Origin of the sequence: Bacillus sp. LBA3-1-1.1, from assembly GCF_040676495.1 — a bacterium.
Lineage (GTDB): Bacteria > Bacillota > Bacilli > Bacillales > Bacillaceae_G > Bacillus_A > Bacillus_A nitratireducens.
Genome location: NZ_JBEGIB010000007.1, coordinates 1 through 56,576, shown reverse-complemented (window position 1 = coordinate 56,576; position 56,576 = coordinate 1). Strand labels below are relative to the sequence as shown.

The following is a 56,576-nucleotide window of genomic DNA, read 5'->3' as shown; positions in this document are numbered from 1 at the left end:
CTTCTTTCGGAATATCTTTTAAACCAACAATCTCTCCAGCAAATGAGTTTGTATAGAAGAAACTTCCGAGTTTTGGAATTGTAAGTAGTTCAAAGTTCTTTTCATTTTTCACATCAGGAATTTGAATGATTGAGAAACCTTGTCCTTTTCCAGTTTCCCAAACTGCTTCCATCGCAGCTCCTTTTGCTGGTTGATACTTAGCTGCTGATACACCGGATTGATGTCCCATAAAAGGCGTAACAGTTGCGGCGAATAAGCCTAACATTAAACCAAACTTAAATGATTTTTTGAAGAATTCCACTTCATTTTTACGTAGTAAATGATATGCACTAATTGCCATAACGAAGAAAGCACCGACAATATAACAACCAATTACAGTATGGAAGAACATATTCCATGCATATGGATTTGTAACAAGAGCCCAGAAGTCATTTAATTCAGCACGGCCGTTACGTACTACGTATCCAACAGGATTTTGCATAAATCCGTTTGCTGTAATAATCCAAAGGGCAGATATATTTGTTCCAAGTGCAACCATCCACATACAGAAAGCACGGAACTTTGGTGAGATTTTGTCTTTACCGAATAACCATATTCCCATGAAAGTAGATTCTAAGAAGAAGGCAACGAGTGCTTCGATTGCGAGAGGTGATCCGAAAATATCCCCCATATATTTGGAGTACTCAGACCAGTTTGTTCCAAATTGGAATTCCATCGTAATCCCGGTTATAATCCCCATTACGAAGTTAATTGTAAATAGTTTTCCCCAGAAATTTGCCATTTTGCGGTATGTTGGATTCAATGTGCGGGCGTATTGAGTTTCCATACATGCTACTAAAATAACAAGTCCGATTGTCAAAGGTACAAATAAAAAGTGATAAAAAATAGTAATTGCAAATTGAAAACGACTCAGTAACAGAACGTCGGACATAATAAATATTCACTCCTTTTTACATTATCTACAGTTAGTTTATAGTGAGAATAGGGGGAAAGTATGTGTGACTTGTTACAAAGCTGTGTGTATATTTTGAAAGAATTATGGCGGTTATCTGAAAATATATTGCTTTTACAATAAAGCAATATCCTTTTTGAGTTTTTCATATTTTGGTACACTATATATGTAGTGTAAATGAGAGAAAAGAGGGTTTTTAACTATGAAGTCATTAGAAGAGATTTTACAATACAATGAAAAGTTCGTTGAAGAGAAAAAATACGAAGAGTATGAAACAGGAAAATTTCCAAATAAAAAAATGGTAATTATCTCTTGTATGGATACACGTCTTGTTGAACTATTACCGAAAGCAATGAATATGCGTAACGGTGATGTGAAAATTATTAAAGTAGCAGGCGCTGTTATTTCACATCCATTCGGAAGTATTATGCGTAGTATTTTAGTTGCTGTATACGAACTTGGTGCCGATGAAGTTTGTGTAGTTGGTCACCATGATTGTGGTATGGCAAAAATTCAAGCAAGCAGTACAATTGAAAAAATGAAAGAGCGCGGCGTAACAGAAGAGAAATTAGATACACTTCGTTATTCTGGAATCGATTTAGAAAGATTCCTACAAGGGTTCTCTAGTGTAGAAGAAAGTGTAGAACATAGTGTGTCAATACTTCGCAACCATCCATTACTTCCGGGAGAAGTACCTGTTCACGGTCTTGTTATAGATCCTGACACAGGAAAATTAGATTTAGTTGTGAATGGTTACGACAATTAAGAATTTACTTTGTCATCCTTTTTATCTGGGACAGGATCAAATCCTCCTGGATGGAAAGGGTGGCATTTTAATATACGCTTACATGTAAGCCAAAATCCTTTGAGTGCACCATGTTTTTGAAACGCTTCTAATCCATAATGAGAACAAGTTGGATGAAAGCGGCATGTTGGTGGTGTCATTGGAGAAATGAACTTTTGATAAAAGCGTATAATACCGATAAAAATCTGTTTCATAATGGTCTCCTTTTCAGCATAGTCTTAAAGTATTATAGCACGACCGTACATAATTCTTTACTAATATTGATTTCCGTTATATCATATTGGATATAACGGAATTAAATTAAAAGCGGGAGAGATGTTATATGCCATCAGTAGAAAGCTTTGAATTAGATCATACAATTGTAAAAGCGCCTTATGTAAGACATTGCGGAGTCCATAATGTAGGTAGTGACGGTATTGTAAATAAATTTGATATTCGTTTTTGCCAACCGAATAAACAAGCAATGAAACCAGATGTTATTCATACGTTAGAGCATTTATTAGCATTTAATTTACGTAAATATATTGATCGTTATCCGCATTTTGATATTATCGATATTTCACCGATGGGCTGCCAAACAGGGTATTATCTTGTAGTAAGTGGGACACCGACAGTTCGTGAAATCATTGATTTATTAGAACTAACATTAAAAGATGCGGTTCAAATTACAGAAATTCCAGCTGCAAATGAAACACAGTGTGGCCAAGCGAAGCTTCACGATTTAGAAGGAGCACAACGCTTAATGAACTTCTGGTTGAGCCAAGATAAAGATGAACTTGAGAAAGTGTTTGGATAAAATGATACTTTAATCAGTGGGTGAGAGTCTTATTGCCTACAAATAGAGGGATAAAAAGGAAAACTGCCTGTGAAAGGGCGGTTTTTTTATTTTGTTAAGAGAAAACTTGCTCTTCTTTTTATGAAAGTATATTAGACACCCCGACATATAAAATAAAGGCAGAACCGAGAAAATAAACAAATGCTTTTGTTTTTTGCTGTTGTTTTACTTCATCAATTCCAAAAAGGATAAACATAATACTTAAAAGGATAAATACCAATGGTAAAAGCATAGAGAAGTTTGCAAAGAGGTTAAGTAGAGCGAGAATGAGGGCAATCGTTGCTAGTATAATTCGAATGTTTTTTAACATATAATCCTCCTTTAGAAGAACAGCATAAATGGACTAACAAAAACAATCGTAAAAAGACTTAAACCGATGCTAATAGCTCCAATTTACTTTTGCTGTTTTGAATGGTCTCAATTCCTACTAAAATGCTATATAAGCTAAAGAGAAACAAAATGATAGGTGAAAAGATTTGAAGGTTCATTGTAAATAAGCTGTATAAACATAGAATTAAAGTAATAAAAACGGTGATTAGTTGTAAGTGTCTTATGTGTATTTTAGCCCTCCTTAGTAGAAAGAGATAGTTACCGAGAGAAAATAATTATAGCGACGATTAAGGTGAATACGCCAGAAAAGAAGGAGAGTGTACTATTTACTTTCTTTTGTTTCTGTTTTTCTTCTGCGCTCATGATGAAAGCCATAATAGATAAGGCGATGAGCATATAAGGCATTGTAATAAGCGCGTTTGTAAACATTCCGGATAGAGCGAGAGCGATGACGATAAGAGCGGATATAATGCGAAAGGTTTTTAGCATACTATTCTCCACCTTTTTCGTTTTTTTTATTGTCCTCAAATGTATTACCTGTTCGAAAAAGCAAAATTGGTGAAAATAATCGTCAATAGGTGATTAAAAGTACATGTCACCTTTAGCGAAAGTAGGTCGATATTAAAACGAAGAACATAAGACTAGAAACGAAAAAATACGGGATACTCATTGATTTCCGTCCGGATTTCAGTTCATTAATTCCCATAAGAATAAAGAAACAACTGAAAGTAAATTGTATGTATGGGAGAATTGTGAAATTATCGGTAATAAGAGCATAAGTGCACAGGGCGAGTGTGAGAAGCATGAGAATTGCTAAAGAAATCCGTAATCCAGTTAGCATTGTATACCTCCTTTTAAATAGAATATTTACCGAAATATTTCTGAAAAGCCAAGCAGTAAAGCACCAGCTCCAGCCATGAAAGCAAGTATGCTGCTAGATTGTCTATGTTTTTTTATTTCTTCTGCACCTATAGTGAAAGCCATAGCCCCTAAGAAAATGAACATGTAAGGCATAATGTCTCTGTTACCACTAATAAAACTATAGATTGCGATAGATAAAGCGATAAGTGAAAAAGTAATTCGAACTCCTTTTAACATAAAGGCCCCTCCTTCTATTTGATATAGGTAATGATGAGGACAATCCAAGAGAAAGTTCCAGCAGCAATACAAATAAATCCGGTTCCTGAATCCTTTTTCTTTATTTGTTCAATTGCGATGCGAAGCATACTATGAGTCCTCCTTATTATTTTTCGAGTAAGGGTTATCTTCTGGTTTATCAACGGAATGTTTATATGCGTATCCTTTATTAATCGTCATGACGGAGAGCACTAATACAATCAGTACGATTATAATGCCGATAATTAATATTTTGAGCATGAAATCCCTCCTTTTCTTTATTTTACATAATTTTGTAATTGATGAAAACAATAGAAATTAAATGGATGAAAGAAGGGTGTTACATGGAGAATAAAAAAACATATTATATATCAGTTGGAAATGGTCAAATTTCACAAGTGAAGACGGCGGACACGTATAATTTTGAAATTTATGCAAATGACGAGGAAATTACAAAGTTAAGAGAGTATTTTGATCAAGCATATGAAGAAGATCTAGGTTCGTTTGTACGCTCCCACGTTCCATTCGTTGAGTATCATCATGATTCAAATAATGATCGATATGATGAACAACTACAAGAAGCATATAAAATGATTTATGATTTAGGAAATCATGAAACGAAAGAATTAGTCGCGCAAATGGGAATAATCAATGGATTATAATTGGATAATATTATGCAGAAAAGCGAGAATATGCTACAATTTGTGGTAGGGAAAGCTTGTAACCATCAATAGGGGAGTAATGGCATGTACAAATTTAAAGATTATTACCACAACACTGTACAATTATCGTTTGAACGTTACCCATTTTCTCCTGAGCCAAAGCATGTTTGGGTTGTATGCCGGTACGGGGATCAATGGTTATTAACGCATCATTTACGCCGCGGTCTTGAATTTCCAGGTGGTAAAGTAGAACTCGGGGAAACACCGGAAGAAGCGGCAGTTCGAGAAGTTCATGAGGAAACCGGCGGCATAGTTTCTGATTTAACTTACTTAGGACAATATAAAGTATCCGGAAAAGACAAAATAATCATTAAAAACATTTATTTTGCAACAATTAGTGCGGTAGAAGCACATACGCATTACGAAGAAACGAAAGGGTCTGTTTTATTAACAGAAATTCCTGATAACATTAAAACGGATAGAAAATTTAGCTTTATTATGCGCGATGATGTATTAGCGCGTACGATGAAACATATAGAAGAAATCGGCTGTTTTACGAAGTAAAATGGCCGATTTCTTTTTTGTGTTTAAGAATAAATGTAAATATATCTTTACATGTTTTTGGGTATATTATACAATTTTGTAAAGATATCTTTACTTTTTAGGGGGGAGAAGATGGTTAATAAAAAAGAAACTACAGTTTCTATTTCGATGTTTAAATTGAATGTGTATGGAGTTATTTTTACAATTTTATTAATGGGGATAGTAGTTTTTTTACATATAACCTTTTTGGAAAAGGGAGAAGTCGGAATTGCATTATCAGGTATGCTTCTTCTTATTTTCGCTATGGTTGCTCTCATATGTATTCATGAAGCTTTACATTTAATCGGTTTTCGCTACATCGGAGGAGTTCCATGGAGTGAACTAAAATGGGGCGTCAATTGGAAGTTAGGTGTTGCATACGCCCATTCCCAAAAAGCAATTACAGTAAAGCAAATGAAGAAAGTGTTAATGTTGCCGTTTTTACCGACAGGAATTTTACCAATTGCAATTGGAGTAGCAATGAATTTTCCTGAGCTTTCATTTCTAGGGATTCTACTAACAGCAGGTTGCATTGGTGACCTTGTCCTTTATCAAAAGGTCTCAAAATTTCCAGACGATGCACTAGTTATGGATCATCCGAGCAAACCGCAGTTTACAGTATATGAATAGTAAAGGGAGAGGAGGCGTTTTTGAACAAAATCCTCCTCTTATGATTGTCAGCTTTTATCGGTAAGTCGATATCTCTTGTCGAATCGCTCATATAATTTCAGTTACTATTGTCTTGTTTTTATCCCCACCTCTAAAAACGAAAGAACCTCTAACAAATCATCTACCACACATGAATGTTCAAAGTCACCCCAAAATGAATCTCTCTTCCAAACGCCAAGAATCCCTACTTGTTCAGAACCAAGCACATCGTTTTCTGGATGATCTCCAACGTAAAGACATTCTTCTGCTTTAACATTTAGTTTTTGCAAAGCACGTTCGAAAATTTCTCGGTGTGGTTTCTTAATTCCTTCCGCTTCTGAAACAAGAATTATGTTTGTATACGTATGTATGTTTAGTGCTCGAAGGTTGTTCATTTGGAAATCAGTAAAGCCGTTTGTAATAATACCGATTTTTATATTGTGCTGCGTTAGTCGTTGAAGTAATTCATGCATGTTTGGGAAAGGAATGCAGTGATGTTGAAAGTTTGTAATGTAGTCATACAGCAGTTGCTCTGGTGTTAAAGTAGTGATGTTGTATTCGCAAAGGAGAGTAGCATATACTTTATCTTTCCACGTATATCCATTAGTATCGAGTTCAAGAAAACGAGAGCAATACTCGGCTTGTTCAATGTTCGTAAAGTGAAGGGAAAAGCGATTATATTGGTCATGAATAAATCGCCCTAAAGACTGATGACGATCTAATAGTGTCCCATCCAAATCGAATAGCACCGCACGAATCATATGCAACCTCCTCAAAGTTTTTATAAATAATTATCGCATATTCGTTGGAAAATGATTATCATATTTTTGTAGACTGTAATGACGGAGGGGCAAATGAAAGAACTGTATGGAAAATTAGTTTGTTTTATCATTTCAATTGGTTTAGTGGCTGGATGTGATATGGCGGAGCAAACTTCGAAAAGAGAGAAAAAAGATGTATGCGAAACGACAGAAGAATGCACACAAATAGGCGATAATAAGCTTCAGAAAGTATATAAAAAGATAGATGGACTTTCAGAACTTGAAGTACTAGAGGATTATGATTTAGAAGGAAGTTCAAGTAATGATATGAAAGAAGCGGAAATGAAAAAAGAGGATGATGAAAATTATTTCTTTTTAGCTTCTTATTATATTGATGGTGATGAAATTGTAGACCCTTATTTCGATAAACTAGATCGCAAACGATTGAATAAGGCTTTCGCTGAAGATAAAGAAGCGAAAGAAGAGGTGCTGATACAACGTCAAGATAGAGGGTATCATCAGTCGTTATGGGATATGTACAGTACTCTTATTCCAGCTAAGTATCGTACTGAAATAAAAGAGTTTGATATGGTAACAGATGGCTACGATGGAATTGTGGCTCATGTTATGCCAAGTATGGAGTATCCGAAAGAGTGGGTTCTTAGTTTAGATGCGCTTGATTCTGCAGTAAATATTGATCAAGTGATGAAAACATTAATTCATGAGACGGCTCACGTATTGACACTGGGACATAAACAAATACCAGTAAATGAAAAGTACTTAAAGGCTTTTGAAGAAGATAAAGATATTTCATCATACCAAAATAAATGTAAATCGCTTTTCTTACAAGAAGGATGTGCGAAGGAGAGCTCTTATATAAATCAATTCCATAATTTGTTCTGGAAACCAATTGAGCAGGAGTGGACAGAAAAGAAAGTGGAAGAAAGCGAAGAAGCTCAAATTGAATTCTTTAAGGAAAAGCATGATGAGTTTGTTTCACTGTATGGAACGACAAATGTAGCAGAGGATATTGCGGATACATTTACAGCGTTTATATTACAAGATTCAAAAAAGGTGAAAGAAGGATCAGAATTAAAATATAAAAAAATTGCTTTCTTCTATCAATTTCCTGAGCTTGTAAAAATGAGAGCGGAAGTGTTAGCAGGATTATATGATGTTTCGAAAACGATAGAACAACAAAGTGGACACTAAGGCGATTGATGTGTTCGATATATGTTAGCCAAGGGAAAACGTGAAGAATTTTACTTCTTTGCGTTTCTTTATGTTTATAAGATTGAAAATTCTGTCTTTTTTAAAAAAGAAGAAGGAACTGAAGCTTTAAAATAGAATTAGTATAAAAATGTCACAAATTAGACACAATTATAATGCGCATATTATAGGGGCTATAAGTTTACTCTCGAGGAGGTAATGAAGCGTATGAAAACGATTCTTGCGGTTGCTGGTCTCATTTGGGTAATGTCTCACGGTTTTCCGATTTTTGAAGGAGAGCAAATTCGTAGTGCATTAAATAAAGAGTTTAATGATTATCATATTATTGATCGAAAAGATAATGTCGTTACAGTGCGTGTGAAAGATTGTTTCCATACAGTTACGGTTGCGAATGGAAACGTTACAAATGAATCAAAAATGTGCGATAAAAGATAAAAGAAAGAAGCTGACTCTGGCGTATCGCTCTAAGTCAGCTTTTTTTTCGTTTTCCGATAAGGAGTTTTTCAAACGCCTCGACAAATACATACATAAGAGTTGCGAGGACGCAAGTGAGCAATACACTGAGCAAGACGAGTGTGAAATTAAAGACTTGGAATCCATAGCTAATTAAATAGCCAAGTCCTTGTTTAGAAACGAGGAGTTCCCCAAAAATAACACCGACCCATGATAAGCCAACATTCACTTTTAACGTTGAAATAATTGCAGGGAAAGATGAAGGGAGAATAACGTGCGTATAGCATTGCCATTTATTTGCGCCAAATGTGTCCATGACCTTTATATAGTTGGAATCGACTTCTTGGAATGCGCTGTAAATAACGAGAATGGTAATGATGATGGAGATGATTACTCCCATTGCGATAGAAGATGAAATGTTTGGACCAAAAATAACAATGATAATTGGACCGAGTGCAACTTTTGGCATTGCATTTAGGACAACGAGATAAGGATCAAGTACGCGGGCTAAAAGTGGCATCCACCAAAGGAAAGTAGCGATAATAGCTCCGAGTACAGTTCCGAGAATAAAACCTACTCCAGTTTCCAGTAATGTCGTCCATATGTGAATCCAAAGTGAACCGTCAATCCATTTCGCTAAGAAGAGATCCCAAATGCTCGAAGGAGAGCTAAAGAGTAAAGGATCAATCCACTCTTTTTTACTAGCTATTTCCCATAGTGCAAAAAAGAGGATGAGCAGTAAAAGCTGTAAAGAACGTGCTAACCATGCGCGCCTGCGTTCTTTTTTCCGAAACTGTTCATGTAGTTGTTTTATATTATCCAAGTCGTTCCAACTCCTTCCATATTTCTTGGAAGAGGGATGGGAAGTCATGGTGGTGGCGTGCTTCTAACGGTGATAAGGAACGAATACTTTCTGGGACGATGAACGTTTTTGCAATTTTTCCAGGGTTCGCCTGCAGTAAATAAATACGATCACTCATCGCGATTGCTTCTTCAATATCGTGTGTCACGAGTAGAGATGTTTTTTTATAGTTACGTAATAATGTGAAGACGAGATCTTCTAGTTTTAACTTTGTTTGATAATCGAGTGCGGAAAATGGTTCATCCAGCAATAAAATTTTTGGATCGGTCGCTAACGTTCGAACGAGTGCTGCACGTTGGCGCATACCGCCGGATAGTTCGCGAGGATATTGCTGTTCTATATCATGCAAACCGACTTGTTGCAAAAGCTTTAATGTATGTTCTTTCGTATATTCGTCATAAATCTTCCGAATATGAAGTCCGAGCATAATGTTTTCTTCAATTGTTTTCCATGGAAACAAGTAATCTTGCTGGAGCATATAGCCCATAGATGGGGTCTTAGTTGTAATCGGTTCACCATCTAAAAATACGATACCTTCAATTGGATCAAGTAGCCCTGCGATGATGGAGAGGAGTGTTGTTTTTCCGCAACCACTCGGACCAAGAATAGAAATAAACTCGCCTTCTTCTACTTGTAAACTCATATCTTCAAGAATAAGTTTGGCATTTTCTTTTGCAAAAAAGCAGTGAGAAACGTTACGTATTTGTAAAAAGCTCATACACTTCGCCTCTATTTCTTAATAACGCTTTCGGCAATTTTTGTATTGACGAGCGTTTCATGTGGAACTTCTTTTTGTAATTCGCCAGCTTCTTTCATAATCGTTTGGAGCTGTTTCCATTCAGAAGCATCTAATAATGGATTTGTCGCATAAGAATGTTGTTTTTTGTAGCGCTCAATTACTTTCACTGAAATGTCTTTTGAAGTGTCTTTAAATAGTGGTGAAACAGCATTGGCAATCTCTTCTGGACTATGAGTATCAACCCATTGCTGTGCTTTATATAGTGCGCGCGTGAATTTTTCAGCAGAAGCTTTATCTTTCTTTAAGAAACTTTCTTTTGCCATAAACGTTGTATACGGAACATTGCCAGATTCAGCTCCAAAAGACGCGACGATATAACCTTTTCCTTCTTTTTCCAGTATACTTGCAGTCGGTTCAAAGAGCTGTACAAATTCTCCTGTACCAGATGCAAAGGCATTTGCAATATTAGCAAACTCGATATTTTGAATTAAGTTCGTATCTTTGCGAGGGTCAATGCCATTTTTCTTTAAAACATATTCCCCAACCATTTGCGGCATGCCGCCTTTACGCTGTCCTAAAAACGTAACGCCTTTTACGTCGTTCCAATTAAAAGAGTCTAATTTTTTACGGGAAACTAAAAATGTGCCATCTGTTTGTGTAAGCTGCGCAAAATTAATGACAGGATCTTTTGCTCCTTGTTGATGAACATAAATAGACGTTTCTGAACCAACAAGTGCAATATCGATTCCGCCAGATAAAAGGGTGGTCATCGTTTTATCTCCGCCAGCTGTTGTTTGTAAGTCAATATTTAAACCTTCCTCTTTAAAAAATCCTTTTTCAATTCCAACATATAATGGTGCGTAGAAAAGAGAGTGGGTAACTTCGCCAACACGAATTTTTTGATCTTGTTCTTTCGTACTTTCCTTTGTGCTACTACAAGCAGCGAATGTGAAAACAGCTAGTAATATGATGCAAAAAACGGTAATTAATTTTTTCACTATATGACACCTCCTAGAAGTCAATCTACAAGCATGATATGTAGGTAAGTGCCCATATGTGAGTATAGATAGCAGGAATTTTTTGGATAGTAAAGAAGTACAAATATAAGGGGTGATAAAATGGATTACGAATACGATGATAGCGTACATTTACATCTTGATTATTTCGGAACTGAATGTGATATGGAATCGATTGCTTATAAGAGGAAGCATGAAGACGTGTGGGATGTGTATTTTAATTTTGGAGTATACGGTATTCAAAAAGATGATGTAGGGGCAGGAATGTTTATGGACGAATATGCCGGTTATTACGTTTTTTCTGTACATGCTCGTGATTTGAGCTGGGAAATTGGAAGTGCTCAGTTTGAGGAATGGGTTTTGAAGAACCATATAGTAGAAAGAACGCTTCAAAAATAGGGAGGAATTTCGTGATTTGATTTCTCATATTATTGTTTATTTGCCTAAATGGAATTTACATCATGCAAGTGCTCACTTACCGATTTGCAAAGAAAAATATTCATAAATACAAAAGATTGAAATTGGTTCATATGTGGTTAGATATGACTATGAAAAAGGGTCCGAGATTAGATTTTTTTGATTTTATCTTTATAGTAATCGTAAGTATCATATGGAAAATATGGATGCTTCCTCTTATATAGTAAACATGCTAATCATTTCATCATTTTCCTGTTCATAATAAATAACGAAAAGAACCTGTCACATGACAGGTTCTTTTCTATAATAATAGTTTTCCAAAACTCGTGCCGACAAGTAAAACCGCGCTTGCAAAAATTATAGTAAAGATTATTTGTTTCTTTTTATAATTTAAAATGGTAATTGTTAAAAAAGAAAAGAGGATAAGAGTATGAGAAAGCAATCCAAGTGCTAACGGTTTGTGAGAAATAATGCGAATGAAGAATGGAATAAATAGTATGAAATAAGTAATGAGGAACAGTTTTTTTGGAAATGAGAGTATATGTGTATTCATATCGACACCTCCTTTTTCAAATTGTAGCATGTAGCGTTCCATGAAAATTCCAATGTATACGACAAATTACGACAAGGGAGTTCATACATATTTGCTATTCTATTAAAGGTCATTATTTGTAATGTATATATAGGAGGATTTTTTAATGTTAAAGAAATTATTATTATTTTTACTTACAGGCTTATGCGTAGTTGCTTTAACAGCTTGTAAAGATGAAGAGGACAAGCTGAAAGCGGCGGAAGAACAGAAAATAGATGAGAAGAAAATTGAAGAAGATAAGAAGGGAGAAGAGCAGCAAAAAGCAGAGGAAGAAAAACGTAAACAAGAAGAGCAGCAAAAAGCGGAAGAAGAAAAGCGTAAGCAAGAAGAACAACAAAGAGTAGAAGAAGAAAAACGTAAGCAAGAAGAGCAACAAAGAGTAGAAGAAGAAAAGCGTAAGCAAGAAGAGCAACAAAGAGCAGAGGAAGAAAAACGTAAGCAAGAAGAACAAAGACGTGTACAAGAGCAACAAAAACAACAGTCTGCACAACAAGAGAGAACAAAAAAACAAGAAAAAACAAGACAAGCAACAGGTGGGAAACCGACAAGATCGCAAATTTCGGTCGGTTCACATGTGGTTATCCAATTAGATACAGATTATAGTAAAACAGTGAGTGGTGTTGTGAAAGATATTTTAACAAATAGTGAAACACATACGCATGGAATTAAAGTTCGATTACAAGATGGACAAATTGGCCGTGTGCAAAGTGTTGGATAAATAAAAAAGAGGTCGTCCATTTTTGGACGACCTCTTTTTTATTATGCTTGGTTAGTGCGGAAAAATGGAAGCTTCTGCACAGTGTAAACTAACCCATATGCAAGAATTAAGCACATAAGAGGGTTAATGAAAAATCCGTAGCGATTAATTGCTAAGAATAAGTTTGAGAAGATGATGTAAATAACAGAACTTGCTACTAGCATCATAACGCGTTTATGTTTAAATGAATTTAGCATGCAGCAGAAACTGCTCAAGAATGTACCTATGATGAAGACTTTATGACACATTTGCATAAATTTATGAATATGGTATTGGTCTACAGCAGGAGCTGTTTTGAATAATTCAATTGTTTTACCAACAGTGAACCACGAGAACCAATATGTGAAGTCCGTTTTAAATCCATTTTTGATTAAATCTTTTGCGTATGCATTTTTATCCTCTAAGCCCTGGGCTTTCATTTGATTAACTACATTTTCATAGCCAATTTTGTTAAATGGATCTGCACCGGCAATTAATGGGTCCGCACCTTGGGTTGAGAATAAGATAAATTGATTGAACGCTAAATAGTTACGAACAACCCAGGCACCGATAATAAAGAGCGGGCCAATGAGCCATAATAATCCAATTCGAATTGAGTCTTTAAATCCATATGTGAACAAGACGACAAGAACAGGAATGAGCATCATTGGAGCTGGATTTGGACGGAACATAAGTAAAATGGAAACGACAATTCCGAACCATATATGGAATTTCACTTTATTATATTTCCATGCGAGAACAAATACATATACACTTAACGTTAATAAGAATATTGAAGGAACTTCGGTTAATAACGTACGGAAGTATGTATAGTTACTTGGATAAATAGCATATAAAATACTTGCGACAATTCCATAAATATTCTTTTCAAATAATTCTTTTCCAATTAAGAATACTAATAAAACTGTGCCGAGGTTCAGTATCATATTAATGACAGTTGCCACGTAATAGTAAGGAAGTGATGTAACATCAGAAATAATCATAGCGCCAGCTAATAATAGTGGCTGACCTGGTGTGATGTATGCATTTTTTCCAGGAACTTCACTAGGCTCCAAATAAACATATCCAAAGACACCGTGTTTTAATAGCTGTTCAGCTGTTAATGAATAGTTGAACGCATCATATGCACCATATGTTACTTTGACTACCTCTCCATTTAATCCTGGCTGTTTTACTAGACAAAAAACATGCAACAGGAAAGAAAGCGCCAAAATTACATATACCGCTTTAGGCAAATTTTTAAACTTATTTAACAAAAATGAGCAGCTCCTTTTTTATTAATTCTTTCTTATTTTCATGGTAAAACCCCAATAGTATTAAGGTTTTCCAAAACATAGTTATTATATCATAAAGTGGAGCGTAGTAATTTGATTTTTCAATACTTCATAGTCTAAATTCCAAAATTTAACTGATAGTTAAGGGATAATTAAGAAAATATATTTATAGTAAAAGCAAGTTGGAAGACGAAATACACGTTATATGTTATTTTTATAGAAAGTATTTTTGCGGTGCGGGGTGAAATTAATAAACAGAAAAGAGGGAATGAATTGAGGGGTAATTTTTCATTTCATCAGCAAAGAAGAAGTATATTAATTTCAGCGATGTTAAGTGGTCTAGTAACCCTATATGTAGTACCCACAATTTTCTTGATTTTAAAATATTTTAGTTTAGATACGATGAAAGATATGTTAAATCAAAAAATTGTTTTAAGTATAATGACAATTTTGATGTGGATTGTACTATTGTATGTTGCGTATTTGAATAAAGATATAGTTAATAAATTTAAACCGATTATTAGGATTTATATTAGAATGTTTTTAGTAGCCCATGCGGTTACTTTGCTTTTTATTTTTACGCAAAATAATATGGATTTCGTAAATACACTGAATTGGATTTACAATTATAACGCACAGTTTATATTTAGTTTAATTGTAATTTATGCGATATATGTTTTTGTGTATAACGTGCTTGGGAAAGTTTTTTTGAGTACTATCTTGACAAGCATTTTGCTAATCATTTTGGCTATTGTAAATCACTTTAAAATTGTTTTTAGGGGAGACCCACTATATCCTTCTGATTTTACACAGATTGGACATATGCAATCTGTTATACCAATGGTGATGGATTATTTTAGTTGGGGTTATATTCTTCTCGTTATTGTAAGTGTTGTTGCCTGTATTTTAGCGGGTATGTATATAAGGAAATATATTCAAAATGTAAAAGTTCATGTAGGCGTACGAGTTCTATTTATAATAGGATCCGTTTTTGTTTTATATGCGTATGGTAATTTTACGAATACGTTTATGAATAAATGGTTTCAAAAGTCGGGCATAGAGTTCGTTTTGTGGAATCAAAATGAAAATTATGCTTCGAATGGTTTTGTTCTAGGCTTTATAAGTAATTTAGATACGACAGTCATTGAAAAGCCGAAAGATTATTCAAAAGAAAATATGATTCAAATAGCAAACGATATAAAGAAAAAATATAGTAGCAATATAGGGGCGCAGAAGCAAAAAGAGAAACCAAATATTATTTTTGTAATGAGCGAGTCGTTTTGGGATCCAACGAAATTAACGAATCTTTCCTTTAGTGAAGATCCTTTACCGAATTTGCATCATTATATAGAAAATTTTCCTGGTGGACAGACTATTTCTCCTACATTTGGAGGAAATACTGCGAACGTTGAATTTGAGGCGTTAACGAGTTATTCAATGAGTTTGTTAAAACCAGGCTCTATACCGTATCAGCAAGTTGTTACAAATAAGAAAGAAATTCCATCTATTACTCGAGAGTTAAAAAAAGAAGGGTATTACACAAGTGCAATTCATTCATTTGGTCGCTCATTCTTTAAACGGGATGATGTATATAGAGTGCTAGGCTTTGACAAGTTTAATGCGCAAGGTACGATGGAGAATGTAGAAGTTGATGGAGATTATATTAGCGATTTATCTATGAGTAAAGAGATAATAGCTGAATTAGAGAAGCAAAAACAACCTACTTTTATTCATGCGGTTACGATGCAAAATCATTTTCCATTTACAGAAGGAAGATTTGGCGAAAATCAAATAGAAATTAGTGGTTTAGACAATGAAGAATCGAAGGCTGAATTAGAGACTTATACAGAAGGTTTAAGACGTTCAGATGAAGCTCTTCAATATTTAATAGAGCAACTAGATAATTTAGATAGATCTACACTATTAGTATTTTTTGGTGATCATCTCCCATCACTAGGAACAAATAAATCTCTTTATAAAGAGACTGGTTATATAACGAATGAAAAAACGCCAAGTGAACGATTAGCGATGACACAAACGCCGTTATTAATGTATGCAAATTTTGATATACCAAATGACAATTTAGGCTTAGTAAGTCCAATTTATTTTTCAAATCTTGTCTTTGATTATGCTGGATTAAATAAGGTACCGTTCTATCAATTTTTATCGAAGTTATATGAAGAAATTCCTGTACTTCGTGACGAATTGAGGATAGGAAAAGACGGAGAAGCAATAAAAAGTTTAACAGAAAAACAAAAAGAAATGTTAAAGCAATATGAGCTTATTCAATATGACTTACTCGTCGGAAAGCAATATAGTAAGGATATAGTATTTAACGGGATAACCAGACAAGCTAGGGGTAGGGAGTATTACTTGTACATTTAGTATAAATTAAAATAGAATCGGTTTAATAATTGATTTGTGAGAAGTGTGTGAATTTTTCATTTAGTATATAATTGGATAATTTGTTTAATGCGTAAAAACACTCTTTAAGGTTTCTAAGAGTTTTTTTATTTAGATATATATTAAAATTTCAGAAAAATCAGTTATAATAAAGTTGTGTGGTAATTTTAAAAAAAGAGGTGGGATATTGAAGAGTTTTTGGGGCGAGAAAATAACAGAATTTATCATTAGTATCGCAGTTATTCTTACTGTGAGCTACGTACCATTCTATTTGTTTCTAGGAAATAAGCTCGATTTTATTACATATTTACAGAGGTTAGCTTCTCCAAAGGAGATTGCACATATTGATACGAACACTATGCAGTCAATTCCCTTTTTTGAACGAATTATTGAACCGTATACGTATTCTATGACTATTCTTTTAATCGCTACTTGTTTAACAATTATTCTTTCAATTGGTCTTTCATTCGTATACTTATTAGTTTCTTCTAAAATTAAGAAGTGGATTGAGAGTTGTTTAATTTTAATAGAATCAGTTCCAGATTTGTTATTAATTTTTAGTTTGCAATTATTTGTTGTATGGATTTATAAACAGACAGGATATCGCTTCGTTACTATTTATGCGTTTAATGATGAACGTGCATATGTCTTACCTATTCTTTGTATGACGATTGTTCCAACTCTTCATTTTTTCCGTGTTATCGTTTTATTTTTAATGGAAGAAAAGAATAAGCCTTATGTGGAATTTGCTCGTGCAAAAGGATTTAGTAATAAATATATACTGTATGTTCACTTATTACGTAATATTATGTACCATCTATTAAATCACTTACAGCCGCTGTTTTTATTCATGATTTCAAGCCTTTTAATGGTAGAAGGAGCTTTTAATATTACGGGATATATGTCTTTCTTAATAAGGGCAGGCTCTTTAAATCCTTTAACGATGGCATGGTGGATTCTTTTATTATTTGTACCATTCTATATTCTATTTGCTATTATACATTACCGAGTGAATCGTATTACAGGAGGGGCTTCTCATGATATATAGAAACTTTCGCTCCAAACGTTTTGTGTGTGGTGTTCTTTTCTTTATAGGGATTGTTGTAATTAGTTATCTTATTACATGGTTTGGTAAGGATTTATATATGAGTAAGACAATCTGGCTAAAAGATGCGAATGGGGATGTTGTTGCTGCAGCTCCGTTTAGTCCGCTTACAATACCACCACTCGGTACAGATCGTAACGGTTTTAATTTGTTTTTTCAATTACTAGTAGGTGCAAAGTTTACAATTTTATTTGTATTGGGCGTATGTAGCGTACAAGTGTTTTTCGGTACTGTATTAGGTGTAGCGTTAGCGCATGCACCATCTATAGTACAAAATTTATTTCAAAAAGTATGTAAAGTGTATTTCTTTATTCCGACAGTGCTATGGGCGATTTTGTGGATGTTTCCAATCATGTTGCACAGTCAATTAACTGGATTTAATATGGATATTATTATAAAGCAGTTTACTGTTCTTTGTTTTGCGCTGTTGCCAGCTGTTATTCTTTATGTGAATCAAGAAATCAATTTATTTATGAAAAATGAATTTGTTACAACTTCGAAAATATTAGGAGCTTCAAAGTTTCGGATTATTAGAAAGCATATATGGTTGTATCTAAAAGAAATTCTTGTCGTTCTTTTTTTACAGCAGTTTGTTCAATTATTTACGTTATTAATTCATTTGTCGTTCTTTGGGATTTTAATTGGAGGACGAGGTGTAGATTATGATACGGGGAAACCATACTCACTTACGAATGAATGGGCGGGTTTAATCGGTCTATACAAAAATGAATTTTTAGCAGCACCATGGATTGTCATTGCGCCACTACTATTCTTTACTGTTTCTATATTCGTTTTACATATGATGATCAAAGGGATAAAGAAAGAGCAGGGTAGTAGTCTATATTCTGTGTATAAAAAGACTAAGAATGTACCATATGAACAAAGAAAGGAAAAGAAGGAAATCGACAAATCATTGTTCATCCCGGTATCTTCTAACTCGATAGAAAAAGGTAGTTAAGAGAAAAGAATTTGCCGTAAAGGCAAATTCTTTTTTTATTGTAAAGTAACTATGAATTTAAAAATTTTATCAGTTCTTTATTTAACTCATCCGCTTGATCGATAGGAGAGCCGTGCCCGCTATTTGTAAGAGGGTATATTTCAGAGTTTTTAATTCGCTCTTTTGTTAGCTCAGCGCTTTTATAAGGAATGAGTTGATCGTGAACACCGTGGAATATTTTTGTTGGGACGTTAATTTTACTTAAGTCTTTCGTTACGTCTTCGTTTGCAGCAGCTTGCAAAATTTTGATGAGAGCATAGGAAGCGGACTGCATACCGAGATAAGAAAACCATTCTAACGTAGCGGCTCCTAAGTTTCTATTAAAAAATGATAAAGATACATCATTTAGAAATTTAGGCAAATTTACATACATTTGATTAATAAGGGTATTTGCTTGTTCTTTCGGTACGCCGTAAGGGGATTGTTGATTTTTTACGAAAGAGGGGGAGACGGCATCGATTAATGCAAGTTTAGAAATATGACGACCGTTATATCGTGACATGTATCGAATAGAAAGAGCACCGCCGACTGAGAAACCAACTAACGTAGCATTTTCTATTTGAAGTGCTTCTAATACAATTGCGATATCGTCAGCTAAACGATCATATGTGTAACCGGTCCATGGTTTATCAGATTGCCCGTTTCCGCGAATGTCCATGGCGACGCAGCGAAACCCGTGCTGTGGTAAAACATTGAATTGATATTGAAACATTTGGTGATTCAAAGGCCATCCGTGTACGAAGAAAACAGTTTTACTGTCAGGACCTGGATTCATATCTTGTACAAAAATATGTACATCTTTTTCCACTGTAACGAACATGACATATCCTCCTAATGCGTTTTAATAAGCTCTTTCCCAAAAGCGCTGTTTTGTCATCGCATGAATAAATTCATTCGCAAGTAGAGTAGGGTTTTGTTCTGTTATAACGCCAGGTTTTTCTTCGATATTTAAAGATTGAATAATAGTAGTTCCATTTTGAAAAGCGCCAATGGGCTTAAAGTGATTATATGATTCTACGACAAATGAACTTGCTTTGTTAAGAAAATGATCATCAAGATTTCCACCAATAAGAAATAGCCCGTCATAAAGAAGCGGTGATCCTGTTAAGAAAGTATCATTCACTTCCCACTGTACATTTTGTGTTCCTTGCACTATACCTAATCGTTCAGAAATAATTACTGGCTGAAGACCGATTTGTTTGAATTGCTGTAGCATAGATTGTGCGTTTTGCCCGTCATACCCGTTTGCAACAATGACACCTACTCGTAATGTACTGGGACTAAATGTTGTATTCGCCATACTGAGTGCTGGAGATAATTTTGTGAAATTTGATTCTTGAACATTCGGTACTGTTGCCCCGACCGCTTCTGCGACTAAAGTAGCCAATTCTGTACTAATATGACCAATCATACTTACGACTTGTTGGCGAACGGATTTACTTTTTACTTTTCCTAATTCAAAGGAGAAGGCTTGCATAATATGGATTTTTTCGACGGGACTCATACTATTCCAAAATAAGCGGGCTTGTGAGAAGTGGTCTTTAAAACTTGCAGCTGTTTCTCTCGTTTTATGTCCAGATACAGTAGAAGGGTATGTAACAAATCCACCCTTTGTTCCGGGGACAGTGTAAGGAGAATTATTAGCTAAGGAGTTATTATGGTAAGCGACTTTCCCTTTATCAATTATATATTTAGAAGCACCATCTCTTTGGTTGTTATGAAACGGGCATACCGGACGATTAATCGGTAATTCTTGATAGTTTGTACCGACGCGCGCCAATTGTGTATCTGTATAAGAAAAGAGCCTACCTTGTAAGAGAGGATCATTTGTAAAATCAATACCACGGACAATGCTTCCAGGATGCAGTGTGACTTGTTCTGTTTCAGCAAATACGTTATCAACGTTCCGATTTAATGTCATTTTTCCGATGATTTTAACAGGGAAGTCTTCTTCCGGCCAAATTTTTGTTGCATCTAATATATCGAAATCGTATTTAAATTCATCCTCCTCTTCTAAAATTTGAATGCCAAGTTCATACTCAGGGTAGTTTCCAGCATTAATATTTTCCCATAAATCCCGGCGATGATAATCTGGATCAGCACCGCCTAATTTTTGAGCTTCATCCCAAATTAACGAGTGAACGCCAAGCTTAGGCTTCCAGTGGAATTTTACGAATCGGGACTTTCCGTGCGTATTAACTAAGCGAAATGTATGAACGCCGAATCCTTGCATCATTCGAAAACTTCTCGGAATTGAGCGATCCGACATAATCCACATCATCATCGCAGCTGATTCTTGATTATTGGCGATAAAGTCCCAAAAAGTATCATGTGCTGTTTGCCCCTGAGGAATCTCATTATGTGGCTCGGGTTTAAGAGCATGAATAAGATCCGGAAATTTAATACCATCTTGAATGAAGAAAATTGGAATGTTGTTTCCTACTAAATCGAAATTTCCTTCTTCTGTATAAAACTTAACAGTGAACCCTCGTACATCTCGGTTCGTTTCATTTGCACCTTTTGATCCAGCAACTTCGGAAAAACGAATAAAAATAGGTGTCTTTTTAGATGGGTCTTGTAAAAAATGAGCCATTGTTAAGTCTTCTAAAGATTCATACAGCTCAAAAACGCCATGTGCTCCGTAACCACGGGCATGAACGACTCTTTCAGGAATTCGTTCACGGTCAAAATGAGCGAGTTTTTCTCGCATAAGGAAATCTTCTAAAAGTGTAGGACCACGATCGCCGGCGGTTAAAGAGTTTTCATCATTTGAAATTTTGACACCCGTATTCGTTGTCATCTCTTTTCCTTCATTGTTTTTCGTAAAGGATTGTAACTGTTCTATCTTCTTATTTTCCCGACTATCCATATAAAGCACCTCCCATACTATACGTATTATTGTTCATGGTTTTTATGCTTACATATGGTCTGGAGAAGTATATTATCTATGGATTGATTTTCCTCATTTGTTCAATTTATCTTTGTTTGTCTATGAAAATCATTTATTATAATAAATGGTATTCTTTTGAAGGGGTGTTGAAGTGGAAGAGAGTTTTCTATCAGCTAAAGAAGAAAAAACAAACGCTAAGATTTTCTTATGGGTAATACATATTATTTTAATTGTATATGAGGTTACATACACGATTATAATAGAAGATACAATGCCTTTAGGAAATTGGCATAAAGTGATATGGAAGCTTGCATATATTATGGTTATATTAGGTATTAGTGTTTACTTATTTGAGAGAGGAAAAGCGTATTTAGTTAAATATGCATATTTATTTGCATACATGATCGCAGAGATTTTTAATATTGGATGGTATGTTTTTCATAATACAATAGCATTTGATGAAGGGAATGTAATTGAATTTATTTTCATTTTCTTCGTACCGATATTTTTGAGTAAAAGATATTTATTTATCTTAGCGCCATTTCTTATAGGGAAATATATGATATACCTATTTGTATTTGGAGAACTTAACTTGTTTATGTCTCTTGTTATCAATATGTTGTTGCTTTTCGTGTCATTTATTATTTTAAATCGATTTTTACAATATCTTTCAGCAGTAAAGGGACGTATTGCAGAAGCAAGTCAGTCACAAAAATTGGCGGTTATCGGAAAAATGGCAGCGACAGTTGGACATGAAATTAAAAATCCACTTGCTTCATTAAAAGGGTTTACGCAATTACAAAAAGAGAAACACGAAAAAGATGCAACATATGGACAAATGATTCTTGAAATAGAAAATATGAATAACATGATTAGTGAATTAATGGAGATTGCTACATGTAAACCTTCTGTTTATGAAAAACATATTGTAAGTGATGTTTTAGTACAAGCAGTAGAAAATATGCGCGGAAAAATGGACGAGTTAAATATAAATTGCACCTTTAATGAAGAGAAAAATAGAAGTGAAATTGAATGTGATAAACGCAAATTAAAAGGAGTATTTTTGTATGTTATTAAAAATGCTTTAGAGGCAATGGAACATGGTGGAACATTAAAAATACAAGTTGAAACTAAAAAAAGAGATTACGTAATAGTAAGTATAGTAGATAGTGGCTTTGGGATAAAAAAGGATAATTTAGGAAGAGTTAAGAATGCTTTTTATACAACAAAGCAAGATAGAATTGGATTAGGCCTTACGGTAGCAGAGCGAATTATTACAGAGCATCTTGGAGAATTACATATTTCTAGTGAAGTAAAAAAGGGAACGAGAGTAGAAATACTGCTCCCGAAAAAGCGTAAGCGCAATGTGACACAAGATTAAGAGGGCTTGTTAAAGGAGTTATCATATGGAAAAAGGCAATATATTTGAAAAAGAAGAGATAAAGGCGTTAAAAATATTTTTAAGCTTATTCTTCTTTATATTTTTTGCGTATGATTTTTCTGAAAAGGCTATTGTTCTTTTATCAGATGAAAATCAAAAACTAGCAGATGTTTTTGGAGAAGGATTAGGTCTATGGCTATATAGTTTGATGATTGGATTATTCCTTGTCGGACTTTATATTATAAAATGGGAAAATCCGTATATTGTGAAGTATATTATTTTAATTGGCTATAATATATTGGATTTTATTAATAACTTCATTATTTATTACGGAAGTGATGCGGAATTTGATGGCGGGAATATAGTAGAAGGATTCTTTATTTTATTTGCACCGATATTTGTGAATAAGAGGTACTTTTGGCTAGTTGCCGGAACTATTGTTGGAAAATATGTACTTATGGGATTCGTTGTTCAATCCTTTATCGTTCTTATCCCAATGGCATTATACAGCGCGTTTGTTATTGTATGTTGGATTATATTCTTAAGATTCCAATCTTACGTTCGTACACTTGAAATGATGGACAAAGAAATACAAAAGGTAGAAAAATTAGCGATGGTTGGAAAAATGGCAACAGTAATTGGCGATAAGATTAGAAGACCATTAGAAAAATTGAAAAAACTTGTGAAGAAGCAAGCAAAAAAACATCCAGAAGATAAGATTTATAGTGAAATTATGAGACAGGAAATAGAGCGAATTCATACAATAGCTACAGAACTCAGTGGGTTTGAGAAGTCTAAATCGGTAGAGTCAGAAACTCATAATATTAAAGAAATTATCTCTTATGTTATCAGGGTTATGGAAAAGCCAGCTTTAGAACAAGGGATAAAAATGCATGTTATTTATAGTAAAGATATCCCTTCAATTACATGCGATGAAAAACGATTGAAACAAGTATTTTTTAATTTAATAAAAAATGCGATTGAAGCGATGTCAGTTGGCGGAACTATCACTGTGAAAGTTATAGTGAAAGATGTAATCATTGTGCAAATTATAGATGAGGGATGCGGCATTCCAAAAGATAAAATTCCGAAGCTAAATGAAGCTTTCTACACAACGAAAGAAACTGGAACAGGCTTAGGGTTAGTAGTTACGGAAAATATTATTAAAGATCACCACGGTAAATTGAACTTTGAAAGTGAAGTTGGAGTTGGAACGACTGTTGAGATTATGTTGCCGATTTAACGGTGGGATATTTTAAAAAGGGGAAATCACTTTCTTTAGAGTGATTTCCCTTTTCAGTGTGGATGGAAGTACGGAATTTTAATAAACGGGATGTTTACAACATTAACATGGTGTATAAATTTAGGGATCCAAAATATGGTTATTTTTAAAGCGAGAGTGTAGAATAAATTTGTCTGTTATTTGTTTTAATTTAGTTGTAATCTTTTTGGCCTCAGCAGCGAGGTCCTTTTTTGTAAATGAATGATTTGTAAGTGGGGACTATATATCAGTGATTAGAAAAATAGAGTATACAGCACTTGCCGTAATCCCGGGGGGAATATAAAGAGATATCGCATCCCCCCTCGAGACCGGGTTTCCAGTTGTAATACTAGTCCAAGTTACAGTGGCGGGTCCAGGTGCTGGAGTAGGGTTATACACTTGAGGTTGTCTAGAGCCAATATCCGTGGGTTTAATTGAAAATGTCATAGTCCCCGTAATTTTATCTGTAGTAGTTAAAGTAATAGTAGATAGGATGTAATTAGAGGTAGGAGCAGAGAGGTTTGTTGGGACATTTTTGCAAATATCAATCGTATAAACAGCAGCGGGTAAGTTATTAATATTTATAGATGCAGCAAAACCAACTATATTTCCAGCTCCAGCAGTTACATACGGAATAACGTTAGAATCAATTCCTGGAGAACCTGCTATACGTTGAAACCCAGCATTCGTTCCTTGAAAAATCATACTTTTCGCTGATGACCTACCAGCAGTTCCGGTAGGTCCGGTTGTGCCGGTAGAACCAGTGACTCCAGTAGGTCCAGTTGTGCCGGTAGAACCAGTGGCACCAGTAGGTCCGGTTGTGCCGGTAGAACTAGTGGCACCAGTAGGTCCAGTTGTGCCGATAGAACTAGTGGCACCAGTAGGTCCGGTTGTGCCGGTAGAACTAGTGACTCCAGTAGGTCCAGTTGTGCCGGTAGAACTAGTGGCACCAGTAGGTCCAGTGATGCCGATAGAACCAGTAGGACCAGCCTCTACTAATACGATATAATCCGGAGATACATTCGGAAAAACTTGAGGTGCATCTTTTTTTACAACATAGCCACTACTCGTGTAAGTCACAACTTGTCCCGTTTTATAGTTAGGAGCGGCTGCTAGACTAAAAGCGGTAGTGCTTTGTAAACCGGCCCCAGCAGAACCAGTAGGTCCAGTGCTTCCGATAGAACCACTGTTACGTCTACCTTCACAACTAAAACAATTACGTTGATACATGTACTTTCTCCTTTCTATATTTTTGAAAATCTATTATAAAAGTAGAACCACTATATATATATATTGTAGATTCTATATTTTTGTGTGGCCGATTGTATTGTGTATATAGATTTCAAAAATAGGGGGGCTTATAACCACCATTTTTCCTGTGGAAGCAAAGTAACATCCGCATCAAAATTCTCTTTAAACCAATCATACATCAATGTCTCTTTCACTAAATATTCAGAGGCAGAGTGTGACACACCGATGAGTGACATGTTTGTTTCTTTTACGTAATCCATAATGAGCGAGTATTTATGCCTGCCGTAATCATTGTCGATATGGCAATGGATTTCTCCTGTAATATATGCTTCAGCTCCTTTTTCTTCTGCTTCTTTCATTAAAGAAACGACATCGCCGCAGCCAGCGATAATTGCAATTTTCTTGATGGAATCATGTTGTTTACCTTCGAAGTCTGTATAAGGAATGTTAAAGAGTTTTTTTAGATGTTTTTGGAGTTTTTCTGTTGTTGTTTCATCTATTTCACAAATGAGACCGACCGGTTCGGTTTCTGGACCACCGTAAGCAAACCCGTCAATTACATTGGCTTGTAGTGCTTTTGCAATTGAAATGCTAGTTCCATATGTTTGATGAAAATCCATTGGAACGTGACATGTATATATAGAAAGTTGTTTTTCTTTAATTGCCTGCAAATATTTTGATGAAATTGGAGTAAATCCTCGCCCTGACTTTCCGAGTGGATCACCGCACTCCATCACAATTGGATGGTGCATGAAGAGTAAATCACCTGGTATGGATTGTGAAATGAATTTTTCGAGAACATCATCAGTTGGGAACACAGCTAAAAAGATTGTGTTTACATTTTCAGCACCTCTTATCATAAGACCGTTAAATAGCTCAACAAAAGTTGCTTCGAAAAATTGTTGCCATGGAAACTGGATTTGATCATATGTAGCTGGAAGGAAACGACTAAAGGCACTGTCTTTTCCGTATTTTTCAATTTGGAATAAATGATTAAGTGATTGTTCTATTTCTTTTAAAGCTGGCATGTTGTGTTATCCTCCTTAAAATAATCTTTACCCTGTTAGTTGTTTTTGTTTTTCGTGGCAAAATAAGAAGCGGATAGGAAGCAAATAAAGTTTCACTTTATCACATATATTGTATAGTAGTCTTAATTTTCTGTATATAAGATTTAAGAAAAATGGTGGTACAATATATAAATGATACGAGAAGAGAGGATGTAGGTTCACATATGTACGTTACTGTAACAGAGGCAGCATATAAAAAGATTATGGATACGATTCCAAGTGAAACAAAATATATAAAGTTATTTTATGATAATGAAGGTTGCGGTTGTGTCATGAGTGGGATTATTGATTTAGTAGCCGTTTCAGAGAAAGATGAGCGCGATGTAGATATCGAATCAAGCGTACTAGACTTTATTGCAGACCGCACAAAGCTTGTATTTATGGATGATAAGTTAACAGTTGATTGGCATGAAGTTGGAGGGACTTTTCAGCTGAAGAGCCCAAGCCAGTTTTATAATCCAAATATGAAGTTACACGTTCGATTGTAAAAAAGAGCGATTCCGAAATGTTTTCGGAATCGTTCTTTTTTTGTTGATAAGTCGATATTCATTGTCGAATCGCCGATATAAATTCATTTACCAAAATACGGTTCTTCATACAACAAAATATTTTTTCACATAATGAAATGTACATATAATTGAATTTTCTGTATAATTCTCTTTGCGGAGGGGGTTGCGCATGAAAAAATGGGGAATTGAGTTATTAATTTTAAGTGTCGTTATTATTTGGGGGATTAATTTTACGATTGCGAAATATGGACTTTTAGAATTTACAGCAATTGAGTTTACTGCACTTCGGATGATATCGGCGGCACCGCTTATGTTACTCCTTACATTTTTTATTGAAAAGTCGGTTTATATGGAGCGAAAGGATATACCTAGATTAATCATCGTTAGCGTTGTAGGTATTGTACTGTATCAAACATTATTTATGGAAACTGTCAAATATACATCCGCTACAAATGCCTCTTTACTCATTTCTATTTCACCTATTTTTACAACTGTATTTGCGATTTTTTTGAAACAAGAAAAGTTTTCTTCTCGAAAGTTAATCGGTTCAATGATTGCCTTTTTTGGTGTAGCGTTAGTTTTAGTAGCAGGGCATTCGCTTGCTAGTTCTTTTTATGGAAATGGAATTGGGCTAATTACATCGATATGCTGGGGGCTTTATCCTGTTTTAGCAGGGCCATTAATTAAAAAATATTCAGCGCTACGTGTTACTGCATGGTCGGCATTAGTTGGAGCGATTCCACTCTTATTGTTAAGTGGTCCACATGTATTTGTAATGCCATTTCACATTACAAACGGGATGACATGGTTTGCCTTGCTGTATTCTATTTTCTTTGTAACAGTATTTGGTTTAGTGATGTGGTATGTTGGTGTTCAAAAAATTGGGGCGTCACATACGATGGTATATATGTATATAACGCCACTTGTAGCTGTTTTATTTGCAGCTATATGGGCAAATGAATATGTATCGTTTCAACAAATTATCGGTGGAATTATCATTTTCTTCGGTCTATGGTTTGTGAAATCAGAGAAAGTAAAGGTGCATGCTACCGTACAAGAACCTATATCAAAATAGGAAAACAGATCACCTATGATCTGCTTTCCTATTTTTTTATTTTTGGTAAGAAGACGAGAAATAAGATCGCAGTAATAAGTGGGATTAAGTTTAAAAATGGGATACGGAAGAGTGTAATAAGAATAATACCTGGAAGAAGAACACCGAGGACAGCATAGAAAATACTATGTTTTTTCGTGTACCAATATAAGGAAAGTCCAATAAGTGCAGGGACAATGAGGTGAATGAGAGCCATTAAAAAATAAATCATTAGACGCCCCCTTTATTTATGTGCTTATTACATCATATCCGTATGTTCATAGATTGATATCATTTTTTTCATAATTGGACGGAAAATGTTTTGAAAAACGTCACATTTGCGAGGGATTCTATATTAATAATCTTGTATAATATTATTTCCTAAAAACATTTTAACAACATAAACATACTGTTTATGTTTTTTAATTTGAGTGAAATGGATTTTAAGTAGTATGGACTCGAAAGAAATGAGTTATACAGCTTTTGTTGGATAGATAAAAACTACTGAAGAGGAGTACAGCATGATTAGTATGTCATTAAGATCGTTTAAAATTCAATCGTATTATCTACTAGGTATTCTGTTATTAGGCTGGATGTTAACACCGTTTTCAGCACATTTTCTAGGAGCTGGAATTGGACTTATTGTAAGTATGTACTGTGTTTGGCTTTTAGGGAGACGGATTGAAAAGCTTGGAGATAGTCTTGTAAAGAAGACGAAAGCGCCGACGCTTGGTATGTTTAATCGCTTTGCAGCTGCCATTTTAGGTGCTATTATTATGTACGAAATTGAGCACCATATGGTTATGTGGGCATTTGCAGTAGGGATTATGGGTGGCTATTTCTTAATCGTTATTAATTTAGGTTACTATAGTATGAAGGATGAAGAAGAATTAACGAAGAGCTAAAAAAGATACAAAGCCACAAAGCTACAAAGCTTTTTTAGATGGAATAGAGGATCCGGCGATGGGTAGAAGCGGTCAGGGTCTTTTTTGCTCCCATACGATGTGAAACCAGAGCGATGTAGTAAGATGTAGTAAGATGTAGTAAGTGGAAAAAAAGTTTATGTGTTTGAAGCCGTGATTTGTACGTGGATAAATTAAATAATATATAGAAAGAAGCTTACGTTTTTCACGTAAGCTTCTTTTTTATGTAAGTGTGTGTAACCGTTAAGCCGCATTGGGTTTTGTCGGTGAGTACGCGAAACTTTACGGTTACACGACACTTATTCATATGAGTAAAGGGTTATTCCAACAGAAAGTTTATACTTAAGCGATTGGGCCGCCTAAGTTAATAATATCTTCAGAAACGCTATCAAACTTTTTGAAGTTTGATTTGAATTCGTTTGCAAGCTCAATTGCTTTCACTTTGTAAGCATCTTTATCAGCCCAAGTTTGTTCAGGCATCAATACTTCGTCAGGTACACCTGGTACGTGAAGTGGAACTTCAAGACCGAAGATGTCGTGTTTCGCAGTTTCAGCTTTTGCAAGTTCGCCGCTTAATGCTGCTTGAATCATTGCGCGAGTATAACCTAAGTTCATACGTTTACCAACGCCGTATTCGCCACCAGTCCAGCCAGTGTTTACTAAGAATACTTTCGCATCATGTTTCTCGATTTTTTCACCAAGCATTTCAGCATAGCGAGACGCATCAAGTGGTAAGAACGGTGAACCGAAGCAAGTTGAGAATGTAGCTTGCGGAGATGTAACGCCGCGCTCTGTTCCTGCTAGTTTACTAGTGTAACCGCTTAAGAAATGGTACATAGCTTGCTCTTTTGATAACTTACTGATTGGAGGCAATACGCCAGATGCATCAGCAGTTAAGAAAATAATTGTATTTGGATGTCCTGCAACACTTGGTAGTACGATATTGTCAATCGCATGCATAGGGTATGCAGCACGTGTATTTTCTGTTAAAGTAGTATCGTTATAGTCAGCGATGCGTGTTTGACCATCAATGACAACGTTTTCTAAAACTGAACCGAATTTGATTGCATCGAAGATTTGTGGTTCTTTCTCATGAGAAAGGTTTACACATTTCGCGTAGCAACCGCCTTCAATATTGAATACGCCGTTATCAGACCAACCGTGCTCATCATCACCGATTAATTTACGGTTTGGATCAGCGGATAATGTTGTTTTACCTGTTCCAGATAAACCGAAGAATAGTGCTACGTCGCCTTCTTCACCTACGTTTGCAGAGCAATGCATAGAAAGAATGTCTTGTTCAGGTAGTAAGAAGTTCATAATAGAGAAGATTGATTTTTTCATTTCTCCAGCATATTCTGTACCACCGATTAGTACGATACGTTGCTCAAATGAAACCATAATGAACGCTTCAGAATTTGTACCGTCAACTGCTGGATCTGCTTTAAAGTTTGGTGCAGAAACAATTGTGAACTCTGATTCATGAGTTGCTAATTCTTCTTCAGTTGGACGAATAAATAATTGATGTACGAACAAATTATGCCATGCGTATTCGTTAACAACTTGAATTGGTAGGCGATAGTTGCGGTCAGCGCCAGCAAATCCTTTGAAGACGAATAACTCTTCTTTTTCTTTTAAGTATTCTAAAACTTTTGTATATAATTTATTAAAATGTTCTTCAGAAATCGGTTGGTTCACAGCTCCCCAAGCAATTTTGTCAGCAACCGATGCTTCCTTCACAATAAATTTATCTTTAGGAGAACGTCCTGTGTATTTTCCTGTTGAAGCAGAAACGGCACCAGTAGAAGTTAATTTCCCTTCATTTCGCATTAATACTTTTTCCACTAATTGCGGAACACTTAGTTGAATCTGTGCATTGCTTCCGTTCAATAATTCATGTAAACCAATTTGGACATTCACAGTACTCATATTTATATACCATCCTTTTCATTTAATGAAATATTTCTCGTAATCCCCATCAATAGTATAACACAATTATATAAATAATGTATACTATTTATTTATTTTTGTTTGTGTGAATGTATTAGTTCCTTATTAATATTTCATTCTATACGTATTGAGAAAAACTTTCAGGAAAATGTGAATATTAATTGACAAATGAATATCATTTCTTTAGTATAGGTTGGGACGGATACTCTCTTATCCCGAGCTGGCGGAGGGACAGGCCCGATGAAGCCCAGCAACCTCACTTGTAGTGGTAAATACAGGTGAATAGGTGCTAAAACCTGTGCGAGGCTAATGGTCTCGAACGATAAGAGCAAAGGGCAAAAAGCAGTATGCAAGTAGCAAATTAAACCTTTCCTCTATGTAAAGTAGGAAAGGTTTTTCTGTATGCTTGTGTGGGAGAATAAATGTATGTCGCAGTTTGTGGCAAATTAAGGATGAGTTCCGTACAATATATACAATTACTGTAGGGAGGTTTACCACATGACAAAAAAACGTCATCTGTTCACATCTGAGTCTGTAACTGAAGGACATCCAGATAAAATTTGTGACCAAATTTCTGATTCAATTTTAGATGCGATCTTATCAAAAGACGCAAATGCACGTGTAGCTTGTGAAACAACTGTAACAACTGGTTTAGTATTGGTAGCGGGGGAAATTACGACTTCTACTTACGTAGATATTCCGAAGATCGTTCGTGAAACAATTCAAGGCATTGGTTACACACGCGCAAAATACGGATTCGATGCAGAAACTTGTGCAGTTTTAACATCTATCGATGAGCAATCTGCTGACATCGCTATGGGTGTTGACCAAGCGCTAGAAGCACGCGAAGGTCAAATGACTGACGCTGAGATTGAGGCAATTGGTGCAGGAGACCAAGGTTTAATGTTTGGTTTTGCATGTAATGAAACACAAGAATTAATGCCACTTCCAATCTCGCTTGCTCACAAATTAGCTCGTCGTTTAACTGAAGTGCGTAAAGATGACACATTATCATACTTACGTCCGGATGGAAAAACGCAAGTTACAGTTGAGTATGATGAAAATGGTAAACCTGTACGTGTAGATACAATTGTAATTTCTACACAGCATCATCCAGATGTTACATGGGAAGAAATCGATCGCGATTTAAAAGAGCATGTAATTAAAGCTGTAGTTCCAGCAGAATTAATGGATGGAGAAACGAAATTCTTCATTAACCCAACTGGCCGCTTCGTAATTGGTGGACCACAAGGTGATGCTGGTTTAACAGGACGTAAAATCATCGTTGATACTTACGGTGGATACGCTCGCCACGGTGGCGGTGCATTCTCTGGTAAAGATGCAACGAAAGTTGACCGTTCAGCAGCATATGCAGCTCGTTATGTTGCGAAAAACATCGTAGCAGCTGGTCTTGCTGACAAAGCAGAAGTACAACTTGCATACGCAATCGGCGTAGCGCAACCAGTATCAATTTCAGTTGATACATTTGGCACTGGTAAAGTATCTGAAGACGTACTAGTAGAACTAGTTCGTAACAACTTCGATCTTCGCCCAGCTGGTATTATTAAAATGCTAGACTTACGTCGCCCAATTTACAAACAAACAGCAGCTTACGGCCACTTCGGACGTACTGATGTAGATCTTACATGGGAACGTACAGACAAAGCTGTAGCTTTAAAAGAGCAAGCTGGTCTATAATATATGAAAAAAAGCTTTGCGCTGTGTGCGCAAAGCTTTTTTTATTTGGTTTTATTTGCTATTTGGATGCATGAACTGCGATAAACTTCGCCGTCTAGCTCAATATATTTTCTCATATTTGTCATACCACTTGCCGGAAATGGCATATGAATCCATGCTTTTTCATACGTTTGTATTTCCTTTTCACATGATTTGCAAAGGATTAATTTCTTACGGAACATAGACGGTCACCCTTTCAGTTGACGCGCTTTTCCTGCGCAAAAAGCACTGCTCAGTAAAAATAGCGTTGCGAATATAATACTCACTAATGTAGCGTATGGAATCGCGCCTTTTAAGGAAAAGCCGACAGTGATGGAAGCAACAAATAAGAGAATGAATGTTGTTGTTAATTTTTTATAAAGTTCCATAGTAATTTAAGCTCCTTATTAAGAAATATTTTGTCTAGATTACATAGCATTATCTATCTGGTATATATGTGGAAACTATCCCGGTGGAATGAGTAGTACCACCAGCACGTACGTAAGTGTGGCTTAATTGTAAACCTTAATTTCCAGAAGTATTTGAAGTTCTAATTTTTGTATTCATTTGAGCTGTCTTTGGTACAGGGTTAAATAGATTTTTATCCAGCGTCCAACTCCCATATTTTTCACTTAATGATGAGTTACTGTGTATGCTGAATCCAGTTAAATTTCGAAAAATGAATATTGGAAGCATAGTGGAATCTGGTTCATAATTTATTAAATGTTGAGATGAATAAGGTACAGATAATTGTGTATTCCAGCTTATAAAAGGTGGGTTTATAACTGTATTTTTAATAGTATGAGATGCTGTTATATCCCAGACAGATCCTGTTTTTCCGTTAATAGTTACATTGGAATTGTCCTTGTTAAAGGTAATATTTGTTGTTAATTTAGCCCCGGTATAAAAAAGTAATTATAATTTCTATTTGCAGTAACGGATTTAGTAGTATAAGAAGATGAATGTAATATTTGTTCTAAGCGGCGTACCGTTTCTTTTTGAATCGTTTTTATATTTTCTGTTTTAGCTTCCGAGAAGTAATAGTCTCTATAGCTTATATTGTTTATGTAATAATTAGAGACGGCGAATAAATATAAATTTGTTTTTGGAGAAGATTCTAAGATGTTTGTTTTAATTGGATTACCGTTATTATGATAGAGCTGGATTTCAGCAGAATTTGTTTTAAGTGTGGGATTTGATTTTGGTTCAGACGTGTTTTTATCTTCATTCCAATGCGTTATTTGTCCTTGTATAACGTGGATATTTTTTTCTTCAGCATAAACGTTAGAAGAAAAAAACATTCCTAATAATAAAGAAAGAAAAAATAATAATTTTGTACTAATTTCATTTTTCCTCATTTTTATCACCCTTATTTATAGTGTATTTTAAATTTGCGTTTCCATATAAAATCTACAAAATAGGCAAGTGAAAATGGGATGAATGTACTGGTTAAGTAGTAGCGAATACCACCATCTGGCATGAGTACGTATAATTTTTAAAAATTAATATCAAATCTGTAAGCGATGAATTGAAAAAGAGATAATATAATTAGGAATGGTATAATAGGTACATATCTTTTTACGTTATAAAATACAGTTTGAAACATAAGGATCTCTTTTTTATGGGTAAATATACTTATAGTGTATCATGATAAATTCGTTAATTCATACATAATTTTACAAAAAATATATACGATAAAAAGAAAGGAAAGATGAAGAATGAGTGTAATGGAACATAAGAAACAAGCACCGAAAGAAGTACGTTGTAAGATTGTAACGATCTCAGATACGCGTACGGAAGAGACGGATAAGAGCGGACAACTATTACATGAATTGTTAAAAGAAGCAGGTCATACAGTGACCTCTTATGAAATTGTGAAAGATGATAAAGAAAGTATTCAGCAGGCTGTGTTAGCTGGTTATCATAGGGAAGATGTTGATGTCGTACTAACCAATGGCGGAACTGGTATTACGAAACGTGATGTAACGATTGAGGCAGTGTCAGTGTTATTAGATAAAGAAATTGTTGGATTTGGTGAGTTGTTCCGTATGATAAGTTACTTAGAAGATATCGGAAGTAGTGCGATGTTAAGTAGGGCAATCGGCGGTACAATCGGGCGTAAAGTTGTCTTTTCGATGCCAGGATCTAGCGGGGCGGTTCGTCTTGCGATGAACAAGTTAATTTTACCGGAATTAGGTCATATTACATTTGAGCTGCATCGCCAATGAGTAAGCACACTGGAATTGTATTGGCAGGAGGTATGTCGAGCCGATTCGGAGAACCGAAAGCATTAGCTATTTGGAAGGGAACTACTTTTGTAGAGCATATTGTGAAAGTAATGGAAAGTATTTTGCAAGATGTTGTTGTTATTAGTCATACTGATATAAAAGAGCGAGTAGAACGATTAGTACAAGTTCCTGTTATAGAAGATATGTCGCACTATAAAGGAAATGGGCCGCTTGCCGGCATTATATCAGGAATGGAATACATAGATTCAGATTGGTATATTATCATGCCTTGCGATGCACCGAACGTTTCAAACGAATGGATTACAATTTTATTAGAGCAAACGAGCGATGAGTATGATGCGATTGTGCCTATAATTGAAGGAAGAAAACAACCGTTACTTGCAGCATATCATAGACGTGTAAAAGGTAAAATTGATAAACTGCTTCAGGAAGAAAAAAGGAGTATGGGGCAGCTTTTAATACAATGTAATGTAAAATATGTTGCTGGAGAAGAAGTACAAGCGAATACAGCATGGTTTATGAATGTGAATACGAAAGACGAATATGTGCAGGCTCAAAAAGACCTTTCAAATGAATGAAAGGTTTTTTTGATATACAGAAATTGGGGAACAATTGCTGTATATAGGTATGTGAGTAAGTAGATTTTAAGGGGAATCTCTTAAAATCTTTATACAGTAAAAATACTGTATAACCATATATTAATTTTTATGGGTTTTTATTACAAGTCTGTTTAGTTATGTTTATTTTTGCTATAATAAATATAGAAATAAAGTGATATTTAATCTTATGTATCATTTATTAAACTAAAATTTGTGTTCGTGTAATAAACTCCCTTCATTTTTTTGAAGGGAGTTTTTGTGTTTAAGCGAGTAATTCTGATGCGGTGTGCTGAAGGACTTCTTCATATTGATTAAGTAAGCCATGAAAGATCTCATCCCAGCTTTTTGATTTCGCATAAGACGAAGCTGCTATTCCCATCTGTATAAGTTTTTCTTCATTTTGTAATAAAGAATAAATGGATGATAGAAATGTATCCGCATCTTTTGGCGGACAAAGAACTCCCGTTTTTCCATCTGTAATAATATTTTTAACGCCGCCACTATTTGCACCAATGACAGGGGTACCACATGCAAGTGATTCAAGTACGACATTTCCAAACGTTTCAGTAGCTGATGGAAATACCATTATGTTAGAACAAGCATATGCTTCAGCTAAATCTTCACCTTGTAAATAGCCAGTAAAAGTGACATTTGTTTTCGGAACAGCTTCACACAAGTTTGCTGCTAGAGGACCATCTCCAGCGATGAGCCAATGAATATCGTTTCGAGTATGCGTTGATTTAACGATAAGGTCTTGCAACGTATCAATATCTTTCTCAGGAGCAATCCGTCCAACGTAGGAAAGAACATACTTCGCTGTAATATTATATTTTTTTCGGAATAGGTCTTTATTGTAAGTGGGATGAAAGAGAGTGCAATCTACACCACGTCCCCAAATATAGAGCTGTTGAAATCCTTTCTTCTTTAATTGATGTAATGTTTCAGAGGAAGGAACAAAATTCTTTTGCATATGACTATGAAACCATTTTAAATAGTTCCAGAGCATATTGGAGAGGAATTCGATTTTGTAATAGCGTAGATAGGCATCGAAATCAGTATGATAAGAACCGACAATTGGAATGTTTAACTTTTTTGCATAATACAATCCACAAAGTCCCATGTTGAAAGGTGTGGCAATGTGAATCATATCAGGTTTAAAGGTAAGAAGTTCCCGTTTAATGCGCGGAGTAGGAAAAGAAAAACGGCATTCTGGATATAATATTGTTAACGGGATACTTCTCATTTTGTTCACATTTGCTACGAAATTATCTTCAGCGGTATGCTGAGGGGCGAAAACAGAATAGGCGATATTTTCTTTTTGAAAGTAACGTGTTAATCGTTCTAATGTTTTCGCAACCCCATTGACTTGTGGTGTAAAAGTATCGGTAAATATGGCGACTCTCATCATATCGCTCCTTTACGTGAAGAGTGGGATGCATTGATAAAAAGAGATGATGCCAGAGCAAGTGCCGAGGCACATGCCTACAAATACATCTGACGGATAATGAAGCCCTAAATAAATACGGGAAATACCGACGCATAGCGCTAGCGGTAATAGAAAAGCAAGCAAGTTTGGATTATAGCAAATAAATGGAATGAGGACAGAGAAAACAGCCGTTGTATGTCCGGATGGAAAAGAATGATCTTTTAATGGATGAACTGGATATTTCGCATCCTGAATTGTCAAATAAGGACGTTTTCGTGGATACCATCTTTTTAATATTTGCACTGGAATATGGCTAATTGTTAAAGAAATAGCAGTTGCAATTGCAGCTTGATGCAAATTCCCTGTTGCGAAAATTAAAAAGAAAAGTGTGAGTGCAATGGAGAATGTAGCACCACCGATATGGGTAATATTGCTGAAAAAGATGTTTAATGTTTTTTGATCAAAGTAGCGATTAATTCCTTTGAAAATGTAACATTCTATTTTATATAGTCCACTGACCTTCATGAGATTTTTCCTCCCTCATTTACATATATATGGAGTTATTAACTTCTATTTTAATAAGATTTTATTGAGGGGATAATAAGGTTTTGTAAAGAAAAAGTTAGATTTTTTCATAAAAAAAGCTGCCAATCTTATGGCAGCAGTAAAATTATTTTTGTAATGATTTATAGTACTGACCTTTTTCAACATATTGTGTGCGAATTCGTTCCATGTCTTTACGGTCTTCCTCTGTTAATTCACGAACGACTTTCGCTGGACGGCCGAAAGCTAACGTATTCGGTGGAATTTTCTTTCCTTGTGAAACGAGGCTTCCAGCACCGATAAAGGCTCCTTCACCAATTTCAGCACCATCTAATATAATAGAACCCATTCCAATTAAAGCATCTTTTTTAATATGACAGCTATGTAAAATAACTTGATGCCCAATTGTAACATTGTCTTCTAAAATAAGAGGGTACTGAGGGCTTTGGTGAAGTGTACATTGGTCTTGTACATTTACCCGGTCTCCAATTATTGTTGGTGATACATCGCCGCGTATGACTGTATTAAACCAAATACTTGATTCTTTGCCAATGGAAACATCGCCTGTAATGGTAACATAATCAGCGATAAAAGCACTACTCGCAATTTTCGGATTTTTTTCTTTGTAAGGATATATCATGTAAAGCCTTCCTTTCCTAGAGACTAGTTTTAGTGTATCAAATTATGAGAAAGAGTGAAATGGAGGAGGTCCGTATGTGGAATTATGAAGCAGAGGAAGCGAAAGCTGTAGTCGTTATCGTGCACGGCGCAATGGAATATCACGGACGTTACGAAGCTATAGCGGAAATGTGGAATCATATCGGCTACCACGTCGTGATGGGAGACCTTCCATCACATGGAACGACTTCGAGAAATAGAGGACATATTGATTCATTTGATGAATACATAGAGGAAGTTAAATTATGGGTGAAAGAGGCAAGGAAGTATCGATTACCTATTTTTATATTTGGTCATAGTATGGGTGGTCTTATTGTCATTCGTATGATGCAAGAAACGAAGAGAGAAGATGTAGATGGTATTATTTTAAGTTCACCATGTTTAGGTGTATTAACTGGACCTTCTGCTCCGCTTCGAGCTGCCTCAAAAATATTAAATGTTGTTGCTCCAAAATTGCAATTTGCAACGAATCTTACAGTGGAAATGTCAACTCGTAATCATGAAGTGAGAGATGCGATGGAGAATGATTCATTGTTCTTGCGCAAAGTATCAGTACGTTGGTATAGTGAATTGATTAAGTCTATCGAAATTGCTCATGAGAAAATAGATGATTTTCCAGATGTTCCACTCTTGCTAATGCAGGCGTGTGAGGATAAACTTGTAGATAAAATACGTGTCCGCAAGTGGTTTGATAATGTTAAAATGAGTGATAAGGCTTTTAAAGAATGGCCGAATTGTTATCATGAGTTATTAAATGAGTATGAGCGTGATGAAATTTTGAATTATATTCAGTCATTTACTGAAATGCGTGTCAATAATATAGTAAAAACAAACAAATAAATCATTATTTGTACATTTAATAGAGGAGATGAAGGAAGAAGTGAACGTACCGAGTAATCCCATAACGCTCATGGCGAAAGTATACCGTGATGTGTTTCCGGTTGTACACCATGAGCTAGCGATGTGGAAAGAGCGTGCCTACCATATTCCGAATGATGAGCTTCATAGTCAGGCAATCGCAAGTATTGAGAATAAAACGTTTCATTGCGAGGGCGGTGGTATTTTAGCACTGTTAGCAAATGAGCACCGAGAGGAATGTATTCGTTTTATTGTAGCGTATCAAACGATTAGCGATTACTTAGATAATTTATGTGACCGTAGTACATCACTTGATCCAAAAGACTTTGCGGCTCTTCATGAGTCGATGATAATGGCATTAAGCCCTGAGGTTGAAGGGGGCGGTAATTATTATCGTTACCGTGATGATCAAGATGATGGTGGTTATTTAGATGAACTTGTTGAAACATGCCAAGATGTTTTAAAGAAAACGAAGCACTATGATAAAATTGCTCCTGTTCTTCATGAACTTGCTTGTTATTATTGTGATTTGCAAATTCATAAACATGTGAAGTTAGAAGAAAGAGAACCACGCTTACAAACATGGTTTGAAGCACATAAAGAAAACTTACCTGAGATGAGTTGGTTTGAATTTTCAGCATGTGCTGGTTCTACGCTTGGAATCTTTTGTCTTGTAGCATATGCATTCCATGATGAATTACATGATGAAGATATTGCGAAAATTAGCCAAGGATATTTCCCTTACGTACAAGGACTTCACATTTTACTTGATTATTTCATCGATCAAGAAGAAGACCGTATAGGCGGAGATTTGAATTTCTGTAGTTATTATGAAAACGAGCAAGCTATATTAGATCGGATGAAACACTTTGTAGAAGAAGCAGAGAAGAGCATTGGTGATTTGCCTCATGCGAAGTTTCATCGTCTCATAAGCCGAGGGTTACTTGGTATTTACTTATCAGACCAAAAAGTATCAGCACAAAAGAATATGCAAAAGATGGCACGGCGCATTGTAAAATACGGAGGGCTTACTTCACGATTCTTCTATTGGAACGGGAAGATGTACCGAAAGAAAATGGCGCAGTGATGAAGGGACTGTCTCAAAAAGTTATTTTGGGATGGTCTTTTCTTATTAAGGGGTTGCACCTATTATCGTGTTTTGTAGTTAAGTCGATATAATAAGAGTTATGTTCGATATAATTCAATTAGCGTCGATATAATGAGAGCTGTGTTCGATATAAATTCATGTACTGTTGTAATATTGCTCTATAATGAAAAAGGGACTGTCCAAAATTGGATTTTTGGACGGTCCCTTTTTTATTATGATCGTATTTTTGAAAATAAGTATATGAGAAGTTCAATTGCGAAAATAACTAAAACAGATAGTCCGAATAAAGGCATGACAGCGCCAAGTATAACCATCATGATAAAGAAAACGAATGTGTTTTTCTTATCTCTTTGCTTAGGAGCTGCTGCTAATTTTCCTTTCGGTTTTCTTGCTAACCACATTTTTACTCCGTAATAAATGAGAAGCAATAAAGATAATGTCGTTAGTAAGCACAATATTTTATTTGGCCATCCGAATAAATGTCCTTCGTGAAGCGGGATACCATAAGTGAACCATTGTGCAAATAAGCCATAATCACGATAGTCCGTTTTTGAAATTAGTTCTCCGCTATATTGATCAAAATAAGCTGTTATTTCTTCATTTGGTGCAACATGCATGCCCGTAATGCCAGAACCGCTCGATTTCGAAACAGTGAATACACCTTTCGGATCAGTCGGTAGTGAGATAACGTATGGCTTCTTTATTTCAATTCCTTTTTGTAATTCATCAACTGAAATTGCTTTTGGCTCATTTGAATTAGATTCAGGAGGAGCTTCTTTTCTTGTTGCCCACGGTAATTCTTTTACCTTCGATTCAGGCGGTGCCATATACAACTTTGGATATCCGAGCGATTCATTCGACGATGCAATTTTATAAATTTGGTTACCCATAAATCCTGACCATGGCAATCCAGATGCGACTAACAAAACGAGAGGAATTGTAAATATAATACCGATAATAGAATGACGTCGTTTTGCCTTTTCTCGCTTATTGGATGCTGGTGTGTTTTTGAATTGGCGTATACTCATATACAACCCAGTCACAATTAAAAAGATTGTCCAGCACGCTGCAAGTTCTACAATATAGTTGACGACAGTACCACCAATTAAAAGAGAACTATGTAATTCCCGCATTATATTGGCAAACGTTTCACTTGCTTTTTGATCGCCGACAATTTGATTATTGCTATCTAAATACACATATTTTTGCATTCCTGTATATTCATTTGCGATTGTAAGCCTAGTATTATAATCCCCATTAAACTCACTAATTTTCGCCACACTATAATGTGGATATTTTTTCTCTGTTAATGAAATAGAATCAGACATCGAAATAGATTCTGTTTGGGCGCTCTTCCCGAAATATAAATCTTTATAGATGAAATCTTCAACTTCTTCCCGAAATAAATACCCAATTCCGCTCAGTGACAAAGTAATAAGAAGCGGCGTAATAAAAAGCCCAGCATAAAAATGCCAACGCCAAAAAATGTAATGAAGCGAACGATTTTGTTTCATACGACAGTTCCCCTAACCTTCCCTATATGAATAAACTACTTATTTAATATAGCGAGATTAAGTGTGATTACTTTGAAAGAATTGTGAAAAAAGTTAAAAGTTTTGGGGGATCTTTATCAAACAAAAAACACATTTCAAAAGGGATGTTTTCTCTGTTTATGAAGATCTCTTTGTATTTGATAGATACATCCTAACAACCGCCTCAGCAAGACATTGAGAAGAATCAACAAAATCCTCACTCACCACCACATTCAAATCGGTACATGCGATAATAGCAGTATCTACTTCGTCTTTTAACTGTAAAACGAGCGCACTCCATAATTTGCGAGCTGCTTCAATTTCTCCGCCTTTAATACAAGTAATAATTTGATTAATCATTTCTTGCCATTGTTCATGATGAATGTACTCTATATTACGTTTTATAATCCCATCTTGGTAAATACCTGCTTGAACAGTCGCTCCTGTTGCGAGAAGAGCGACTCTTTTTGTATTTTCAGGAATTGCTTTTAACGTCTCATCGACTATATTCAAAATCGGAATAGTAATAGAACGCTGTAATTCCTCGAAATAAAGATGCGCTGTATTACATGGCATTGCGATGAAATCTACATCAGTACTTTCAAGTTTTTGTGCCCCTTCAATAATGGCTTTTTTCATCGCCGCATGATCAATAGGGCGATCCATATAAAACGGTGTTGGGCACGAATAAATCATCATATGAGGAAAGTCCATATCATGCTTTGCTCCATATATTGTTTGGCACCCTGCTACAACTGTATCGACGAATGGCCCAGTTGATTTTGGTCCCATTCCTGCTAGTATTCCAATCATTGTTTAGTCCCCTTTAATATTGTATACATCCATTATATAGGAGAATAAGAAAAAGACGTGCAGTGAGCGCACGTCTTTTTTGTTATGTTGTGTCGAATCGTCGATATATCTGAAAAATCGTGGATATAATTATCCAGCTATTTGCCGGACAGTAAACCCCACTGATTAAAGTTTCACTTTATCGCTTCTCAATCGCCACAATAAATGGCGGGTTATTTTGCTGGTTAATGAAGCCGTATCGCAAAACGTGAGCTTGTTTTTGATCTAGTTCTTCTGCAAATTTGAGAACAGCGTCGCGTTCTACTTGTCCTTCTGGATGTCCGTGATAAATAACAAGGACGATGATACCTTCAGGTGCCATTATTTCTAGTAGTTGTTCGATCGCCGAGATTGTTGAGTTCGGTTTTGTGACGATATGCTTGTCACCGCCAGGAAGGTAACCTAAGTTGAAGATTGCGCCTGTTACTTTTCCTGTTGCATCTTCTGGTAGTACGGATAAGAGTGTGTCATGACTATCATGAACTAAAACAGTACGTTCGAAAAGTTCTTTTTCTTTCAGGCGGATAGTAGAGCTTTCGATTGCTTCTTTTTGAATATCAAATCCAAATACTTTTCCGTTATCCCCAACGATTTCAGCTAGGAAGCAAGTGTCATGTCCATTGCCAAGCGTTGCATCTACTGCGTAATCGCCTTCTTTAACAGCCGTTTGCAGTAGTGTGCGTGCAAACGGTAATACACGTTCTAATTTCATTTTTGTTTCTCCTCATTTGCATATTTTCCTTGCCAGCTTCCGCGGCGTACAAATTCTGCATCGATGGAATTTAATACTTCCCATTTATTTAAGCTCCACATTGGACCGATCATTAAATCAGGTGGACCGTCACCTGTGATGCGGTGCACAATTACGTCTTCTGGAATAATTTCAAGTTGGTCGACAACAAGACTTACGTAATCTTCAAGAGATAGGAATTCTAATTGTCCTTTTTCATATTGCTTCACCATTGGCGTTCCTTTTAACAAATGAAGTAAATGAATTTTAATTCCTTGTACGTCAAGTTTTACAACTTCACGAGTTGTTTCCATCATCATGTCGTAATCTTCAAGTGGAAGACCGTTAATAATATGAGAGCAAACTCTAATGCCATGCTTACGTAATTTATTCACACCTTCCACATAAGATGGATAATCGTGAGCGCGATTAATAAGATTTGCAGTACGTTCATGAACAGTTTGTAGTCCGAGTTCAACCCAAAGGTATGTGCGTTTATTTAAGTCCGCTAAATATTCAACAACATCGTCTGGTAAACAATCCGGACGAGTGGCAATAGAAAGACCGACAACGTCTTTTTCTGCTAGAAGCGGTTCGAATTTTTCTTTTAATACTTCAAGTGGCGCATGTGTATTTGTGTATGCCTGGAAATAAGCGATACATTTTCCATCTTTCCACTTTGAGCGCATTTTTTCTTTCATTTCATGATATTGCGTTATAACATCATCGCGGCGATCGCCAGCGAAGTCACCAGATCCAGCAGCACTGCAAAACGTGCAGCCACCGTAAGCAACTGTACCGTCACGGTTCGGGCAATCAAAGCCAGCATCTAATGAAACTTTAAAGATTTTTTCACCAAATTCATTTCGTAAGTGATAATTCCATGTATGATAACGTTTATTGTCGTTTGTATATGGAAAAGGGTTTTGAACCTTCATTACTTTCCCTCCTAAGACGAGTCAAAATGAAACAAAATCCATTATAACATACTCATAAGGTTGAGATGGAAGGGACACACTAAAGGGGAATTGAAGCAAGGAGGGACAATTATGGCAGAGCGTCAATCACTTGAATCGTATATTACACAAGCGGAACAAGCGGTGGAATATGCGAAAGAACAATTAGACCAAGGCATGAGACAAGAGCATTACAATACGATGGAGTATTCGGATGCTCAGTTGCAATTAGAGCAAGCATATAACGATTTACAAACGATGCAACAACATGCGAATGATGAGCAACGCGAACAGTTAAATAGAGCACGTATGGCAATTCGCCAACTGCAACATCAGATGATTATTACACCGCACTAATAAGGAGTGAATGTAATGGCGAAACGTTCAGATCAAAATAATCCAGAGCAAAAAACGCAAAATGGACATAACGCTGAGTTTTCAAATGAACTTGATCCAGTTGTGCAAGTGAAACAGCGTAATAGTAAAAAGGGACAACCTCAAAGATCAAAGCAATCAGAGTAAACCAGGTCGCAATATGACCTGGTTTTATTTTGCATCGGAAACGGCTGAGAAATGCGGGATGAACAACTCACATACCGATTAAAGTTTCATTTTACTATATGACAATAATGTGAGATTTATGTAAGGTTTGTCGATAGTTGTAAGCTTACTTTTCCAGTAGAGTAAGGGAGGATTTAATTTTGGACAAGGAGTTGCATTATGGGGAACAATATTACGAACAAACGAATTGATGAGTTAGATTACATTCGTGGCTTCGCATTACTGGGGATTATTTTAGTAAATATTCTTGCACTACTGAATATTAAAGTTCCAGATCCTAATACAGTGGATGCAAGTTATCAAAGGTTTCTATACTTATTTGTAGAAGGTCGTTTCTTCTCAATCTTTTCATTCTTATTTGGAGTAGGATTCTATATCTTCATTACAAGAGCAATTGCGAAAGGGAAGAATGGATATGTTCTATTTCTACGCCGCTTAGTTGCACTATTTATTTTTGGTTTGATTCATCAAATGTTTCAGCCTGGAGAAGCACTAGCGTTATACGCAATTTGTGGATTAGTCACTTTACCATTTTATAAAGTGAAGAAGCAAATAAATTTAGTAATCGGTCTTATTCTTACGATAGCTTTTAGTATTATGGCAGCTAAGGAATTATTACCATTAGGTTTAATTTTATTAGGTCTTGCTGCAGGACAGTACAAAGTATTTGAAAATCTTTCAGCGAAAATAAAACAAGTCGCTATTTTTACAGGCGTTATGTTTGTTTTAAGTGTGGTAGCTTTATGGTATCAATATGGGCATGTTCCTGCTGAACCATTTGTAAATATGATAATTATGAATGAGGATGGAACAATGGATGCTGCAGGTCAATTCTTAAAAATTGGTGTTACAGTTGGATCAATTATTTCAGCTTTCTATGTCGGAGCATTAATTTTATTACTTCAGTTAAAACCGATTCAAACATTGTTAGCACCACTGAAATACTATGGTCGCATGGCTTTAACAAATTATATTGGACAAACTGCAATGATTTTAATTGCAGGCAGTGTATTTAACTTTGCAGGAAACTTAACGTACATGCAGACGTTATATGTATGTATCGCAATTTATGCAATTCAAATTGTGTTTAGTGTAATTTGGATGAAAGTCTTTAAAATGGGTCCACTAGAATGGATTTGGCGTGTTATTACGTACTGGACGGTAACACCTTTAAAGAAATAAAGAGAGAAGTAGGCTGTTCCTTTTGTGGAACAGCCTATTTTTATTGTTATCTTTTTCGGTAAGTCGATATTCCTTTTCTAATCGCCGATAAAATTGGAAGTATCTCCTATGAAAATTCATTTACAACGAACCTTACACTTGCACCTTTTTTATATTACAAAAGTGTAAGGTAAATGTAATGTTAACAAATAGCAGTTCTCCTCCAAAAGGCGCAAAATAGGTAGTGGAAAAACAAGCGTAGGAGGATATATATGACGAAACCAGTTGTAGACGTGAAAAACGTTCAAAAAGTGTACGGTAAAAAAGGTGAGAACCAATCACACGCGTTAAAAGGTGTTTCATTCTCAATTCAAGAGGGTGAGTTTGTCGGAATTATGGGACCATCAGGTTCTGGTAAAACGACATTATTAAATGTAATTTCAACGCTTGATAAAGCAACGGGCGGCGTTGTTGAAATTGCGGGTACGGATATTACGAAAATGAAGCAAGGTGAGCTTTCTGATTTCCGTTCACAAAAGTTAGGATTCATCTTCCAAGACTTTAACTTATTAGAGAACTTATCTATTTATGAAAACATCGCACTTCCACTTTCCCTACAAGGTGTTTCATTACGTAATATTGGACCGAAAGTAGAGAAAGTAGCGGATATGCTAGGGATTACAGAAATTCTTCAAAAGTACCCGTCTGAAGTATCTGGTGGACAAAAGCAGCGTTCAGCAGCAGCGCGTGCATTAGTGCATGAGCCGGCAATTATTTTAGGGGACGAGCCAACAGGAGCTCTTGATTCTAAAAATGCAGCGAGTTTACTTGATGCGATGACAAACTTAAATGAAGAACAAGGCGTATCTATTATGATGGTTACTCATGATCCGTACAGTGCAAGTTACTGTCAGCGTATTTTATTCATTCAAGATGGTGAGTTATATAAAGAAATTCATCGCGGTGGTACGCGTGAAGAGTTTTATAAAGAAATTTTAGATGTGCTTGCGGACTTAGGCACACAAAAAGCGTAAGAAGGGAGGTCTAGGGCATGTTATTTAAACTTTCCATGTCAGGGCTAAAAAGTAAGCTGAAAGATTATATCGTCTTACTTGTTGGTCTTGTCATGTCGATTTCAATTTTTTATATGTTCCAAACGTTAGCACTGAATAAAGCGTTTATCGAATCTAATTCAGTTATTCAATCAATTGGATTCGTATTCCAAGCAGGTTCATTTTTATTAGCTATTATAACGTTCTTCTATATTTTATATGCGAACTCTTTCTTATTATCTCTTCGTCAAAAAGAGTTTGGTATGTATATGATGTTAGGAGCAAAAAAACATAAAGTTACATTACTTATGTTTATTGAAACAATCGTATTAGGTGCTGCATCTCTTGCAATCGGAATTGCAGTTGGTGTAGGACTTGCAGAAGGTATCGGTCAGTTATTAATGAAGCAATTGGAATTTGCTGGTGAAGGTTATAAAGCATTTTATCTACCATCTATGACTGTTACTTGCATTTTCTTCTTCGCACTATTTGTATTATCGGCAATTATGAACAGTATTAAATTATCACGTATTTCTGTACTGCAACTTGTACATGCGGATGCACAAACAGAGCGTGTTGTGGTAAAAGGAAAAATGACAGGTGTCGTTGCAATCCTTGCTGTTATTTTATTAGGAATTGGCTATGCATCAATGATTTACATGGAAAAACTAAGAGAAATGGGAATCCTTATTGCATTAATTACAACAACAGCTGGTACTTACATGCTATTTGGATCACTTCTTCCAGTCATTATTAAAAAGTTAAAGAGTAATAAAAAGCGTAGTGAAAAAGGACTTAATGCTTTTACTTTTGCACAATTAAATTTCCGTATTAATAGTTTAACGAAAGTACTTGCAACGGTAGCGATGTTAGTTGCTCTTGGAGCGGGTGCAATTTCAGGTGGTATGGCGTTTAAAAATAACGTTATAAAAATGGTTGATGGTTTAGTAATATATGATTCAGTTATTCATAACCCAACAGCTGAAGAAAAGAAAATTTTAGATGGTATTACATTTAAAGAGAGAAATGAATATCGTTACAAAGTGGATAATAAATACGTTTATTATGTAAAAGAAGATTTAGAGAAAAATCCTCCTTTCGTACAAGATACAAAACAGATGGAAAGTATGAAGGATTTAGGAAAAACAAAGAAAGTTTCAGAGGAACTGCCAGTAGGTGCAGTTTCTAGAGAAATGAATGAAAAAGATGCGAGCGCTAAAGAACTTCCAGAAGAATGGAACGAGGCTTTCAGAACAATTCAGCCATTTTATCTATATGAAGATCATGCAATTAAAATTGTAGATCAGAAAATGTACGATACTGTAAATGGTAAAGAAGGAATCGTAGTTACTGGAAAAACAGACGATTTTGTAGCATACACAAAAGAATGGAAAAAACTTGATGAGTTGCAGCTAGTTAAATATAAAAATGTAAAAGCTGAAAGATTAGATAGTAAATATCAATCTTACAATGGATTCTACGGCATTGCGAGTGGAACAGTATTTATGGGATTCTTCCTTGGAATTGCGTTTTTAGCAATGATGGCAAGTTGTTTAATGTTTAAAATTCTTTCTGGTGCATCAAAAGATATTACGCGTTATCAAATGCTTCGTAAAATCGGTGTGCGCCGTGAGTTATTAACGAAATCGATTTATAAAGAGTTATTTTTAGTATTCTTATTCCCGGCAATTGTGGGTATCGCTCACGTATTAGTTGGTATGAATATTTTCGGATTTATTTTAATGGATCCTTACTTCCGTATTTGGGTACCAATCGTAATTTTCGTAGTTATTTATGCGATTTATTACTTCATTACAGTTCAATTGTATAAAGGAATTGTTCTTCCGAAAGAAGATTAATACGTAAAAAGCCGAGTGAAAGCACTCGGCTTTTTGTATTTTCAGAAAAAAACACTTTAATGTTACTAAAATATATAATATAATATAAATAAGTAACGTATTATAAAAGTATCAGCAGCTAGAAAATGAAAGGAGGAATCCAATCTGTAGAAAGAAGCTGAATCTTTATCCCCCCATTTCTTTTTTTACCACAACGTATTTGTACAATCATAAATTTCCACATTAAAAATTGTTAGAATCACAGAAGTATATTGTAAAAATAATGGATAATACATGGAAATCTCATAGCATGATAAGGTAAAATGGACAGGATAATGAGAAAATTACCGTTCATAAGATGAGGAGAAAACATGTATGGAAGTTGTAGAGGCATTAAAAGATATAAACCAAATTGAGGCTATGAAAAAATATTTAAAAGAGCACTCGCAGCGAGATTATCTTTTATTTGTTATTGGAATTAACACTGGATTAAAAATTACTGAACTATTGAGTATTAAATTTGAAGATATATTAAATGAAGATGGAACTGTTAAAGAGTTTTATTCTCTCCCTGTGAAAGATGAAAAGTTTAAACAAGATATTTATTTAAATACAAAGGTAAAAGAGGCGCTTTTAGCGTACGTACAATCTTTTGATATTCAAAGAGAAAACTACGTATTTCAATCTAACAAAACAACAAATTCAATCTCACGCCAACAAGCGTATCGTGTTATCCATAGCGCAGCTGAAGCGGTCGGAATACTTGGTAAGATTGGAACGAACTCAATGCGAAAAACATTTGGATTTCATGCATATAAAAGAGGAATAGCAATCGCACTGTTGCAAAAACATTTTCATCACGCGACTCCGTCAGAAACGTTAAAGTATTTAGGGATATCAAAAGATGAGAAATTTAAAACAGAGATTGATGTAGATTTGTAAAAGGAAAGAGCCGTAACTAAAAAATTTTAGGAGGCGGGAATATGAATATTAGAGAGAGTGAACTACCGGGCATTGGATGTAAATTTGAAGTGATAACAAAGGGTAATGAAAAAATGGTTATTGTTATTCACGATGATGGACGAAGGGAAATGTATCATTTTGATGCGGATCATGATGAGAGTATTTCAAGCATTTCTCTTCGCGATTCTGAGGCGAGACAAATTGCGGCTATATTAGGCGGGATGGTATATAGACCACAAGCTTTAGACACGATTGAGATGGCTTTTGAAGGATTATCAATTGAATGGTTTAAGGTGGAGAATAACGCACCAGTAGTACAACAAACAATTGGTAGCTTACATGTGCGAAAAACATATAACGTAACAATCATTGCGATTTTGAAAAAGAATATGAAGAAGTTCTTCAATCCAGGTCCAGACTCTGTTATTGAAGCTGGCGATATGCTCGTATTATCGGGTGAAAGACATGAAGTGAAAAGAATTATTAATGAATTGCTTTCAGCAGGAGGTGATTCATAATCGATGGATACTTTAATCTTTGAAGTTGGAACTGCGTTAGTATTAGTAGCTTTTGCAGCTATCCTCGCTGCGAAGTTAAAGTTCTCGATTATTCCGTTTCTCATTATACTCGGTATGTTAGTGGGGCCTCATGCCCCTGATTTGGGACTTATCGATTTAAGGTTTATTGAAAGCGGAGAAGTTATTTCCTTCCTCGGCCGTGTTGGTGTCATATTCCTCCTATTCTATTTAGGCTTAGAATTCTCAATAAAAAAATTAATTAAATCAGGAAAATCAATTGCTTTCGGGGGGACTGTCCACATATCGCTTAATTTCATATTAGGTTTGCTTTATGGATATGTTATGGGCTTCCCCTTATTAGAAACATTAATTATTGCTGGAATCATTACAATTTCATCAAGCGCAATTGTTGCAAAAGTAATTGTTGATTTAAGAAGATCTGGCAATAAAGAGACGGAATTAATATTAGGAATTATTATGTTTGATGATATCTTTTTAGCTGTGTATTTATCAGTTGTTTCAGGGTTAGTACTTGGTGGTGCAACATCATTTGTAGATGCCCTTACATCGGTGTTAATCGCAGTAGGGTATATGCTCCTATTCTTTATAATTGCTAGAAAAGCTACGCCGTTCTTAAATAAAATATTAGATATTTCGTCAAATGAAATTTTTATTATCGTAATATTCGCTATTTTATTCTTTGTAGCAGGATTCTCAGAAACGATTCATGTTGCTGAGGCGATTGGAGCGTTATTGTTAGGACTCGTCTTTTCTGAAACAGAGCATAGTGATCGGATTGAGCATCTCGTCGTCCCATTTCGTGATTTCTTTGGAGCCATATTCTTTTTCAGCTTCGGTTTAAGTATAGATCCGTTTTCTCTTGGAGGAGCAGTGTGGTTGGCATTAGGAGCAGTTTTCATTACTCTTATCGGTAATTTTACAGCTGGAATGATTGCAGGACGTAAAGCCGGGTTATCGCATAAGGCTTCTACGAATATCGGTTTAACACTTGTATCACGCGGAGAGTTCTCAATTATTGTTGCGAATATTGGAATTGCAGGCGGCTTAATGGCAACGATTAAACCGTTCTCGGCTTTGTATGTTTTAATATTGGCATCGTTAGGTCCATTATTAACGAAGGAGTCTGGGAGAATATATTCCTTACTGGATAAAATGTTTAAATGGAGTGCTAAAGAAAGTGCAAAACGTAAAAAAGAAGTTGGGTAATTATACAAGGGAACGATTTCGTTATATATAGATTAAAATGACACAAAGGCGATTAAAAATTTTTCTAATCGCCTTTATGCCATTATCTGAATTTCATCAACTATTAATCAGTTGCCTTCCTATTTAAAAACGACTACAATTTTACTGTTATAGATGAACGAAAAAAATAGAATAGGAGGGGAGACTATGCCAAGGAAAGTATGGCTATTAGTAGCTGGGATGATTATTAATGTCACGGGTGCTTCTTTTTTATGGCCTTTTAATACAATTTATTTGCATGATCACCTAGGAAAATCTTTATCAGTGGCCGGAATGGTATTAATGATCAACTCGCTTACTGGTGTAATCGGAAACTTGCTCGGCGGTGTTTTATTTGATAAATGGGGCGGTTATAAATCAATTTTAGTAGGGATTGTCATTACACTTGTATCGATTTTAGGTCTTGTGTTTTTCCATGGTTGGCCGTTATATGTTGTGTGGCTAGCATTAATTGGCTTTGGTTCTGGAATGGTCTTTCCATCGATGTATGCGATGGTTGGTACGGTTTGGCCAGAGGGCGGAAGACGAGCATTTAATGCGATGTATGTTGGACAAAACGTTGGGATTGCGATCGGAACAGCGTGCGGTGGTTTAGTTGCGTCTTATCGTTTTGATTATATTTTCTTAGCGAACTTTATTTTATACTTTGTTTTCTTCTTAATTGCTTTTATTGGATTCCGAGGTATGGAAGACAAAAAAGAGCCAGGAGTGCAAAAAGAAATCGAAACGAAAAAAGGCTGGTCACTTACACCAGGATTCAAAGCACTTCTTATCGTATGTGTAGCATATGCTTTATGCTGGGTTACATATGTACAGTGGCAAGGGGCAATTGCAACGTATATGCAAGAGTTAAATATTAGTCTTCGTCACTACAGCTTATTATGGACGATAAACGGGGCGATGATTGTTTGTGCCCAGCCGCTTGTTAGTATGCTAATTCGCTGGATGAAGCGTTCTTTAAAACAACAAATTATGATTGGAATTATCATTTTTGCGGCGTCATTCATTGTGTTAAGTCAAGCGCAGCAGTTTACGATGTTCCTCGTTGCGATGGTGACATTAACAATTGGTGAGTTATTCGTATGGCCAGCTGTTCCAACCATTGCAAATATACTTGCGCCGAAAGATAAATTAGGCTTTTATCAAGGTGTTGTAAATAGCGCAGCGACTGTAGGGAAAATGTTCGGACCGGTCGTTGGCGGAGCGATTGTTGATATATACAATATGGAAGTATTGTTTATAGCGATCATGGTAATGCTTGTAGTAGCGATTATAGCAACGAGTATTTATGATAAACGAGTAAAAGTAGAAGAAACAGTTGAAGAAAAAATTGCAGTTTAGTTTGACGGAACATGTAACATGTTTTAGAATATATTTAAATAAAACAACCTTTGGAACAAGGGAGATAGCTCGGCTGTTCTAAGAAGAATTCGTTAGTTATCAAGAGTAGCGAATAACCGAGAAGCCTCCGCTTCAAGTAATCTCTGAAGAGATACTAAGTGGTGGGTAGTTCACTTAACTCATATGTGTAATAACAGTGAGAAGGAGTAGTAGTAATAGAAGCTGGTTTAGAGAGTTGACGGTCGGTGCAAGTCAATCCACGTTTCGTTATGAACTCGCCTTTGAGTTGCAGTTGTGAAATCATTAGTAGCAATTGCCGTTAATCCACGTTACGGATCTAAGCGAATGTATATATTACATTAATTTAGGGTGGTACCGCGGGAATCTATAACCTCTCGTCCCTTTCTAGGGATGAGAGGTTTTTTGTATTTTGGGCGGTGAAAATAAATAGAATTTCAAGGAGGGTATCTCATGAGCTTTAATCATCAAGAAATTGAGAAGAAGTGGCAAGGGCATTGGGAAGAGAATAAAACATTCCGTACGCCAGATGAGACAGAAAAACCAAAATTTTATGCACTAGATATGTTCCCATATCCATCAGGTGCAGGCTTACACGTAGGTCATCCAGAAGGTTATACAGCGACAGATATTTTATCTCGTATGAAGCGTATGCAAGGATATAATGTTCTTCATCCAATGGGATGGGATGCATTCGGTCTTCCAGCAGAGCAATATGCACTTGATACTGGGAACAGCCCGGCTGAATTTACAGAACTTAATATTAATACGTTCCGTAATCAAATTAAAGCATTAGGCTTCTCTTACGATTGGGATCGTGAAGTAAATACAACAGATCCAAACTACTACAAGTGGACACAATGGATCTTCCTAAAACTATTTGAAAAAGGTTTAGCTTACGTTGATGAAGTACCTGTAAACTGGTGCCCAGCACTTGGTACAGTACTTGCAAACGAAGAAATCATTGACGGTAAGAGTGAGCGCGGTGGACATCCAGTTGAGCGTCGTCCGATGAGACAGTGGATGTTAAAAATTACAGCTTATGGAGATCGTCTATTAGAAGATCTAGATGAGCTTGATTGGCCAGAAAGCTTAAAAGACATGCAACGTAACTGGATCGGTCGTTCTGAAGGTGCAGAAGTACACTTCAACATCGACGGTACAGACGAGAAATTCACAGTTTTCACAACGCGTCCTGATACACTATTTGGTGCAACATACTGTGTACTTGCTCCGGAACATGCGCTTGTTGCAGAAATTACAACAGCGGAACAAAAAGAAGCGGTAGAAGCTTACATTAACTCTGTTAAAATGAAGAGTGATTTAGAGCGTACAGAACTTGCGAAAGAGAAAACTGGTGTATTCACTGGTGCTTACGCAGTTAACCCAGTAAACGGTGAGAAATTACCAATTTGGATCGCTGATTATGTTCTTGCAACTTACGGAACAGGTGCTGTAATGGCAGTTCCAGCTCACGATGAGCGTGACTATGAATTCGCATCAGTATTCAATCTTCCAATGAAGGAAGTTGTAAAAGGCGGAGATATTACGAAAGAAGTGTACACAGGTGATGGTGCACACGTAAACTCAGCATTCCTTGATGGTTTAAATAAAGAAGAAGCAATCGCAAAAATGATCGAGTGGCTTGAAGTAACAAGCGCAGGAAATCAAAAAGTAACGTACCGTCTACGTGACTGGTTATTTAGCCGTCAACGTTACTGGGGTGAGCCAATTCCAGTAATCCATTGGGAAGATGGCACAATGACAGCTGTGAAAGAAGAAGAATTACCATTAGTTCTTCCAAAAACAGAAAACATCCGTCCTTCAGGTACAGGTGAATCTCCACTAGCTAACATTGAAGAGTGGGTAAATGTTGTTGATCCTGAGACTGGTAAAAAAGGTCGTCGTGAAACGAATACAATGCCACAATGGGCTGGTAGCTGCTGGTACTACCTACGCTACATCGATCCAAACAACAGCGAAGCACTTGTAGACCCTGAAAAAGTAAAACAATGGCTTCCAGTTGATATTTATATCGGCGGAGCAGAGCACGCAGTACTTCACTTACTATATGCTCGTTTCTGGCATAAAGTATTATATGATATCGGTGTAGTTCCAACGAAAGAACCGTTCCAACAATTATTCAACCAAGGTATGATCTTAGGTGAAAACAACGAGAAAATGAGTAAATCAAAAGGTAACGTTGTAAACCCGGATGATATCGTAGCAAGCCATGGTGCAGATACACTTCGTCTATACGAAATGTTCATGGGACCATTAGATGCTTCAATTGCTTGGTCTGAAAATGGTCTTGACGGAGCTCGTCGCTTCCTAGACCGCGTATGGCGCCTATTCATTCAAGATAACGGTGAATTAAGTGAGAAAATTACTGATGCACCAAACAAAGATCTTGAAAAAGCTTACCACCAAACAGTGAAGAAAGTAACAGAAGACTATGCAGAGCTTCGCTTCAACACAGCGATTTCTCAAATGATGGTATTCATCAACGATGCATACAAAGCTGAAACACTTCCAAAAGAATATGTGGAAGGTTTCGTAAAAATGATTGCACCAGTTGCACCTCACATCGGTGAAGAGCTATGGAGCAAACTTGGATACAGTGAAACAATCACATATGCAAGCTGGCCAACATTTGATGAGTCTAAACTTGTAGAAGATGAAGTTGAAATCGTTGTTCAAATTATGGGCAAAGTTCGCGCAAAACTAACAATGAGTAAAGACGCATCAAAAGAAGAAATGGAACAACTTGCACTTGAGGCAATCAAAGAACAAATTGAAGGGAAAACAGTTCGTAAAGTAATTGTTGTTCCTGGAAAACTTGTTAACGTTGTTGCAAACTAATTAATGCTAAATAAAAGCTCAGAGCGTTTATGCTCTGAGCTTTTTTATGTAAAAAATAATCTCTGGATCACCTTCATCAATGAAGAACGAAGAAAAAGGCGCGGAATTCCCATATAGACAAACACCTATTCTTCTATAAGAAATATGATAAAAAAGGTAGGCTAAATTGAGCAGAAGAGGTGAAAGGAATGAAAGGGATGGACAATAATGCACCGCATGGCTTTTTCGGAGGTGGATCGGATAGTTATGGACAAATGATGTTCATGGGAGGAGATGGCCAACACGGGTATGGTGGAATCCAAAGTTGGATGGGGGGAGCACAAGGAGGATTTCCAACATCAGTAGCTGGAGCACAAACAGGAATTCCGACATTAGTAGGAGGAGCACAAGGAGGAGTGCCTGTAGGTATGCCAACTACATTTCCATCTTTCGTAGGAGGAGCACAAGGAGGAGTACCTGTAGGTATGCCAACTACATCTCCATCTTTCGTAGGAGGAGCACAAGGGGGAGTGCCTGTAGGTATGCCAACTACGTTTCCATCCTTTGTGGGAGGCGTACAAACAGGATTTCCTGTACCTGGCGTTGGTGTTGTAGCTGGTGGAATCGGTGGTTTCCCACAAGGTGTTCACGGTCATCATGTGCACCATGAGCACCACGGTCATCATCAGCACGGTCATCATCAGCACCATGGTCACCATCAACAACAAGTACATCATCAGCACCACGGCCACTATCAACAACAAGTACATCACCACGGTCATCACCAAATTCATCCGCAGGCTGTTCTTTTTCAAACACACCAAGGCCAACACCATCATCAAGGCCAACATCACCACCAAGGCCAACACCATCATCAAGGCCAACATCACCACCAAGGCCAACACCATC

62 protein-coding genes, 2 pseudogenes, 1 riboswitch and 1 other annotated feature (1 of these 66 running past the window's edge) are annotated in these 56,576 nt (G+C 36.0%); of the genes and pseudogenes, 34 read left to right on the top strand and 30 right to left on the bottom strand.

The annotated features are described in order from the left end of the window. Window positions 1–931, bottom strand: partial view of a cytochrome ubiquinol oxidase subunit I gene (cydA, locus tag MRBLBA3_RS07985; RefSeq protein WP_363380642.1) — the 5' portion only. 419 nt of this gene lie to the left of the window's left edge; 931 of the gene's 1,350 nt are visible here — the first part of the coding sequence; the start codon lies at window positions 929–931; its stop codon lies beyond the left edge, outside the window. 223 nt (window positions 932–1,154) lie between these two features. Here cydA and MRBLBA3_RS07980 point away from each other — a divergent pair, with 223 nt between their 5' ends. Further along, window positions 1,155–1,718, top strand: a complete 564-nt coding sequence (locus tag MRBLBA3_RS07980) for a beta-class carbonic anhydrase (protein ID WP_000838171.1) — start codon at window positions 1,155–1,157, stop codon at window positions 1,716–1,718. On the opposite strand, the gene yidD is transcribed toward MRBLBA3_RS07980, so the two are convergent. Then, the gene (gene yidD / locus MRBLBA3_RS07975) at window positions 1,715–1,951 is read right to left on the bottom strand and encodes a membrane protein insertion efficiency factor YidD (protein WP_000809328.1); all 237 of its coding nucleotides are present in this window, start codon (window positions 1,949–1,951) and stop codon (window positions 1,715–1,717) included. The two genes, MRBLBA3_RS07980 and yidD, sit on opposite strands and share 4 nt — an antisense overlap. Window positions 1,952–2,079: 128 nt before the next feature. On the opposite strand from yidD, the gene luxS reads away from it, so the two are divergent. Continuing rightward, window positions 2,080–2,553 carry an S-ribosylhomocysteine lyase LuxS gene (gene luxS, locus MRBLBA3_RS07970; protein ID WP_001141371.1) on the top strand — a complete coding sequence of 158 codons (474 nt, stop codon included), beginning with the start codon at window positions 2,080–2,082 and terminating at the stop codon, window positions 2,551–2,553. A gap of 118 nt (window positions 2,554–2,671) precedes the next feature. Here luxS and MRBLBA3_RS07965 read toward each other — a convergent pair whose 3' ends face one another. The 6 genes and pseudogenes from MRBLBA3_RS07965 to ytzI form a co-directional block, all read right to left on the bottom strand. Then, entirely contained in the window at window positions 2,672–2,902 is a 231-nt protein-coding gene (locus tag MRBLBA3_RS07965; protein WP_363380638.1) for a YczI family protein, read from the bottom strand. Between the two features lie 11 nt (window positions 2,903–2,913). Next, window positions 2,914–3,152 (bottom strand): annotated as a pseudogene (locus MRBLBA3_RS07960) (hypothetical protein). 28 nt (window positions 3,153–3,180) lie between these two features. After that, window positions 3,181–3,411, bottom strand: coding sequence for a DUF3953 domain-containing protein (locus tag MRBLBA3_RS07955; RefSeq protein WP_044737489.1), 231 nt, complete (start codon window positions 3,409–3,411; stop codon window positions 3,181–3,183). 378 nt (window positions 3,412–3,789) lie between these two features. Next, on the bottom strand, window positions 3,790–4,020 hold the full coding sequence (locus tag MRBLBA3_RS07950; RefSeq protein WP_212088252.1) for a YczI family protein: 231 nt from the start codon (window positions 4,018–4,020) through the stop codon (window positions 3,790–3,792). Between the two features lie 14 nt (window positions 4,021–4,034). Then, window positions 4,035–4,148: pseudogene (locus MRBLBA3_RS07945) on the bottom strand (DUF3953 domain-containing protein); the annotation flags it as partial. A gap of 1 nt (window position 4,149) precedes the next feature. Then, window positions 4,150–4,299 (bottom strand): YtzI protein, encoded by a 150-nt coding sequence (gene ytzI, locus MRBLBA3_RS07940; protein WP_212088250.1) that lies wholly within the window; start codon window positions 4,297–4,299, stop codon window positions 4,150–4,152. Between the two features lie 83 nt (window positions 4,300–4,382). Here ytzI and MRBLBA3_RS07935 point away from each other — a divergent pair, with 83 nt between their 5' ends. From MRBLBA3_RS07935 to MRBLBA3_RS07925, 3 genes are all read left to right on the top strand, one after another. Next, a complete protein-coding gene (locus MRBLBA3_RS07935; RefSeq protein WP_000428378.1) occupies window positions 4,383–4,700 on the top strand; it encodes a hypothetical protein in 318 nt (105 codons plus the stop codon). An 84-nt stretch (window positions 4,701–4,784) separates the two neighbouring features. Then, on the top strand, window positions 4,785–5,264 hold the full coding sequence (mutTA, locus tag MRBLBA3_RS07930) for an antimutator 8-oxo-(dGTP/GTP)ase (protein ID WP_098216341.1): 480 nt from the start codon (window positions 4,785–4,787) through the stop codon (window positions 5,262–5,264). Window positions 5,265–5,375: 111 nt separating this feature from the next. Next, the gene (locus MRBLBA3_RS07925) at window positions 5,376–5,912 is read left to right on the top strand and encodes a DUF3267 domain-containing protein (protein WP_363380634.1); all 537 of its coding nucleotides are present in this window, start codon (window positions 5,376–5,378) and stop codon (window positions 5,910–5,912) included. A gap of 104 nt (window positions 5,913–6,016) precedes the next feature. On the opposite strand, the gene MRBLBA3_RS07920 is transcribed toward MRBLBA3_RS07925, so the two are convergent. After that, window positions 6,017–6,691 (bottom strand): HAD family hydrolase, encoded by a 675-nt coding sequence (locus MRBLBA3_RS07920; protein ID WP_363380631.1) that lies wholly within the window; start codon window positions 6,689–6,691, stop codon window positions 6,017–6,019. A gap of 93 nt (window positions 6,692–6,784) precedes the next feature. Between MRBLBA3_RS07920 and MRBLBA3_RS07915 the strand changes: the two genes are divergently transcribed. Together MRBLBA3_RS07915 and MRBLBA3_RS07910 are read left to right on the top strand one after the other, a co-directional pair. Further along, window positions 6,785–7,903, top strand: a complete 1,119-nt coding sequence (locus tag MRBLBA3_RS07915) for a recombinase family protein (RefSeq protein WP_328021065.1) — start codon at window positions 6,785–6,787, stop codon at window positions 7,901–7,903. 225 nt (window positions 7,904–8,128) lie between these two features. After that, a complete protein-coding gene (locus MRBLBA3_RS07910) occupies window positions 8,129–8,356 on the top strand; it encodes a hypothetical protein (protein WP_000849114.1) in 228 nt (75 codons plus the stop codon). Between the two features lie 34 nt (window positions 8,357–8,390). On the opposite strand, the gene MRBLBA3_RS07905 is transcribed toward MRBLBA3_RS07910, so the two are convergent. The 3 genes from MRBLBA3_RS07905 to MRBLBA3_RS07895 are packed head-to-tail and all read right to left on the bottom strand — an operon-like array spanning window position 8,391 to window position 10,973. Beyond that, window positions 8,391–9,197, bottom strand: a complete 807-nt coding sequence (locus tag MRBLBA3_RS07905) for an ABC transporter permease (protein WP_212088244.1) — start codon at window positions 9,195–9,197, stop codon at window positions 8,391–8,393. Continuing rightward, a complete protein-coding gene (locus MRBLBA3_RS07900) occupies window positions 9,190–9,954 on the bottom strand; it encodes an ABC transporter ATP-binding protein (protein WP_071744410.1) in 765 nt (254 codons plus the stop codon). The genes MRBLBA3_RS07905 and MRBLBA3_RS07900 overlap by 8 nt, the downstream gene beginning before the upstream one ends. An 11-nt stretch (window positions 9,955–9,965) precedes the next feature. Beyond that, entirely contained in the window at window positions 9,966–10,973 is a 1,008-nt protein-coding gene (locus MRBLBA3_RS07895; RefSeq protein ID WP_363380626.1) for an ABC transporter substrate-binding protein, read from the bottom strand. Window positions 10,974–11,093: 120 nt separating this feature from the next. Between MRBLBA3_RS07895 and MRBLBA3_RS07890 the strand changes: the two genes are divergently transcribed. Both MRBLBA3_RS07890 and MRBLBA3_RS07885 read left to right on the top strand, forming a co-directional pair. After that, complete coding sequence (locus tag MRBLBA3_RS07890; protein ID WP_363380623.1) at window positions 11,094–11,390, top strand: DUF3986 family protein; 297 nt, start codon at window positions 11,094–11,096, stop codon at window positions 11,388–11,390. A gap of 26 nt (window positions 11,391–11,416) precedes the next feature. Then, window positions 11,417–11,632: a hypothetical protein gene (locus MRBLBA3_RS07885; RefSeq protein WP_363380787.1), complete on the top strand. Its 216-nt coding sequence runs from the start codon at window positions 11,417–11,419 to the stop codon at window positions 11,630–11,632. Window positions 11,633–11,709: 77 nt separating this feature from the next. Here the strand turns inward: MRBLBA3_RS07885 and MRBLBA3_RS07880 are convergent, their stop codons facing one another. Then, complete coding sequence (locus MRBLBA3_RS07880; RefSeq protein ID WP_363380621.1) at window positions 11,710–11,961, bottom strand: hypothetical protein; 252 nt, start codon at window positions 11,959–11,961, stop codon at window positions 11,710–11,712. 145 nt (window positions 11,962–12,106) lie between these two features. Here MRBLBA3_RS07880 and MRBLBA3_RS07875 point away from each other — a divergent pair, with 145 nt between their 5' ends. Next, window positions 12,107–12,718, top strand: a complete 612-nt coding sequence (locus tag MRBLBA3_RS07875; protein WP_363380618.1) for a YwbE family protein — start codon at window positions 12,107–12,109, stop codon at window positions 12,716–12,718. A 41-nt stretch (window positions 12,719–12,759) separates the two neighbouring features. Here MRBLBA3_RS07875 and MRBLBA3_RS07870 read toward each other — a convergent pair whose 3' ends face one another. Then, window positions 12,760–14,013, bottom strand: coding sequence for a glycosyltransferase family 39 protein (locus tag MRBLBA3_RS07870; RefSeq protein ID WP_363380616.1), 1,254 nt, complete (start codon window positions 14,011–14,013; stop codon window positions 12,760–12,762). Between the two features lie 291 nt (window positions 14,014–14,304). Here MRBLBA3_RS07870 and MRBLBA3_RS07865 point away from each other — a divergent pair, with 291 nt between their 5' ends. From MRBLBA3_RS07865 to MRBLBA3_RS07855, 3 genes are all read left to right on the top strand, one after another. Then, complete coding sequence (locus tag MRBLBA3_RS07865; protein WP_363380613.1) at window positions 14,305–16,416, top strand: LTA synthase family protein; 2,112 nt, start codon at window positions 14,305–14,307, stop codon at window positions 16,414–16,416. A gap of 205 nt (window positions 16,417–16,621) precedes the next feature. Beyond that, complete coding sequence (locus tag MRBLBA3_RS07860) at window positions 16,622–17,482, top strand: ABC transporter permease subunit (protein ID WP_000834895.1); 861 nt, start codon at window positions 16,622–16,624, stop codon at window positions 17,480–17,482. Continuing rightward, entirely contained in the window at window positions 17,472–18,497 is a 1,026-nt protein-coding gene (locus tag MRBLBA3_RS07855) for an ABC transporter permease subunit (protein WP_363380610.1), read from the top strand. The genes MRBLBA3_RS07860 and MRBLBA3_RS07855 overlap by 11 nt, the downstream gene beginning before the upstream one ends. Window positions 18,498–18,546: 49 nt before the next feature. Here MRBLBA3_RS07855 and MRBLBA3_RS07850 read toward each other — a convergent pair whose 3' ends face one another. Both MRBLBA3_RS07850 and MRBLBA3_RS07845 read right to left on the bottom strand, forming a co-directional pair. After that, the gene (locus tag MRBLBA3_RS07850) at window positions 18,547–19,356 is read right to left on the bottom strand and encodes an alpha/beta fold hydrolase (RefSeq protein ID WP_363380607.1); all 810 of its coding nucleotides are present in this window, start codon (window positions 19,354–19,356) and stop codon (window positions 18,547–18,549) included. A gap of 21 nt (window positions 19,357–19,377) precedes the next feature. Beyond that, window positions 19,378–21,405, bottom strand: a complete 2,028-nt coding sequence (locus MRBLBA3_RS07845; RefSeq protein ID WP_363380604.1) for a catalase — start codon at window positions 21,403–21,405, stop codon at window positions 19,378–19,380. Between the two features lie 172 nt (window positions 21,406–21,577). On the opposite strand from MRBLBA3_RS07845, the gene MRBLBA3_RS07840 reads away from it, so the two are divergent. Further along, window positions 21,578–22,807 (top strand): ATP-binding protein, encoded by a 1,230-nt coding sequence (locus tag MRBLBA3_RS07840; protein WP_363380601.1) that lies wholly within the window; start codon window positions 21,578–21,580, stop codon window positions 22,805–22,807. Between the two features lie 25 nt (window positions 22,808–22,832). Continuing rightward, window positions 22,833–24,050, top strand: coding sequence for an ATP-binding protein (locus MRBLBA3_RS07835; RefSeq protein ID WP_363380598.1), 1,218 nt, complete (start codon window positions 22,833–22,835; stop codon window positions 24,048–24,050). Between the two features lie 258 nt (window positions 24,051–24,308). Here the strand turns inward: MRBLBA3_RS07835 and MRBLBA3_RS07830 are convergent, their stop codons facing one another. Both MRBLBA3_RS07830 and MRBLBA3_RS07825 read right to left on the bottom strand, forming a co-directional pair. Then, entirely contained in the window at window positions 24,309–25,298 is a 990-nt protein-coding gene (locus MRBLBA3_RS07830) for a collagen-like protein (protein ID WP_363380596.1), read from the bottom strand. Window positions 25,299–25,426: 128 nt separating this feature from the next. After that, window positions 25,427–26,347 carry a Nif3-like dinuclear metal center hexameric protein gene (locus tag MRBLBA3_RS07825; RefSeq protein WP_363380593.1) on the bottom strand — a complete coding sequence of 307 codons (921 nt, stop codon included), beginning with the start codon at window positions 26,345–26,347 and terminating at the stop codon, window positions 25,427–25,429. 203 nt (window positions 26,348–26,550) lie between these two features. Here MRBLBA3_RS07825 and MRBLBA3_RS07820 point away from each other — a divergent pair, with 203 nt between their 5' ends. Together MRBLBA3_RS07820 and MRBLBA3_RS07815 are read left to right on the top strand one after the other, a co-directional pair. After that, a complete protein-coding gene (locus MRBLBA3_RS07820) occupies window positions 26,551–26,874 on the top strand; it encodes an iron-sulfur cluster biosynthesis family protein (RefSeq protein ID WP_363380785.1) in 324 nt (107 codons plus the stop codon). A 190-nt stretch (window positions 26,875–27,064) separates the two neighbouring features. Further along, window positions 27,065–27,970 (top strand): DMT family transporter, encoded by a 906-nt coding sequence (locus MRBLBA3_RS07815; RefSeq protein ID WP_363380590.1) that lies wholly within the window; start codon window positions 27,065–27,067, stop codon window positions 27,968–27,970. 28 nt (window positions 27,971–27,998) lie between these two features. Here MRBLBA3_RS07815 and MRBLBA3_RS07810 read toward each other — a convergent pair whose 3' ends face one another. Then, on the bottom strand, window positions 27,999–28,220 hold the full coding sequence (locus MRBLBA3_RS07810) for a hypothetical protein (RefSeq protein ID WP_002034446.1): 222 nt from the start codon (window positions 28,218–28,220) through the stop codon (window positions 27,999–28,001). Between the two features lie 289 nt (window positions 28,221–28,509). On the opposite strand from MRBLBA3_RS07810, the gene MRBLBA3_RS07805 reads away from it, so the two are divergent. Then, the gene (locus MRBLBA3_RS07805; protein WP_098500115.1) at window positions 28,510–28,893 is read left to right on the top strand and encodes an ATP synthase subunit I; all 384 of its coding nucleotides are present in this window, start codon (window positions 28,510–28,512) and stop codon (window positions 28,891–28,893) included. Between the two features lie 360 nt (window positions 28,894–29,253). Here MRBLBA3_RS07805 and pckA read toward each other — a convergent pair whose 3' ends face one another. Beyond that, window positions 29,254–30,840, bottom strand: a complete 1,587-nt coding sequence (pckA, locus tag MRBLBA3_RS07800) for a phosphoenolpyruvate carboxykinase (ATP) (protein ID WP_363380586.1) — start codon at window positions 30,838–30,840, stop codon at window positions 29,254–29,256. 228 nt (window positions 30,841–31,068) lie between these two features. Further along, window positions 31,069–31,190: riboswitch (SAM riboswitch) on the top strand. A 169-nt stretch (window positions 31,191–31,359) separates the two neighbouring features. Between pckA and metK the strand changes: the two genes are divergently transcribed. Beyond that, window positions 31,360–32,559, top strand: a complete 1,200-nt coding sequence (gene metK / locus MRBLBA3_RS07795; RefSeq protein WP_000163120.1) for a methionine adenosyltransferase — start codon at window positions 31,360–31,362, stop codon at window positions 32,557–32,559. Window positions 32,560–32,600: 41 nt separating this feature from the next. Here the strand turns inward: metK and MRBLBA3_RS07790 are convergent, their stop codons facing one another. The 3 genes from MRBLBA3_RS07790 to MRBLBA3_RS07780 all read right to left on the bottom strand — a co-directional run bounded on the left by MRBLBA3_RS07790 (window position 32,601) and on the right by MRBLBA3_RS07780 (window position 33,935). Beyond that, on the bottom strand, window positions 32,601–32,780 hold the full coding sequence (locus MRBLBA3_RS07790) for a hypothetical protein (protein WP_363380584.1): 180 nt from the start codon (window positions 32,778–32,780) through the stop codon (window positions 32,601–32,603). A gap of 6 nt (window positions 32,781–32,786) precedes the next feature. Continuing rightward, on the bottom strand, window positions 32,787–32,966 hold the full coding sequence (locus tag MRBLBA3_RS07785) for a hypothetical protein (RefSeq protein ID WP_002067722.1): 180 nt from the start codon (window positions 32,964–32,966) through the stop codon (window positions 32,787–32,789). A gap of 498 nt (window positions 32,967–33,464) precedes the next feature. Continuing rightward, window positions 33,465–33,935, bottom strand: coding sequence for a hypothetical protein (locus MRBLBA3_RS07780; RefSeq protein WP_363380581.1), 471 nt, complete (start codon window positions 33,933–33,935; stop codon window positions 33,465–33,467). A gap of 360 nt (window positions 33,936–34,295) precedes the next feature. Here MRBLBA3_RS07780 and MRBLBA3_RS07775 point away from each other — a divergent pair, with 360 nt between their 5' ends. Together MRBLBA3_RS07775 and MRBLBA3_RS07770 are read left to right on the top strand one after the other, a co-directional pair. Then, on the top strand, window positions 34,296–34,805 hold the full coding sequence (locus tag MRBLBA3_RS07775; protein WP_363380578.1) for a MogA/MoaB family molybdenum cofactor biosynthesis protein: 510 nt from the start codon (window positions 34,296–34,298) through the stop codon (window positions 34,803–34,805). Then, window positions 34,802–35,404 (top strand): molybdenum cofactor guanylyltransferase, encoded by a 603-nt coding sequence (locus MRBLBA3_RS07770; RefSeq protein WP_363380576.1) that lies wholly within the window; start codon window positions 34,802–34,804, stop codon window positions 35,402–35,404. The genes MRBLBA3_RS07775 and MRBLBA3_RS07770 overlap by 4 nt, the downstream gene beginning before the upstream one ends. A 283-nt stretch (window positions 35,405–35,687) precedes the next feature. Here MRBLBA3_RS07770 and MRBLBA3_RS07765 read toward each other — a convergent pair whose 3' ends face one another. The 3 genes from MRBLBA3_RS07765 to MRBLBA3_RS07755 form a co-directional block, all read right to left on the bottom strand. Next, entirely contained in the window at window positions 35,688–36,830 is a 1,143-nt protein-coding gene (locus MRBLBA3_RS07765) for a glycosyltransferase family 4 protein (RefSeq protein WP_363380573.1), read from the bottom strand. A gap of 12 nt (window positions 36,831–36,842) precedes the next feature. Beyond that, window positions 36,843–37,376, bottom strand: coding sequence for a phosphatase PAP2 family protein (locus MRBLBA3_RS07760; protein ID WP_363380571.1), 534 nt, complete (start codon window positions 37,374–37,376; stop codon window positions 36,843–36,845). 145 nt (window positions 37,377–37,521) lie between these two features. After that, on the bottom strand, window positions 37,522–38,034 hold the full coding sequence (locus MRBLBA3_RS07755; RefSeq protein ID WP_363380568.1) for a gamma carbonic anhydrase family protein: 513 nt from the start codon (window positions 38,032–38,034) through the stop codon (window positions 37,522–37,524). 74 nt (window positions 38,035–38,108) lie between these two features. Here MRBLBA3_RS07755 and MRBLBA3_RS07750 point away from each other — a divergent pair, with 74 nt between their 5' ends. After that, the gene (locus MRBLBA3_RS07750) at window positions 38,109–38,912 is read left to right on the top strand and encodes an alpha/beta hydrolase (protein WP_363380565.1); all 804 of its coding nucleotides are present in this window, start codon (window positions 38,109–38,111) and stop codon (window positions 38,910–38,912) included. Between the two features lie 40 nt (window positions 38,913–38,952). Next, window positions 38,953–40,017: a tetraprenyl-beta-curcumene synthase family protein gene (locus MRBLBA3_RS07745; protein WP_363380562.1), complete on the top strand. Its 1,065-nt coding sequence runs from the start codon at window positions 38,953–38,955 to the stop codon at window positions 40,015–40,017. Between the two features lie 233 nt (window positions 40,018–40,250). Here the strand turns inward: MRBLBA3_RS07745 and MRBLBA3_RS07740 are convergent, their stop codons facing one another. The 4 genes from MRBLBA3_RS07740 to MRBLBA3_RS07725 all read right to left on the bottom strand — a co-directional run bounded on the left by MRBLBA3_RS07740 (window position 40,251) and on the right by MRBLBA3_RS07725 (window position 44,090). Continuing rightward, window positions 40,251–41,552: a PepSY-associated TM helix domain-containing protein gene (locus tag MRBLBA3_RS07740; RefSeq protein WP_363380559.1), complete on the bottom strand. Its 1,302-nt coding sequence runs from the start codon at window positions 41,550–41,552 to the stop codon at window positions 40,251–40,253. A gap of 156 nt (window positions 41,553–41,708) precedes the next feature. Beyond that, a complete protein-coding gene (locus MRBLBA3_RS07735; protein WP_363380556.1) occupies window positions 41,709–42,383 on the bottom strand; it encodes an aspartate/glutamate racemase family protein in 675 nt (224 codons plus the stop codon). 178 nt (window positions 42,384–42,561) lie between these two features. Next, window positions 42,562–43,134 carry a class I SAM-dependent methyltransferase gene (locus tag MRBLBA3_RS07730; RefSeq protein WP_363380553.1) on the bottom strand — a complete coding sequence of 191 codons (573 nt, stop codon included), beginning with the start codon at window positions 43,132–43,134 and terminating at the stop codon, window positions 42,562–42,564. Then, entirely contained in the window at window positions 43,131–44,090 is a 960-nt protein-coding gene (locus MRBLBA3_RS07725; RefSeq protein WP_363380550.1) for a TIGR01212 family radical SAM protein, read from the bottom strand. The genes MRBLBA3_RS07730 and MRBLBA3_RS07725 overlap by 4 nt, the downstream gene beginning before the upstream one ends. 111 nt (window positions 44,091–44,201) lie before the next feature. On the opposite strand from MRBLBA3_RS07725, the gene MRBLBA3_RS07720 reads away from it, so the two are divergent. The 11 genes from MRBLBA3_RS07720 to MRBLBA3_RS07670 all read left to right on the top strand — a co-directional run. Next, on the top strand, window positions 44,202–44,465 hold the full coding sequence (locus tag MRBLBA3_RS07720; RefSeq protein ID WP_000840869.1) for a YtzC family protein: 264 nt from the start codon (window positions 44,202–44,204) through the stop codon (window positions 44,463–44,465). Window positions 44,466–44,480: 15 nt separating this feature from the next. Then, window positions 44,481–44,630, top strand: coding sequence for a hypothetical protein (locus MRBLBA3_RS07715; RefSeq protein ID WP_001129345.1), 150 nt, complete (start codon window positions 44,481–44,483; stop codon window positions 44,628–44,630). A gap of 198 nt (window positions 44,631–44,828) precedes the next feature. Continuing rightward, window positions 44,829–45,851 carry a DUF418 domain-containing protein gene (locus MRBLBA3_RS07710; protein WP_363380546.1) on the top strand — a complete coding sequence of 341 codons (1,023 nt, stop codon included), beginning with the start codon at window positions 44,829–44,831 and terminating at the stop codon, window positions 45,849–45,851. Between the two features lie 251 nt (window positions 45,852–46,102). Then, window positions 46,103–46,864 carry an ABC transporter ATP-binding protein gene (locus MRBLBA3_RS07705; protein ID WP_363380543.1) on the top strand — a complete coding sequence of 254 codons (762 nt, stop codon included), beginning with the start codon at window positions 46,103–46,105 and terminating at the stop codon, window positions 46,862–46,864. 17 nt (window positions 46,865–46,881) lie between these two features. Then, window positions 46,882–48,741 (top strand): ABC transporter permease, encoded by a 1,860-nt coding sequence (locus MRBLBA3_RS07700; RefSeq protein WP_363380540.1) that lies wholly within the window; start codon window positions 46,882–46,884, stop codon window positions 48,739–48,741. Between the two features lie 354 nt (window positions 48,742–49,095). Further along, on the top strand, window positions 49,096–49,662 hold the full coding sequence (locus tag MRBLBA3_RS07695) for a tyrosine-type recombinase/integrase (RefSeq protein ID WP_328021019.1): 567 nt from the start codon (window positions 49,096–49,098) through the stop codon (window positions 49,660–49,662). Between the two features lie 41 nt (window positions 49,663–49,703). Next, window positions 49,704–50,201 carry a cation:proton antiporter regulatory subunit gene (locus MRBLBA3_RS07690; RefSeq protein WP_001026049.1) on the top strand — a complete coding sequence of 166 codons (498 nt, stop codon included), beginning with the start codon at window positions 49,704–49,706 and terminating at the stop codon, window positions 50,199–50,201. 3 nt (window positions 50,202–50,204) lie between these two features. Beyond that, the gene (locus MRBLBA3_RS07685) at window positions 50,205–51,428 is read left to right on the top strand and encodes a cation:proton antiporter (RefSeq protein WP_363380536.1); all 1,224 of its coding nucleotides are present in this window, start codon (window positions 50,205–50,207) and stop codon (window positions 51,426–51,428) included. 186 nt (window positions 51,429–51,614) lie between these two features. Then, window positions 51,615–52,808, top strand: a complete 1,194-nt coding sequence (locus MRBLBA3_RS07680) for an MDR family MFS transporter (RefSeq protein ID WP_097808258.1) — start codon at window positions 51,615–51,617, stop codon at window positions 52,806–52,808. A gap of 187 nt (window positions 52,809–52,995) precedes the next feature. Next, window positions 52,996–53,214 (top strand) — a binding site (T-box leader). Window positions 53,215–53,279: 65 nt separating this feature from the next. Then, complete coding sequence (gene leuS, locus MRBLBA3_RS07675) at window positions 53,280–55,688, top strand: leucine--tRNA ligase (RefSeq protein WP_363380533.1); 2,409 nt, start codon at window positions 53,280–53,282, stop codon at window positions 55,686–55,688. Between the two features lie 188 nt (window positions 55,689–55,876). After that, a partial coding sequence (locus MRBLBA3_RS07670; protein ID WP_363380530.1) for a VrrB protein occupies window positions 55,877–56,576 on the top strand: 700 nt, incomplete at its 3' end.

Bases quoted from the DNA above. Each gene is read 5' to 3' on its own strand.
- MRBLBA3_RS07980 (WP_000838171.1), top strand. From the start codon at position 1,155: ATGAAGTCATTAGAAGAGATTTTACAATACAATGAAAAGTTCGTTGAA.
- yidD (WP_000809328.1), bottom strand. From the start codon at position 1,951: ATGAAACAGATTTTTATCGGTATTATACGCTTTTATCAAAAGTTCATT.
- luxS (WP_001141371.1), top strand. From the start codon at position 2,080: ATGCCATCAGTAGAAAGCTTTGAATTAGATCATACAATTGTAAAAGCG.
- MRBLBA3_RS07965 (WP_363380638.1), bottom strand. From the start codon at position 2,902: ATGTTAAAAAACATTCGAATTATACTAGCAACGATTGCCCTCATTCTC.
- MRBLBA3_RS07955 (WP_044737489.1), bottom strand. From the start codon at position 3,411: ATGCTAAAAACCTTTCGCATTATATCCGCTCTTATCGTCATCGCTCTC.
- MRBLBA3_RS07950 (WP_212088252.1), bottom strand. From the start codon at position 4,020: ATGTTAAAAGGAGTTCGAATTACTTTTTCACTTATCGCTTTATCTATC.
- ytzI (WP_212088250.1), bottom strand. From the start codon at position 4,299: ATGCTCAAAATATTAATTATCGGCATTATAATCGTACTGATTGTATTA.
- MRBLBA3_RS07935 (WP_000428378.1), top strand. From the start codon at position 4,383: ATGGAGAATAAAAAAACATATTATATATCAGTTGGAAATGGTCAAATT.
- mutTA (WP_098216341.1), top strand. From the start codon at position 4,785: ATGTACAAATTTAAAGATTATTACCACAACACTGTACAATTATCGTTT.
- MRBLBA3_RS07925 (WP_363380634.1), top strand. From the start codon at position 5,376: ATGGTTAATAAAAAAGAAACTACAGTTTCTATTTCGATGTTTAAATTG.
- MRBLBA3_RS07920 (WP_363380631.1), bottom strand. From the start codon at position 6,691: ATGATTCGTGCGGTGCTATTCGATTTGGATGGGACACTATTAGATCGT.
- MRBLBA3_RS07915 (WP_328021065.1), top strand. From the start codon at position 6,785: ATGAAAGAACTGTATGGAAAATTAGTTTGTTTTATCATTTCAATTGGT.
- MRBLBA3_RS07910 (WP_000849114.1), top strand. From the start codon at position 8,129: ATGAAAACGATTCTTGCGGTTGCTGGTCTCATTTGGGTAATGTCTCAC.
- MRBLBA3_RS07900 (WP_071744410.1), bottom strand. From the start codon at position 9,954: ATGAGCTTTTTACAAATACGTAACGTTTCTCACTGCTTTTTTGCAAAA.
- MRBLBA3_RS07890 (WP_363380623.1), top strand. From the start codon at position 11,094: ATGGATTACGAATACGATGATAGCGTACATTTACATCTTGATTATTTC.
- MRBLBA3_RS07880 (WP_363380621.1), bottom strand. From the start codon at position 11,961: ATGAATACACATATACTCTCATTTCCAAAAAAACTGTTCCTCATTACT.
- MRBLBA3_RS07875 (WP_363380618.1), top strand. From the start codon at position 12,107: ATGTTAAAGAAATTATTATTATTTTTACTTACAGGCTTATGCGTAGTT.
- MRBLBA3_RS07855 (WP_363380610.1), top strand. From the start codon at position 17,472: ATGATATATAGAAACTTTCGCTCCAAACGTTTTGTGTGTGGTGTTCTT.
- MRBLBA3_RS07850 (WP_363380607.1), bottom strand. From the start codon at position 19,356: ATGTTCGTTACAGTGGAAAAAGATGTACATATTTTTGTACAAGATATG.
- MRBLBA3_RS07845 (WP_363380604.1), bottom strand. From the start codon at position 21,405: ATGGATAGTCGGGAAAATAAGAAGATAGAACAGTTACAATCCTTTACG.
- MRBLBA3_RS07835 (WP_363380598.1), top strand. From the start codon at position 22,833: ATGGAAAAAGGCAATATATTTGAAAAAGAAGAGATAAAGGCGTTAAAA.
- MRBLBA3_RS07830 (WP_363380596.1), bottom strand. From the start codon at position 25,298: ATGTATCAACGTAATTGTTTTAGTTGTGAAGGTAGACGTAACAGTGGT.
- MRBLBA3_RS07825 (WP_363380593.1), bottom strand. From the start codon at position 26,347: ATGCCAGCTTTAAAAGAAATAGAACAATCACTTAATCATTTATTCCAA.
- MRBLBA3_RS07820 (WP_363380785.1), top strand. From the start codon at position 26,551: ATGTACGTTACTGTAACAGAGGCAGCATATAAAAAGATTATGGATACG.
- MRBLBA3_RS07815 (WP_363380590.1), top strand. From the start codon at position 27,065: ATGAAAAAATGGGGAATTGAGTTATTAATTTTAAGTGTCGTTATTATT.
- MRBLBA3_RS07810 (WP_002034446.1), bottom strand. From the start codon at position 28,220: ATGATTTATTTTTTAATGGCTCTCATTCACCTCATTGTCCCTGCACTT.
- MRBLBA3_RS07805 (WP_098500115.1), top strand. From the start codon at position 28,510: ATGATTAGTATGTCATTAAGATCGTTTAAAATTCAATCGTATTATCTA.
- pckA (WP_363380586.1), bottom strand. From the start codon at position 30,840: ATGAGTACTGTGAATGTCCAAATTGGTTTACATGAATTATTGAACGGA.
- metK (WP_000163120.1), top strand. From the start codon at position 31,360: ATGACAAAAAAACGTCATCTGTTCACATCTGAGTCTGTAACTGAAGGA.
- MRBLBA3_RS07790 (WP_363380584.1), bottom strand. From the start codon at position 32,780: ATGTTCCGTAAGAAATTAATCCTTTGCAAATCATGTGAAAAGGAAATA.
- MRBLBA3_RS07785 (WP_002067722.1), bottom strand. From the start codon at position 32,966: ATGGAACTTTATAAAAAATTAACAACAACATTCATTCTCTTATTTGTT.
- MRBLBA3_RS07780 (WP_363380581.1), bottom strand. From the start codon at position 33,935: ATGAGGAAAAATGAAATTAGTACAAAATTATTATTTTTTCTTTCTTTA.
- MRBLBA3_RS07775 (WP_363380578.1), top strand. From the start codon at position 34,296: ATGAGTGTAATGGAACATAAGAAACAAGCACCGAAAGAAGTACGTTGT.
- MRBLBA3_RS07770 (WP_363380576.1), top strand. From the start codon at position 34,802: ATGAGTAAGCACACTGGAATTGTATTGGCAGGAGGTATGTCGAGCCGA.
- MRBLBA3_RS07765 (WP_363380573.1), bottom strand. From the start codon at position 36,830: ATGAGAGTCGCCATATTTACCGATACTTTTACACCACAAGTCAATGGG.
- MRBLBA3_RS07760 (WP_363380571.1), bottom strand. From the start codon at position 37,376: ATGAAGGTCAGTGGACTATATAAAATAGAATGTTACATTTTCAAAGGA.
- MRBLBA3_RS07755 (WP_363380568.1), bottom strand. From the start codon at position 38,034: ATGATATATCCTTACAAAGAAAAAAATCCGAAAATTGCGAGTAGTGCT.
- MRBLBA3_RS07750 (WP_363380565.1), top strand. From the start codon at position 38,109: ATGTGGAATTATGAAGCAGAGGAAGCGAAAGCTGTAGTCGTTATCGTG.
- MRBLBA3_RS07740 (WP_363380559.1), bottom strand. From the start codon at position 41,552: ATGAAACAAAATCGTTCGCTTCATTACATTTTTTGGCGTTGGCATTTT.
- MRBLBA3_RS07735 (WP_363380556.1), bottom strand. From the start codon at position 42,383: ATGATTGGAATACTAGCAGGAATGGGACCAAAATCAACTGGGCCATTC.
- MRBLBA3_RS07730 (WP_363380553.1), bottom strand. From the start codon at position 43,134: ATGAAATTAGAACGTGTATTACCGTTTGCACGCACACTACTGCAAACG.
- MRBLBA3_RS07725 (WP_363380550.1), bottom strand. From the start codon at position 44,090: ATGAAGGTTCAAAACCCTTTTCCATATACAAACGACAATAAACGTTAT.
- MRBLBA3_RS07720 (WP_000840869.1), top strand. From the start codon at position 44,202: ATGGCAGAGCGTCAATCACTTGAATCGTATATTACACAAGCGGAACAA.
- MRBLBA3_RS07715 (WP_001129345.1), top strand. From the start codon at position 44,481: ATGGCGAAACGTTCAGATCAAAATAATCCAGAGCAAAAAACGCAAAAT.
- MRBLBA3_RS07710 (WP_363380546.1), top strand. From the start codon at position 44,829: ATGGGGAACAATATTACGAACAAACGAATTGATGAGTTAGATTACATT.
- MRBLBA3_RS07705 (WP_363380543.1), top strand. From the start codon at position 46,103: ATGACGAAACCAGTTGTAGACGTGAAAAACGTTCAAAAAGTGTACGGT.
- MRBLBA3_RS07700 (WP_363380540.1), top strand. From the start codon at position 46,882: ATGTTATTTAAACTTTCCATGTCAGGGCTAAAAAGTAAGCTGAAAGAT.
- MRBLBA3_RS07695 (WP_328021019.1), top strand. From the start codon at position 49,096: ATGGAAGTTGTAGAGGCATTAAAAGATATAAACCAAATTGAGGCTATG.
- MRBLBA3_RS07690 (WP_001026049.1), top strand. From the start codon at position 49,704: ATGAATATTAGAGAGAGTGAACTACCGGGCATTGGATGTAAATTTGAA.
- MRBLBA3_RS07685 (WP_363380536.1), top strand. From the start codon at position 50,205: ATGGATACTTTAATCTTTGAAGTTGGAACTGCGTTAGTATTAGTAGCT.
- MRBLBA3_RS07680 (WP_097808258.1), top strand. From the start codon at position 51,615: ATGCCAAGGAAAGTATGGCTATTAGTAGCTGGGATGATTATTAATGTC.
- leuS (WP_363380533.1), top strand. From the start codon at position 53,280: ATGAGCTTTAATCATCAAGAAATTGAGAAGAAGTGGCAAGGGCATTGG.